55 protein-coding genes, 1 tRNA gene and 1 other RNA gene (2 of these 57 only partly in view) are annotated in these 55,896 nt (G+C 62.5%); 33 read left to right on the top strand and 24 right to left on the bottom strand.

Translation table 11 applies throughout. The annotated features are described in order from the left end of the window. Positions 1-1,325, top strand: partial view of an FAD-binding dehydrogenase gene (locus tag AC2FML_RS09000; protein ID WP_170365631.1) — the 3' portion only. The gene continues 337 nt to the left of window position 1, outside the view; 1,325 of the gene's 1,662 nt are visible here — the last part of the coding sequence; the start codon falls outside the window, past its left edge; its stop codon occupies positions 1,323-1,325. Between the two features lie 13 nt (positions 1,326-1,338). On the opposite strand, the gene AC2FML_RS08995 is transcribed toward AC2FML_RS09000, so the two are convergent. From AC2FML_RS08995 to AC2FML_RS08985, 3 genes are all read right to left on the bottom strand, one after another. Further along, positions 1,339-2,076 carry a YbaY family lipoprotein gene (locus tag AC2FML_RS08995; RefSeq protein WP_496782849.1) on the bottom strand — a complete coding sequence of 246 codons (738 nt, stop codon included), beginning with the start codon at positions 2,074-2,076 and terminating at the stop codon, positions 1,339-1,341. Between the two features lie 99 nt (positions 2,077-2,175). After that, on the bottom strand, positions 2,176-3,954 hold the full coding sequence (locus AC2FML_RS08990; RefSeq protein WP_170365626.1) for an SLC13 family permease: 1,779 nt from the start codon (positions 3,952-3,954) through the stop codon (positions 2,176-2,178). Between the two features lie 90 nt (positions 3,955-4,044). Further along, positions 4,045-4,857 (bottom strand): TIGR00282 family metallophosphoesterase, encoded by an 813-nt coding sequence (locus AC2FML_RS08985; RefSeq protein ID WP_170357221.1) that lies wholly within the window; start codon positions 4,855-4,857, stop codon positions 4,045-4,047. Between the two features lie 129 nt (positions 4,858-4,986). Between AC2FML_RS08985 and AC2FML_RS08980 the strand changes: the two genes are divergently transcribed. Beyond that, a complete protein-coding gene (locus AC2FML_RS08980) occupies positions 4,987-5,217 on the top strand; it encodes a putative hemolysin (RefSeq protein WP_170357220.1) in 231 nt (76 codons plus the stop codon). 3 nt (positions 5,218-5,220) lie between these two features. Here the strand turns inward: AC2FML_RS08980 and AC2FML_RS08975 are convergent, their stop codons facing one another. Then, positions 5,221-5,778 carry a 5-formyltetrahydrofolate cyclo-ligase gene (locus AC2FML_RS08975; RefSeq protein WP_496782848.1) on the bottom strand — a complete coding sequence of 186 codons (558 nt, stop codon included), beginning with the start codon at positions 5,776-5,778 and terminating at the stop codon, positions 5,221-5,223. Next, a complete protein-coding gene (gene mgtE / locus AC2FML_RS08970) occupies positions 5,775-7,169 on the bottom strand; it encodes a magnesium transporter (RefSeq protein WP_496782846.1) in 1,395 nt (464 codons plus the stop codon). The genes AC2FML_RS08975 and mgtE overlap by 4 nt, the downstream gene beginning before the upstream one ends. Before the next feature lie 138 nt (positions 7,170-7,307). Between mgtE and guaD the strand changes: the two genes are divergently transcribed. Beyond that, the gene (gene guaD / locus AC2FML_RS08965) at positions 7,308-8,597 is read left to right on the top strand and encodes a guanine deaminase (protein ID WP_496782844.1); all 1,290 of its coding nucleotides are present in this window, start codon (positions 7,308-7,310) and stop codon (positions 8,595-8,597) included. A gap of 7 nt (positions 8,598-8,604) precedes the next feature. Here the strand turns inward: guaD and AC2FML_RS08960 are convergent, their stop codons facing one another. The 3 genes from AC2FML_RS08960 to AC2FML_RS08950 all read right to left on the bottom strand — a co-directional run bounded on the left by AC2FML_RS08960 (position 8,605) and on the right by AC2FML_RS08950 (position 11,260). Further along, entirely contained in the window at positions 8,605-9,939 is a 1,335-nt protein-coding gene (locus tag AC2FML_RS08960) for an 8-oxoguanine deaminase (RefSeq protein ID WP_496782842.1), read from the bottom strand. A gap of 113 nt (positions 9,940-10,052) precedes the next feature. Continuing rightward, on the bottom strand, positions 10,053-10,844 hold the full coding sequence (gene hisN, locus AC2FML_RS08955; RefSeq protein ID WP_496782841.1) for a histidinol-phosphatase: 792 nt from the start codon (positions 10,842-10,844) through the stop codon (positions 10,053-10,055). 44 nt (positions 10,845-10,888) lie between these two features. Next, positions 10,889-11,260: a helix-turn-helix domain-containing protein gene (locus AC2FML_RS08950; protein ID WP_093964756.1), complete on the bottom strand. Its 372-nt coding sequence runs from the start codon at positions 11,258-11,260 to the stop codon at positions 10,889-10,891. 301 nt (positions 11,261-11,561) lie between these two features. Between AC2FML_RS08950 and AC2FML_RS08945 the strand changes: the two genes are divergently transcribed. Continuing rightward, positions 11,562-12,518: an NADPH:quinone oxidoreductase family protein gene (locus AC2FML_RS08945; RefSeq protein WP_496782839.1), complete on the top strand. Its 957-nt coding sequence runs from the start codon at positions 11,562-11,564 to the stop codon at positions 12,516-12,518. Positions 12,519-12,523: 5 nt separating this feature from the next. On the opposite strand, the gene AC2FML_RS08940 is transcribed toward AC2FML_RS08945, so the two are convergent. Further along, positions 12,524-13,405: a LysR family transcriptional regulator gene (locus AC2FML_RS08940; protein ID WP_093965049.1), complete on the bottom strand. Its 882-nt coding sequence runs from the start codon at positions 13,403-13,405 to the stop codon at positions 12,524-12,526. Between the two features lie 127 nt (positions 13,406-13,532). On the opposite strand from AC2FML_RS08940, the gene AC2FML_RS08935 reads away from it, so the two are divergent. Together AC2FML_RS08935 and AC2FML_RS08930 are read left to right on the top strand one after the other, a co-directional pair. Then, positions 13,533-13,748, top strand: a complete 216-nt coding sequence (locus AC2FML_RS08935; RefSeq protein WP_170340757.1) for a DUF1127 domain-containing protein — start codon at positions 13,533-13,535, stop codon at positions 13,746-13,748. Between the two features lie 173 nt (positions 13,749-13,921). Then, positions 13,922-14,659, top strand: a complete 738-nt coding sequence (locus AC2FML_RS08930) for a Bax inhibitor-1/YccA family protein (protein ID WP_170340154.1) — start codon at positions 13,922-13,924, stop codon at positions 14,657-14,659. A gap of 140 nt (positions 14,660-14,799) precedes the next feature. Here AC2FML_RS08930 and AC2FML_RS08925 read toward each other — a convergent pair whose 3' ends face one another. Next, positions 14,800-15,306, bottom strand: coding sequence for a lipoprotein (locus AC2FML_RS08925; RefSeq protein WP_170340151.1), 507 nt, complete (start codon positions 15,304-15,306; stop codon positions 14,800-14,802). A gap of 219 nt (positions 15,307-15,525) precedes the next feature. Continuing rightward, a complete protein-coding gene (gene rpmG / locus AC2FML_RS08920; protein ID WP_007799108.1) occupies positions 15,526-15,693 on the bottom strand; it encodes a 50S ribosomal protein L33 in 168 nt (55 codons plus the stop codon). A gap of 292 nt (positions 15,694-15,985) precedes the next feature. Between rpmG and AC2FML_RS08915 the strand changes: the two genes are divergently transcribed. From AC2FML_RS08915 to AC2FML_RS08905, 3 genes are all read left to right on the top strand, one after another. After that, positions 15,986-16,621 carry a DUF1326 domain-containing protein gene (locus tag AC2FML_RS08915; RefSeq protein WP_149774645.1) on the top strand — a complete coding sequence of 212 codons (636 nt, stop codon included), beginning with the start codon at positions 15,986-15,988 and terminating at the stop codon, positions 16,619-16,621. After that, positions 16,608-17,462, top strand: coding sequence for a DUF2182 domain-containing protein (locus AC2FML_RS08910; protein WP_496782836.1), 855 nt, complete (start codon positions 16,608-16,610; stop codon positions 17,460-17,462). Before AC2FML_RS08915 ends, AC2FML_RS08910 begins: the two co-directional genes overlap by 14 nt. A 77-nt stretch (positions 17,463-17,539) precedes the next feature. Beyond that, positions 17,540-17,872 (top strand): GYD domain-containing protein, encoded by a 333-nt coding sequence (locus AC2FML_RS08905; protein WP_149774644.1) that lies wholly within the window; start codon positions 17,540-17,542, stop codon positions 17,870-17,872. Between the two features lie 7 nt (positions 17,873-17,879). On the opposite strand, the gene rnpB is transcribed toward AC2FML_RS08905, so the two are convergent. The 5 genes from rnpB to gatC all read right to left on the bottom strand — a co-directional run bounded on the left by rnpB (position 17,880) and on the right by gatC (position 21,531). Beyond that, an RNA gene (gene rnpB / locus AC2FML_RS08900) (RNase P RNA component class A) lies at positions 17,880-18,295 on the bottom strand. 12 nt (positions 18,296-18,307) lie between these two features. Continuing rightward, positions 18,308-19,075, bottom strand: a complete 768-nt coding sequence (locus AC2FML_RS08895) for an N-acetylmuramoyl-L-alanine amidase (protein WP_496782834.1) — start codon at positions 19,073-19,075, stop codon at positions 18,308-18,310. Beyond that, on the bottom strand, positions 19,014-19,712 hold the full coding sequence (locus tag AC2FML_RS08890) for a hypothetical protein (protein WP_496782832.1): 699 nt from the start codon (positions 19,710-19,712) through the stop codon (positions 19,014-19,016). Before AC2FML_RS08890 ends, AC2FML_RS08895 begins: the two co-directional genes overlap by 62 nt. A 40-nt stretch (positions 19,713-19,752) precedes the next feature. Continuing rightward, the gene (gene gatA, locus AC2FML_RS08885; RefSeq protein ID WP_170368065.1) at positions 19,753-21,240 is read right to left on the bottom strand and encodes an Asp-tRNA(Asn)/Glu-tRNA(Gln) amidotransferase subunit GatA; all 1,488 of its coding nucleotides are present in this window, start codon (positions 21,238-21,240) and stop codon (positions 19,753-19,755) included. A gap of 3 nt (positions 21,241-21,243) precedes the next feature. Further along, the gene (gene gatC, locus AC2FML_RS08880) at positions 21,244-21,531 is read right to left on the bottom strand and encodes an Asp-tRNA(Asn)/Glu-tRNA(Gln) amidotransferase subunit GatC (protein WP_005981734.1); all 288 of its coding nucleotides are present in this window, start codon (positions 21,529-21,531) and stop codon (positions 21,244-21,246) included. Positions 21,532-21,756: 225 nt separating this feature from the next. On the opposite strand from gatC, the gene AC2FML_RS08875 reads away from it, so the two are divergent. The 3 genes from AC2FML_RS08875 to AC2FML_RS08865 all read left to right on the top strand — a co-directional run bounded on the left by AC2FML_RS08875 (position 21,757) and on the right by AC2FML_RS08865 (position 23,448). Next, the gene (locus AC2FML_RS08875; protein ID WP_170340142.1) at positions 21,757-21,918 is read left to right on the top strand and encodes a hypothetical protein; all 162 of its coding nucleotides are present in this window, start codon (positions 21,757-21,759) and stop codon (positions 21,916-21,918) included. 201 nt (positions 21,919-22,119) lie between these two features. Further along, on the top strand, positions 22,120-22,683 hold the full coding sequence (locus AC2FML_RS08870) for a DUF4202 domain-containing protein (protein WP_496782830.1): 564 nt from the start codon (positions 22,120-22,122) through the stop codon (positions 22,681-22,683). 6 nt (positions 22,684-22,689) lie between these two features. Further along, positions 22,690-23,448 (top strand): class I SAM-dependent methyltransferase, encoded by a 759-nt coding sequence (locus AC2FML_RS08865; RefSeq protein ID WP_496782828.1) that lies wholly within the window; start codon positions 22,690-22,692, stop codon positions 23,446-23,448. Here the strand turns inward: AC2FML_RS08865 and AC2FML_RS08860 are convergent. Beyond that, positions 23,408-24,094, bottom strand: coding sequence for a ceramidase domain-containing protein (locus AC2FML_RS08860; RefSeq protein WP_496782826.1), 687 nt, complete (start codon positions 24,092-24,094; stop codon positions 23,408-23,410). The genes AC2FML_RS08865 and AC2FML_RS08860 overlap by 41 nt on opposite strands. 57 nt (positions 24,095-24,151) lie before the next feature. On the opposite strand from AC2FML_RS08860, the gene AC2FML_RS08855 reads away from it, so the two are divergent. After that, complete coding sequence (locus AC2FML_RS08855; protein ID WP_496733962.1) at positions 24,152-24,844, top strand: metal-dependent hydrolase; 693 nt, start codon at positions 24,152-24,154, stop codon at positions 24,842-24,844. After that, positions 24,841-26,019, top strand: a complete 1,179-nt coding sequence (locus AC2FML_RS08850; protein WP_496782824.1) for a M24 family metallopeptidase — start codon at positions 24,841-24,843, stop codon at positions 26,017-26,019. The genes AC2FML_RS08855 and AC2FML_RS08850 overlap by 4 nt, the downstream gene beginning before the upstream one ends. Positions 26,020-26,026: 7 nt before the next feature. Here the strand turns inward: AC2FML_RS08850 and AC2FML_RS08845 are convergent, their stop codons facing one another. After that, complete coding sequence (locus AC2FML_RS08845; protein ID WP_480636512.1) at positions 26,027-26,497, bottom strand: nucleoside deaminase; 471 nt, start codon at positions 26,495-26,497, stop codon at positions 26,027-26,029. Between AC2FML_RS08845 and AC2FML_RS08840 the strand changes: the two genes are divergently transcribed. From AC2FML_RS08840 to AC2FML_RS08765, 16 genes are all read left to right on the top strand, one after another. After that, complete coding sequence (locus AC2FML_RS08840; RefSeq protein ID WP_480636514.1) at positions 26,496-27,371, top strand: pseudouridine synthase; 876 nt, start codon at positions 26,496-26,498, stop codon at positions 27,369-27,371. The two genes, AC2FML_RS08845 and AC2FML_RS08840, sit on opposite strands and share 2 nt — an antisense overlap. A gap of 177 nt (positions 27,372-27,548) precedes the next feature. Then, entirely contained in the window at positions 27,549-28,463 is a 915-nt protein-coding gene (locus AC2FML_RS08835; RefSeq protein ID WP_480636516.1) for a 5-bromo-4-chloroindolyl phosphate hydrolysis family protein, read from the top strand. A 30-nt stretch (positions 28,464-28,493) separates the two neighbouring features. Then, positions 28,494-29,684, top strand: a complete 1,191-nt coding sequence (locus AC2FML_RS08830) for a toxic anion resistance protein (RefSeq protein ID WP_170364697.1) — start codon at positions 28,494-28,496, stop codon at positions 29,682-29,684. A 13-nt stretch (positions 29,685-29,697) separates the two neighbouring features. After that, on the top strand, positions 29,698-30,651 hold the full coding sequence (locus tag AC2FML_RS08825; protein WP_170357199.1) for a DUF2927 domain-containing protein: 954 nt from the start codon (positions 29,698-29,700) through the stop codon (positions 30,649-30,651). Positions 30,652-30,673: 22 nt separating this feature from the next. Beyond that, positions 30,674-31,822, top strand: coding sequence for an SPFH domain-containing protein (locus AC2FML_RS08820; RefSeq protein WP_170357198.1), 1,149 nt, complete (start codon positions 30,674-30,676; stop codon positions 31,820-31,822). A gap of 9 nt (positions 31,823-31,831) precedes the next feature. Next, a complete protein-coding gene (locus tag AC2FML_RS08815) occupies positions 31,832-32,149 on the top strand; it encodes a CPCC family cysteine-rich protein (protein ID WP_170357197.1) in 318 nt (105 codons plus the stop codon). Positions 32,150-32,155: 6 nt separating this feature from the next. Beyond that, positions 32,156-33,271, top strand: coding sequence for a TFIIB-type zinc ribbon-containing protein (locus tag AC2FML_RS08810; protein ID WP_496782821.1), 1,116 nt, complete (start codon positions 32,156-32,158; stop codon positions 33,269-33,271). A 99-nt stretch (positions 33,272-33,370) separates the two neighbouring features. Next, positions 33,371-34,051 (top strand): nitroreductase, encoded by a 681-nt coding sequence (locus tag AC2FML_RS08805; RefSeq protein WP_496782820.1) that lies wholly within the window; start codon positions 33,371-33,373, stop codon positions 34,049-34,051. Positions 34,052-34,075: 24 nt separating this feature from the next. Beyond that, positions 34,076-34,513, top strand: coding sequence for a D-aminoacyl-tRNA deacylase (dtd, locus tag AC2FML_RS08800; protein WP_170340719.1), 438 nt, complete (start codon positions 34,076-34,078; stop codon positions 34,511-34,513). After that, complete coding sequence (locus AC2FML_RS08795; protein ID WP_496782819.1) at positions 34,513-35,616, top strand: DUF4147 domain-containing protein; 1,104 nt, start codon at positions 34,513-34,515, stop codon at positions 35,614-35,616. Before dtd ends, AC2FML_RS08795 begins: the two co-directional genes overlap by 1 nt. Before the next feature lie 51 nt (positions 35,617-35,667). Continuing rightward, entirely contained in the window at positions 35,668-37,662 is a 1,995-nt protein-coding gene (locus AC2FML_RS08790) for a CocE/NonD family hydrolase (protein WP_496782818.1), read from the top strand. Between the two features lie 127 nt (positions 37,663-37,789). Continuing rightward, entirely contained in the window at positions 37,790-39,376 is a 1,587-nt protein-coding gene (locus AC2FML_RS08785) for an ABC transporter substrate-binding protein (protein WP_496782816.1), read from the top strand. 15 nt (positions 39,377-39,391) lie between these two features. Further along, a complete protein-coding gene (locus AC2FML_RS08780) occupies positions 39,392-40,348 on the top strand; it encodes an ABC transporter permease (protein WP_170340107.1) in 957 nt (318 codons plus the stop codon). Further along, positions 40,345-41,160, top strand: a complete 816-nt coding sequence (locus AC2FML_RS08775) for an ABC transporter permease (protein WP_170340710.1) — start codon at positions 40,345-40,347, stop codon at positions 41,158-41,160. The genes AC2FML_RS08780 and AC2FML_RS08775 overlap by 4 nt, the downstream gene beginning before the upstream one ends. Then, positions 41,157-42,794: an ABC transporter ATP-binding protein gene (locus AC2FML_RS08770; RefSeq protein ID WP_496782814.1), complete on the top strand. Its 1,638-nt coding sequence runs from the start codon at positions 41,157-41,159 to the stop codon at positions 42,792-42,794. Before AC2FML_RS08775 ends, AC2FML_RS08770 begins: the two co-directional genes overlap by 4 nt. A gap of 158 nt (positions 42,795-42,952) precedes the next feature. Then, positions 42,953-43,789, top strand: coding sequence for an alkaline phosphatase family protein (locus AC2FML_RS08765; protein ID WP_496782813.1), 837 nt, complete (start codon positions 42,953-42,955; stop codon positions 43,787-43,789). 6 nt (positions 43,790-43,795) lie between these two features. On the opposite strand, the gene AC2FML_RS08760 is transcribed toward AC2FML_RS08765, so the two are convergent. The 4 genes from AC2FML_RS08760 to AC2FML_RS08745 all read right to left on the bottom strand — a co-directional run bounded on the left by AC2FML_RS08760 (position 43,796) and on the right by AC2FML_RS08745 (position 48,798). Continuing rightward, positions 43,796-44,719 (bottom strand): alpha/beta hydrolase, encoded by a 924-nt coding sequence (locus AC2FML_RS08760; protein WP_496782811.1) that lies wholly within the window; start codon positions 44,717-44,719, stop codon positions 43,796-43,798. A gap of 12 nt (positions 44,720-44,731) precedes the next feature. Beyond that, on the bottom strand, positions 44,732-46,621 hold the full coding sequence (locus AC2FML_RS08755; RefSeq protein WP_170340702.1) for an acyl-CoA synthetase: 1,890 nt from the start codon (positions 46,619-46,621) through the stop codon (positions 44,732-44,734). A 154-nt stretch (positions 46,622-46,775) separates the two neighbouring features. Beyond that, entirely contained in the window at positions 46,776-48,596 is a 1,821-nt protein-coding gene (locus tag AC2FML_RS08750) for an ABC transporter transmembrane domain-containing protein (protein WP_170369562.1), read from the bottom strand. 128 nt (positions 48,597-48,724) lie between these two features. Further along, positions 48,725-48,798, bottom strand: a tRNA-Gly gene (locus tag AC2FML_RS08745). Positions 48,799-49,105: 307 nt separating this feature from the next. Here AC2FML_RS08745 and AC2FML_RS08740 point away from each other — a divergent pair. Beyond that, entirely contained in the window at positions 49,106-50,995 is a 1,890-nt protein-coding gene (locus AC2FML_RS08740) for a PhoX family protein (RefSeq protein WP_496782809.1), read from the top strand. A 54-nt stretch (positions 50,996-51,049) separates the two neighbouring features. Here the strand turns inward: AC2FML_RS08740 and AC2FML_RS08735 are convergent, their stop codons facing one another. Both AC2FML_RS08735 and AC2FML_RS08730 read right to left on the bottom strand, forming a co-directional pair. After that, positions 51,050-51,616 carry a tetratricopeptide repeat protein gene (locus AC2FML_RS08735; RefSeq protein WP_170357187.1) on the bottom strand — a complete coding sequence of 189 codons (567 nt, stop codon included), beginning with the start codon at positions 51,614-51,616 and terminating at the stop codon, positions 51,050-51,052. A 30-nt stretch (positions 51,617-51,646) separates the two neighbouring features. Further along, positions 51,647-52,135, bottom strand: coding sequence for an Lrp/AsnC family transcriptional regulator (locus AC2FML_RS08730; protein ID WP_496782808.1), 489 nt, complete (start codon positions 52,133-52,135; stop codon positions 51,647-51,649). A 102-nt stretch (positions 52,136-52,237) separates the two neighbouring features. Here AC2FML_RS08730 and putA point away from each other — a divergent pair, with 102 nt between their 5' ends. Beyond that, a complete protein-coding gene (gene putA / locus AC2FML_RS08725) occupies positions 52,238-55,636 on the top strand; it encodes a bifunctional proline dehydrogenase/L-glutamate gamma-semialdehyde dehydrogenase PutA (protein ID WP_496782807.1) in 3,399 nt (1,132 codons plus the stop codon). A gap of 41 nt (positions 55,637-55,677) precedes the next feature. Then, on the top strand, positions 55,678-55,896 hold the beginning of the coding sequence (locus AC2FML_RS08720) for a rhomboid family intramembrane serine protease (RefSeq protein ID WP_496782805.1). The gene runs 525 nt beyond the window's last position; the window shows 219 of its 744 coding nt (coding positions 1-219); its start codon is at positions 55,678-55,680; the stop codon falls past the right edge of the window.

Below are 55,896 nucleotides of genomic sequence, written 5' to 3'. Positions count from 1 at the left end.
TGGGCCTGCGCTGGTTTCCCGTGGTCGGCTGGGCGGAACGCGGCGGGTCCTATGCCGACGGTCACGGCAACTCGGTCCCGCGGTTCCATATCACCTGGGGCACCGGCCCGGGTGTGCTGGAGCATTTCATCCGCCGGGTCCGCGAGCATGTCAGCGCCGGCCTGATCCAGTTGAAGTTCCGCCATCAGGTCAGCCACATCATCATGCAGAACGGCGAGGCCAAGGGCGTCTCGGGTGAGGTTCTGGCCGATGACGCGGCTCAGCGCGGCGGCAAGACCAACCGCGACGAAGTGGGCGAGTTCGAGGTCTATGCCCCTTCGGTCATCGTCACTTCGGGCGGGATCGGTGGCAATTTCGAGATGGTGCGCCAGAGTTGGCCCCGCGACCGCCTGGGCGAACCGCCCAAGGACATGGTGGCGGGCGTGCCCTTCCACGTGGATGGTCGGATGATCGCGATCAGTGAAAAGGCCGGCGGCCACGTGATCAACGGCGACCGCATGTGGCACTACACCGAAGGCGTGCGTAACTGGGACCCGATCTGGCCCGCGCATGGTATCCGCATCCTGCCCGGCCCCAGCTCCATGTGGTTCGATGCGCGCGGCAACCGGCTGCAGCCCCCCTGCCTGCCCGGGTTCGACACGCTGGGCACCCTGCGCGAGATCCTGAAAACCGGCTATGAATACAGTTGGTTCGTCCTGACCCAGAAAGTCATCAAGAAGGAATTCGCCCTGTCCGGGTCTGAACAGAACCCCGATTTCACGTCGGGCAGCTGGAAGGAAGTGATCCGTCAGCGGGTCCTGTCGGGGTCGAAGGCAACCGGGCCGGTCGAAGCGTTCAAGGAAAAGGGCAAGGATTTCGTTGTCGCCAACACGCTGACAGAACTGGTGAACGGGATGAACCATCTGGGCGGCGGCCTGATCGACGAGGCGCATCTGCGCGCCCAGATCGAAGCCCGCGATTCACAGGTGGACAATCCGTTTTCGAAAGATGCGCAGATGATGGCGATCCTGGCGGCGCGGAACTATCGCGGTGACAAGCTGATCCGCACCGCCAAACCGCACAAGTTCCTCGATCCGAAAAACGGCCCGCTGATCGCGGTCAAGCTGCATGTGCTGACCCGCAAGACGCTGGGCGGCTTGCAGACCAATCTGGACAGTCAGATGATCGGCGCCGATGGCCAGGTGGTGCCCGGCCTGTTCGCGGCCGGCGAAGTCGCGGGGTTCGGCGGCGGGGGCTATCACGGCTACAACGCGCTCGAGGGCACGTTCCTGGGCGGATGCATCTTCTCGGGCCGCAATGCCGGGCGGTCGAGGGCCGTCGCCTGACGGCCCTTGGGCATTATTGGTCGCGGCGGAACTGCAGAACCGGTTCACCTGCCGCATCGAGCAGAACCAGAGTGTCCCCGCGCTGAACAAAGCTTGCGACCTTTGGCAGGGCGGCAAGGAATTCCCGCTCAACCTCGTCCAGCGGCGGCGGGCAGGCCATCAGGGTGGCGGCCATGTTGTCGGGGAAGGACATCGACTTGCCCGATATCTCGGCCTGTCCGCTGAACCGGTTGCAACCGCCTGTTCCCCCAAAGGCTCCGCCCTCGGCAAAGGTAATCTGCGGGCGTTTCTCGGTGTCCAGCGCAACGCCGTTCACCTCGGTTGCGGTCCATTGCGTGTTCTCAAGCGTCGCCGCACCCCGTTCTTGAACCTTGACCATGACCAGATCGACCGAGTTTCCGGCGTCGTTGGTCAGAACCGGGTAAGCGGTATCGGTGGTGAACAGCAGTTTGCCGTCCTGATGCACCGAGGCTCGCACCACATAGCGGTGCCGATCCTGAATCAACGCGTCGTCATAGGTCAGCGCGAACTGGGCAGGCACGCCCGTCAAAGCATAGCGCTGCGCAGCCAGCGTGACGGCTGGCGCGTCAGCCAGTGAAACGTCCTGCAGTTCGACGAACAGGGTTGCCCCGGGCGGAACCGCGATACGTTCGCGATATGTGGCTGTTCCCTCGACGGTCCCCGCCTGGGCGGCGCCCCACACGGCTGCCCACAACGCGGTTCCTGCCAGCAGGCTTTTTGCGGTTTGCATTGTCCGATCCCTTTGTCACCAGTTTCCAGCACAAAAGATCGGGACATCAGCGCGATTTACAAGGTTTTTCAGTTCCAAGCGGCAAATTCGTGCCAGAGATCAAAGCGGCCAGAGGAAGGGGATGATCAGCGAAGCCAGCAATCCAACCGTCAGGTTCAGCGGAATCCCGACCTTCATGAAGTCCGTGAACCGGTACCCGCCGGGGCCGTAGACCATCATGTTGGTCTGATACCCGATCGGCGTTGCAAACGAGGCCGAAGCCGCGACCATCACCGCAACCACCAGCGGGCGGGGGTCCACCCCCACAGCCTGCGCCAGACCGATGGCGATCGGCGTGACGACAACCGCCACGGCGTTGTTCGAGACCAGTTCCGTCAGCACAGAGGTCAGCAGATAGATGGCCCAGACGATGAGGAACGGCGGCAGGTTGGCGAAGGACGGAGCAATCGCGTTGGCGATCAGGGTGACCGCACCCGAGCTGTCCAGTGCAGCCCCAATAGCCAGCATGGCAAAGATCAGCGCCAGCAGACGGCCTTCGACAAAGGAAAACGCCTCGTCCGCGTCGATGCATCGCGTCAGCAGCACAACCGCAACCGCCAGAATCGACAGCAGGAAAATCGGCGCCACGCCGAGCGCCGCCAACACCACGATCCCAATCAGCGCAGCAATCGCGATCGGAGCATGACCGCGCCGGAAGGCGCGGGCCGATGGCTGGGTGACGTCGACCATGTCCATGTCGGCAGCCAGTTTGCTGATATCGGCCGGCGAGCCTTCAAGCAGCAGCGTATCACCAACCCGGACGACCAGATCGTCAAGTTGCCCCCCGATATTCTGATTTCGTCGGTGCACGGCCAAGACGTAAACCCCATAGCGACGACGCAGCCGCAACGCACCCAATGTGCGCCCGACCATGCGACAACCGGGGGTGATCAGAACCTCAACCGTACGTGTTTCGACCGCCGAAACTTGATCAACGCGCTTGAGTTCCTTGTTGCTTTGCAGGCTCAGCAGCTCGGTCATTTCCGTGCGCAACACCACGCGGTCACCGACCTTCAGTTCGACCCCTTTCAGGTTCCGCCGCAATGACTCGTCGCCGCGGATCACGTCGATGAGCCGCACACCCGGACGTTTGAACAGCTGCACGCCGGTCACTTCACGGCCAATCAGGTTGCTGTCGGGCGGAATGACCGCCTCGGTGAAGAATTTCATCTTCGACCGATCGCTGAGCATGGTTGCCATGCTGTCACGTTCGGGCAGAAGGCGCGGCGCGATGAAGCGCAGGTAAATCATGCCGTAAATGACAAGAATGATGCCCAACGGCGTGACCTCGAAAATCGTGAAGGCCGGCAGGCCCTGTGCCCTTGCCACACCATCGACCAACAGGTTCGTCGAGGTTCCGATCAGGGTCAGCGTCCCGCCGAGAATCGCAGCGTAGCTGAGCGGGATCAGCAGCTTCGACGCTGAAATATTCAGCGTGCGGGCAATCTGGATGAACACCGGGATCATCACGACGACGACGGGCGTGTTCGACACGACCGCCGAAGCCAGGACGACAAATGCCATCAGCAAACCGATGGCAATGCGCGGGTTGACCTGCGCCTGTTTCTGCGCCGTCGCTGTAAAGGCGTGCAGTGCACCGGTCCGGACGAGGGCGCCCATGATGATGAACATCGCCGCGATGGTCCAGGGCGCCGGGTTCGACAGAACCGCCAGTGCGCTTTGGTAGGGAAGCACGCCGGTGACCAGCATCACCGAAACGCCGCCTATGGCAACGACCTCGGTCGGATAGACCTCGCGCATGAACATGATGAACATGCCCGCAACAACCGCCAGCGCAAGTATCGCGCTGCCCATATCTGACAATTGAAGGAGTTGCATTCGTGGTGTTCTGTCCGAAACCTGTCCCGGCCCAAGCGCCTGTGGATCAGTTTCACGTATTGCAGGCCGCAGAGCAAGCCTGACGTGCGTTCACGGTGCTGCCTGCTGCAGGCGCCCGCCAACCCGGACCATGCTGATCGTCTTGGCTTGCCCGTCACGGTCATCAGTTTCTACGAAAACGCCGCTTAGCGTCGCTTCGCCATTGGCCGGGGTGAACCGAGCCTTGGGCATCCCTGTGATGAAGCGGCGCATCGGCTCCTGCTTGTCCATTCCGATCACCGAGTCATAGTCGCCGCACATGCCCGCATCGGTCAGGTAAGCGGTGCCGCCGGGCAGGATCTGGGCATCGGCGGTCGGAACATGGGTATGGGTTCCCACGACAAGGCTGGCGCGTCCGTCGCAGTAGTGGCCCATGGCCATCTTCTCCGAAGTCGCCTCGCAATGCATGTCCACGATGATGGCCTGCGCCTGACCGCCCCGCGGGTGAGACTTCAGGATCGGTTCCACCGCCGAGAACGGATCGTCGAACGGCCGTTTCATGAACACCTGTCCCAGCACCTGAACCACCAACACCTTGCGTCCGCCCGGCGCGGTGAACAGTCGATGTCCGCGACCGGGAGCACCCTTGGCGAAATTAACAGGGCGCACGATCCGGGGTTCGCGTTCGATGAATTGCAGCATGTCTTTCTGGTCGAAAGCGTGGTCGCCCAACGTCAGACAATCTGCGCCTGACTCCAACAGCAGCTTGGCATGATCGCCGGTCAACCCCATGCCGTTCGAGGCATTCTCGCCGTTGACCACCACGAAATCCAGCCGCCACTCGTCGCGCAGACGGGGCAGATGCTGTTGAACGGCGGCGCGGCCCGCGCGCCCCATCACGTCACCCAGGAACAAGATTCTCATATCGCGGTCCTAGGCCCTGCAAACGGCAATAACAAGGCGGAACGATGCAATTCGCGGGCCGCATGCGGGTTGAATTCCGGTGGAAACCTGCAATTCTGGCGCAACCGGTTTTTTCACTCGGAGATTTCGATGAAACGCATAGTCCTGACCGCAACTGTCTCTCTCGCTATATCGGGCAGCTTTGCTCACGCGACGACCAAGACCACAATGGCAAATCCGGCCGCGACCTTCTGCATCGAAAACGGCGGCGAATATCAGATCCGCAAAAACACCGATGGATCGGAATACGGCGTGTGCATCCTTGAGGATGGAACCGAGGTTGATGCCTGGGACTATCTGCGGAGCCACTTTGAGAACTGACGCCTAAAACGTCAGGACCCTGGTCTCGGTAACGATCATGTCCAGCGGCTGGTCCGTCGGTTCCAGCGGCAGGGATTCGGCCTCTTGCGCGTCGAAGGCGAAACCGATGGCCAATGTGGGACGTTTGGCGCGCAGCCCTTCAAGCGTGCGGTCGTAAAACCCGCCCCCATAGCCCAATCGCCCGCCTTGGGGATCGAATGCCACAAGGGGCACGATCAGGATTTCAGGGTCAAAATAGTCGTCCGTCTCGGGCACCTTGGCGCCAAATGGACCATCTTTCAGCGGCCCTTCGGGTGTCCAGCGCGAAAACCGCAGAGGCCGTCCGGCGCCTTGGATGACCGGAACACCCACGGGACCATAGGCTGCGGCCTCGGCCATGGCGGGCAGAGGGTCGATTTCGGTGCGGATCGGCATGTAGCCAGACAGCGGAACGCCACGAAATCCGGCCAGCACCTCGGACAGGCGGCCCGCGGCGGCCGGCGGCCCCGCGTCAAAGGCCGCTTTGCGTCGGGCAAAGGCAGCCTTGCGCGCTGCGGCCTTGATTTCAGTCAGATCGGTCACAGCAGCACCACGCTTGCAAGCCCTAGAAAGATGAAGAACCCCATCACATCCGTCGTCGTCGTAACGAAGGTTCCCGAGGCCAATGCCGGGTCTACACCCAGGCGATCCAGCACCACCGGTACTACCGTACCCGCGAACCCGGCGATGATCATGTTCACGACCAAGGCGGAACCGATCACGACACCCAGCAGCGGGGATTCAAACCACATCATCCCCACCGTCCCCAGAACGATGGCGAAACACAGCCCATTCAACATGCCCACCAGCAATTCTCGGCGGATGACTCGCGCCACGTTCGAGCCCGTCAGGTCGCGGGTCGCCAACGCCCGCACGGCAACGGTCAGCGACTGTGTTCCGGCGTTGCCACCCATCGAGGCAACGATGGGCATCAGAATTGCCAGCGCCACGATCTGCTCGATTGCCGCCTCGAACTGTGAAATCACCACCGAGGCACAAATGGCGGTACACAGGTTGACCGTCAGCCAGGGCAAACGACGACGACTGGTTGCTGCAACACTGTCTGAAATCGAGCTGTCATCACTGACACCTGCCAGTCGCAGCATGTCTTCCTCGATTTCTTCATCCAGAACGGCCATCGCGTCGTCAATCGTGATGACCCCGACCAGCCGTTTGTCACTGTCCACCACCGGCGCGGAAATCAGGTGGTATTGGTTGAAAGCATAGGCAACGTCTTCTTCATCCTGATCGACCGGGATGATGTGGAACTCGTCCTCGGCGATGTCCTGCAACTTGGTATCGCGCCGCGCGGCCATCAACTTGCCCAACATGACTTGCGCCACCGGCTTCAGCCGCGGATCGACCAGAACAACGTGATAAAACTGCTCGGGCAGATCGTCCTGCGAGCGCATGTAGTCGATTGCCTGCCCCACCGTCCAATGATCGGGAGCCATGACCACTTCGCGCTGCATCAGTCGGCCTGCCGAGTTCTCGGGATAGGCCAGCGCCTGCAGGGCCGCGATCCGTTCCGAGGCCTCAAGGGCCTCCAGCACCGCTTCCTGCTGCGGCTCCTCCAGATCCTCCAGAAGGTCCACGACATCGTCGCTTTCCATCTCTCGTACGGCCTCGGCCAGAACGTCGGGCCGCAGAACTCCAATGACCTCTTCGCGGACGGATTCGTCCAGTTCAGACAGAATGTCCCCGTCGAATTCCCGGTCATACAGGCGGATCAGCCGCGCCCGGTCGTAGGGGTTGATCTGTTCCAGAAGGTCGGCAATATCGGCCGCGTGCAGCGGCTCCATCAGCTCGATCAGCTTCTCGCGATCCTCGACATCCACGGCGTAAAGGATTGCGGCCACCGTTCGCCGGTCCAGCGCATAGACGTCATCATCGCGGGAGGGGTCGGTTCTGTTGTCTTCGGTGCCGGTCGTCATGCGCTGCCCCTTGTTCTGGGAATTGGCCCCTAAATAGAAGAAGCTGCTACCGGAAAACAATGACAATGGTGCGATTTACCCGCATCTTTCACATGCCTATGCTGCAAGCCGGATTCACCAAGGCGGAGATCACGGCGGATGGCGCAAAAGACGCTTCTGACAGGGCGCGTACTGAGTTTCGAACACTCCCCCTTCGAAACGCAACCGGATCAGGCGGTCCGGCTGCACGAAGCCGTTCTGATCGAGGGCGGGAAAATCCGGGAGTTGGGAAGTACCGCTGATTTGCAAACCGCGCACCCCGAGGCGGCCATTCATCACCATGGCGAAAACCTGATCCTGGCTGGTTTCATCGACCCCCATGTCCACTACCCCCAGACGGCGATGATCGCGAGTTGGGGCAAACGGCTGATTGATTGGCTGAACACCTACACTTTTCCAGAAGAGATGAAGTTCGGTGATGCAGATTACGCAGCCGAGATTTCGAACCGGTATCTCGACCTGACCGCCGCACACGGCACCACAACCATGTGCAGTTTCTGCACCATTCATCCTGAAAGCGTCGATGCCTTTTTCACGGCCGCCCAGCAACGCGGTCAGCGTGTCGTGGCAGGCAAGACCTGTATGGACCGCAACGCACCCGAAGGTCTTCGGGACACGGCTCAAGCAGCCTATGACCAGTCGAAGGCTCTGATCGGAAAATGGCAAGGTGTCGACCGGATTTCCTATGCGATCACGCCGCGGTTTTCCCCGACCTCGACCCCCGAACAGCTTGAGGCGATGGGCGCGCTGTGGGCAGAACACCCGGACTGTCTCATGCAGACGCATCTCAGCGAGCAGACGGACGAAATCGAATGGGTTCGGTCGCTGTTCCCCGATGCGCGAGACTACCTGGACACCTATGAAAAGTTTGGACTGCTTGGCGCGAACGGCCTCTATGGCCACGTGATCCATCTGGAACCGCGCGAGCGAGACCGCCTGCGTGAGGTCGATGCGTCGCTGATCCATTGCCCCACCTCGAACACGTTCATCGGTTCGGGTCTGTTCGATATGCACGGGTTGATGCGGGATGGCCATCGTATCGGCCTGGCAACCGACACCGGCGGAGGGTCCAGCTTTTCCATGTTGCGGACCATGGCGGCCGCCTATGAAATCGGCCAATTGCGCGGACATCCGCTGCACCCGGCGCAACTGCTGTGGCTGGGCACCGCAGGCTCGGCCCGGTCGCTGCGGATGGACGACCGCATCGGCAATATCGCCCCCGGAATGGAGGCGGACCTGATCGTGCTCGACCTCACCTCGACCCCCGCGATTGCCCAGCGAGAGGCCAATGCCGAGTCCCTTTGGGAGGCGGTGTTCCCGACAATAATGATGGGAGATGACCGCGCCATCGCCGATGTGTGGATCGGCGGACGGCGCGTTTCGACCTGAAGGCAGATCAGCCCTGCAATGCGAGGGCCAACCTGTTCTGCCGTTCGATCGCGCGCGGCAGGTCGAATGTGGCAATGTTGCCGTCCCGGACGACCTGTCGCCCCTCGACAAACAGGTGTTTGACGTGCACCGGACCTGCCAGCAGCAAGGCGGCCGGGTCCCAACTGCCCGCGCATTCCACACCCCTTGTGTCCCAAACAGCGATATCCGCGCGTTTGCCCGGCATCAGGCGGCCGCAGTCCGGCCGGTTCAGCACGTCCGCCCCACCCCGCGTCGCGATTTCCAGAGCTTCGCGCGCCGACATGGCATCGGCACCGTTCGCCACACGTTGCAGTAGCATCGCCTGCCGCGCCTCGGCCATCAGGTTGCCGCTGTCGTTGCTTGCGGAACCGTCAACGCCCAAGCCAACCCTTACCCCGTTGTCACGCATCGCGCGCACCGGCGCGATCCCCGAGCCCAAACGGCAATTCGAACAGGGACAGTGCGCCACCCCGGTGCGTGACCGTGAGAACAGGTCTATCTCTGCCCCGTCCAGCTTCACGCAATGGGCGTGCCAGACATCGGGGCCGGTCCAGCCAAGTTCCTCGGCATACTGGCCGGGTCGACAGCCGAACTGGGACTCTGAATACAGGATATCCTCGTCGTTTTCCGCCAGATGGGTGTGCAGCATGACCCCCTTGTCCCGTGCCAGCAGTGCGGCGTTGCGCATCAGATCCCGACTGACCGAGAAGGGCGAACAGGGCGCAAGTCCAACCCTGCACATTGAGCCTTCGGACGGGTCATGGAACGCATCGACCACACGGATCATGTCATTCAGGATATCGGCCTCGGCCTCGACCAACGTATCGGGCGGCAGACCGCCGTCGCTTTCGCCGATGCTCATCGCGCCGCGGGTCGGATGGAACCGCAGCCCCACCTCTGCAGCGGCCGCGATCGTGTCATCCAAGCGTGACCCATTCGGATACAGGTACAGATGGTCGGAACTGAGCGTGCAGCCCGACAAGGCCAACTCGGCCAGACCGATCTGAGCCGAAGTGAACATCTCGTCGGGACCGAACCGCGCCCAGATCGGATAGAGCGTCTGCAGCCAGCCAAAGAGCAGCGCATCCTGGCCCGCCGGAACAGCTCGGGTAAGTGTCTGGTAGAGATGGTGGTGGGTATTGACCAATCCCGGCGTCACGACACAGCCGCTGAGGTCATGCACCTCTCCGTCGGTGGTCAAACCTTGGCCGATGCGGGCAATCTGCCCGTCACGGATCAGCAAATCGGCGCCGGCCAGTTCTTGCCGGTTGTCGTCCATGGTCAGGATCGCATCGGCGTTTCTAAGAAGGATTTCGGGCATCTCGCACTCCTGCATCTGCCCGCCTCATGCCAGAAATGCGTGTGCCGGTGGAAAACGGGCGCAAGAACCGGCGCTCTGACCCTAGTCAATCGCGGCCGCAGCGGCAACCGTCGTCAGAAGTCGCGCAGAATCTCGAGGGCCGCGGCGTGGATTTCAGGGTTCGCAGCCGCCAGTGCCCGCCCCCCCTGATGGGCCGGCCCGCCCTGCCAGTCGGTCACTACGCCGCCGGCGGCCTCGATCACCGCTATCGGTGCCTGGATGTCATACGCGTTCAGTCCAGCCTCGATCACCAGGTCGACCTGCCCGGCCGCCAGCAGCGCGTATGCGTAGCAGTCCATGCCGTAGCGCGTCAGTTGCACCTGTCCAGCCACGGCGCGAAAGGCGTCTCCTTCGGCGGTCGTGCCAACTTCGGGGAATGTCGTGAACAGGATTGCGTCCCTCAGGGCATCCGTCCGACGGGTCGACAAGCTGGTTCTGCCCAAAGGACCGGTCATGAACGCACCGTCTGCATGACCCACAAACCGTTCGCCGATATAGGGTTGGTCAATCACCCCCATGATCGGCCCGCTATCGTCGCCTAGCGCGATCAGAACGCCCCATGTCGGTGTGCCGCTGACGAAACCGCGGGTGCCGTCGATCGGGTCCAACACCCAGGTTCGCCCCGATTTGCCTTCGACCGCACCGTACTCCTCGCCCAAGATGCCGTCGTCGGGGCGGAGCTCGGCCAGAACGGATCGCATGGCCTGCTCGGCTTCGCGATCGGCCACGGTCACAGGGTCATACCCGCCTTGCAGCTTGTTTGAGGTTTCAAGATTCGACTGGCGAAAATACGGCAAAATGGCCGCACGCGCCGCGTCGGCCATTTTCTCGGCAACTTCAAGGTCACTTGCAGAGGCTTTGGTCATGCGCCACTGGTGCGCTCAGCCCTGTGCGAAGTCAAGTCCCGGTCTCAGGCCACGTCGCTGAGAACGCGCGCAAGCTCAAACAGGCGCCGGCGCTGGTTTTCCGGGATCGCGTAGTAGGACCGAACCAGATCCAACGCTTCCTTGTCGCCCATCAGATCAGCGGGAACCGATTTCTTGCCCGAGTCTTCCTTTTGGGCGTCCTCCAGACCTTCAAAGAAAAAGCTGACCGGAACGTCCAGAGCTTCGGCAATGTCCCAAAGGCGTGATGCGCTGATGCGGTTGGCCCCGGTTTCGTATTTCTGGATCTGCTGGAACTTGATACCGACCTGCTGTGCCAGCTGCTGCTGCGTCATGCCAATCAACCAGCGGCGATGCCGTACGCGCTTGCCCACATGGACATCGACGTGATGGGTCATTGGTATTCTCCTCTGTTACACACAACCGCCCGGGAAAACGCTAACTGAACCATGACCGCACACTAGCGAGACGCTTGTAAAGAACTCTCTAATACGGAACGTGCCCCCCGAAACAGCACTGACAAGCAATATTGCCGCTTTTTGGAAAATTTTCAAGATGGTTGAATCTGCGCGCCTGAAGGAAGGTTTACGGTTGTGCACGATTTGGCCTGTGCGACAAAGACGCCCCGGCCATTCCCTTCCGGAATGATTGACAAGTCAGGGGCGGCCCCGATCAATGGCACCAACATGGAGATTTGAGATGCTGGCCTACCAGATCCAGTCTGCCGGAGAGCAGGCCAAATTGCACGAGTTACCCGTTCCCGCACCCGCCGAAGGCCAGATCCGCGTGGCCATTCGCGCCTGCGGGCTGAACTTTGCCGATCTTCTGATGCAGAAGGGCACGTACCAGGATACGCCAGCGGCCCCTTTCACATTGGGGCTTGAGGTTGCGGGGGTCGTAGACGCGATCGGCGCAGGGGTCAGCCATCTGAAACCCGGAGACCGGGTCGCGGTTTACTCAGGCCAGGGTGGATTGGCGCAATACGGGGTTTTTGACGCCAACCGCGCCGTGCTCATCCCCCAGTCGTGCAGCTTTGAAGACGCGGCGGCCATCCAGATCGCCTACGGAACCAGCCATATGGCGCTGGACCATCGGGCGCGGCTGCAGACGGGCGAGACCCTCTTGGTGACCGGTGCCGCCGGCGGGGTCGGGCTGACGGCGGTCGAGATTGGCAAGCTTATGGGCGCGACGGTGATCGCACAGGCCCGGGGCGCCGATAAACTGGCGGTCGCCCGCGCGGCCGGGGCCGATCACCTGATCGACGCGGACGAAGATCTGCGCGAGCGCGTGCTGGCATTGGGCGGCGCAGACGTTGTCTATGACGCCATCGGTGGCGATGTATTCAAGGCTGCCTTCCGGGCGACCAATCCCGAAGGCCGCCTGCTGCCGATAGGTTTTGCCGGCGGCGAAGTCCCGCAGATACCGGCCAATCACTTGCTGGTGAAGAACCTGACCGTGATCGGGTTCTACATCGGTGGCTATCTGAGGTTCCGGCCCGAGGTCGTTCGCACCAGCTTTGAGACCCTCTTCGCCTGGCATGCCGAGGGACGCATCCGGCCCCATATCAGCCATACCCTGCCGTTGTCCGAAGTGGCGCAGGGCATGGCTCTGCTCAAGGAACGAAAGTCGACCGGGAAAGTCGTCATCACGATCTGACCGGATCAGCCCACCACGGCGCGCAGCGGTGTTCCGCCAAGCATGTGGAAGTTCTGCCGCACCAGCGCGGCGAGGGCCTCAACCACTTCGCCGCGCCCCTGATCGCCTCCGTAAAGGTTGATCATATGCGCCGGCAATTCGGGCAGAACCCCACCTGAATCGATCTTCTCCAGATGTGCCGCCTCGGTCCCCTCAAGCATGGCGTGGACGGCGAGGTCCGCGCTGACGGTTGCCTCGATCGTGCGGTCGTTCTCGGTTTCGACCGACAGCTCCCATGGAATGCCTGCTGCATCCAAGGCGGCAATGACCTGAGGCCGAAAAAGGCAGCGCCGACCCAGCGCCAAAGGAAGCGGCCGGCGCCGCCAAGCCGAGCCTCCTGACGCGCCGATCCAGCGCAGGGGCAGCTCTGCAATGGTTTCACCGCCATCCGAATTCGCAGCCTCGGTCGTCAGAATAACATCGCATTCGCCACGCCGAAACATCTCTTTCAACTGGATGGAATAAGACGAAACCAACTGCACGCGCACGCGCGGGAAGTCGGCATTGAACCGCTGCAGAACCCGTGGAATAGCCGGGTAGACGATATCGTGCGGCACCCCGAGCACCACCTCGCCTTCAAAGGCCTGATCGGTCAGCTTCGAGATGACCTCATCATTCAACGCCACCATTCGCCGGGCATATGCCAACAGCTGTTCGCCAGAGGCCGTCAACGCGATGGTGCGCCCAGACCGGTCCAGCAATTCCAAGCCCAACAGCTCTTCCAGACGCTTCAGCTGCATGGACACAGCCGACTGTGTCAGATGCAGGAAACCAGCGGCGCGCGTTACGCCCCCGTGGTCCGCGACCGCCACGAATGAGCGCAGGGTGGTGATGTCCAAGTTCCGCATCATCAACAATCCTTATGGATGAATTCAAAAACATTCATTTTTAAAATATGCCACAACCCGCCATATAGTTCAAGGAAGTTGATGCGAAAACATCTTTACATCACCGACCGATGAAAGGACATAAGTTATGACCCAAATTGCAGCACACCGACCCTGTGCCTCGGCATCGATCAGAACGGGCAATTGGTTTCAGCGTATGCTTGCGGCAGCTCATCAACGGCGGGAGCTGGCCCGGCTGGATGACCGCGCCCTGCAAGACATCGGGATCACCCGATCAGAGGCCCTGACAGAAGCATCCCGCCCGTTCTGGGACGCGCCTGAAACCTGGCGCAAGCGGCCCTGAATGCGCAGCCTGCAACGGATTTCAGCGCCACCTTCCAAAGCGGCGCTGAAATTGTTGACCATATTGCTGAGTTTTGGCCCCAAAACCCTTGAAACATGCGCTACACTCTCCGATATTTGCAGGGAAATCGCCCCGCAACCGGGGGCTGAAAGCTGAATCCAAGGGAGACCTCTATGGCACAATTCGATACGATCCGGACGGCGACTGGCGCGCGCGCTGCCGAGATTGACGAGGGCCTGCGCGCCCACATGAACAAGGTCTACGGCACGATGTCCGTGGGCATGCTGATCACCTTTGCGGTTGCATGGGCCGTCGGCACCAGCCCGCAGCTGCTGTCGGTATTCCGCGATCCGGTGACCCTCAGCCCGAACATTCTGGGCTGGATCGTCATGTTCGCCCCGCTGATCATGGTGTTTGCCTTCGGCGCGGCCATCAACCGCCTCAGCGCAGCTGGCGCCCAATTGTTCTTCTACGCCTTTGCGGCGGTGATGGGCCTGTCGCTCAGCTGGATCTTCGTGGCCTTTACCGGCATTTCGATCGCCCAAGTCTTTCTGGTGACCTCGATCGCCTTCGCCGGTCTGTCGCTGTACGGTTACGTCACCAAGAAGGACCTGTCCGGTATGGGCACCTTCCTGATGATGGGTGTGATCGGCCTGATTGTGGCCATGGTCATCAACCTGTTCCTGCAATCGCCAGCCATCATGTTCGCCGTGTCGATCCTGGGCGTTCTGATTTTTGCGGGCCTCACCGCCTATGACACCCAGAAGATCAAGACCACCTACATCCAGATGGCCCATGCGGGCGATCAGGAGTGGCTGGGCAAGGCCGCCATCATGGGTGCGCTTAACCTGTACCTGGACTTCATCAACATGTTCATGTTCCTGCTGCAGCTGCTCGGCAATCGCGAGTAAGACTGCCGGAACACCAAATCAAAGGGCGGGCCCGAATGGCCCGCCCTTTTTTTGTTCAGGTGCAAGTAAAGCCAGCCCAAAGAAAAAGGCCCCAGCCAAATGGCAAGGGCCTTACATCATTGTAATCGCAACGGATCCGATCAGCTGCAGTTCAGCGGAACCGCGAAACCCGAGCTGCGCGACGACCCGCCCTTGCGGTATACGTCGCCGGCAGGCAGACAGCCGGTAAAGCGCTCGGTCTGGCTGCCGAACGCGGCCCCAACCGAGTTGTCCACCTTGGTGCTGTTGTTTTCTGTGCGCAACACGCCGAACAGGGTTCCGTTCACGCTCACCGTGCTCAGGAACATGGTGCTGCTGCTGCCGGTCAACTGTACGGCCGTGGTGTCGGACCGTCCGCCATTGTCGATGGCAACGCCCGCGACCTTGTCGAATTCTGTCTTGTCAGTGCTGGCCTGAATGGTCGGCAATTCAGCCAACTCAGCTGGGACGTTCGTCGCAGGCGGAACAAAGGCAACGGCGCCTTTGACGTCCGAAACGGTTCTTGGTTCGCCATCAATGCCGGTGAACCCGACGCCTTGGCGGTTGAACGGGTCCTCACAGGCCGAAAGTGTCAGAATGGCGATTGCGGGCAACAAGATTTTTTTCATGGCGCTCAACATTTTGTGGCGGTTTGCTGAACCGTACTGGCAGGCGGGGCAAAAAAGCAAGCCAACACCAATCAGAATACCTGTCCGCCTGATGCGCCTCTGCAACGGCCCGAAACGGCCGGATCGGGCGGCGTCAGGGCTACACGACACGGTCAAAACAACGAAAAAGGGTCCTGCCGAAGCAGAACCCCCTAAGCTTTCGCGTCGAAAAAAGGCAGATTACTTGATCTTGCCTTCCTTGTACTCGACATGCTTCCGAACGACCGGGTCGTACTTACGAACGGTCATTTTCTCGGTCATGGTGCGAGCGTTCTTTTTGGTCACGTAGAAGTGGCCCGTGCCCGCGGTCGAGTTCAGACGGATCTTGATTGTCGTCGGCTTCGCCATGGTTATCTCCTGCGTCCGGAAAGGCAGGGGCCTTTCGGTTGAATTCCTATGAGCGTGCGCTTTTACCCGGTCGCGCGCCCGAGTCAACCGGAATCGGCGGTGTTTCAACACAAATCACAGTATCCGACACACAGTGGATCAGCGCCCGGTTTGGACAGATCACGGTTTCGTGATATGATCGCGTCACAGCATCCCAGAACGCCGCGGTCCAAGGTTGTGCGGCGTGAGGCAGCGAAACCGGGCAAGACCCTCTGTCAGCAGAGTTTTCTTGCACGTCTGCTTGGGGGAAATCATGACAGAATGGAAACTTCAGGGCGAGACGCTGGCCAATTGCAACTGTGATTTCGGTTGCCCCTGCCAGTTCAGCAGCCTGCCCAGTCACGGGAATTGCGAGGCCGTGGTCGTCTTTGACATCACAAGCGGCCACTACGGGGACACGGATCTTTCCGGCCTGCGGGCTGCGGGTGTCTACCACTGGCCAGGCCCGATTCACGAGGGCAACGGGCAGATGCAACTGATCATCGACGAACGGGCGGACGCCGATCAGCGGGCCGCCCTGCAGGCCATCATGTCCGGTGAGGACACCGATGAAATGGCCACCATGTGGTATGTCTACAGCGCCATGGCGCCGACCAAGCATGAGACACTGTTTGCTGAAATCGACGTGAACTGGAGCCGCGAAGACCGGACCGGCTACGCGAAGGTCAAGAACGTGTTCGATGTGGACGTCAAGCCGATCGCCCATATCGTCTCGGGCCAACCGCATCGCGCGTCCATCCAGTTGCCACATGGCTTCGAATACCGCCACGCCGAGGTCGCCTCGGGAACGGCCAGGACAAGCGGTTCAGCCATAGACCTGACCTTCGAGTCCTCACATGCCCATCTGGCGCATTTAAATATCTCAGGTCATGGCGTTGTCGGGCCATAGTGCAGACGCGTCGGAACAGGCCCGCCCTGCCCGAACGATCAGCCTCGAGCGAGTACTGCGAAAAGAACGTCTGATCGTCGCTGGAAGTGTCCTTCTGATCGTTTCGGGTGCGGTCTGGTACACGGTCGTCGGTGTCGGGATGCAGATGTCGGCCGTCGAGATGACTCGGATGGCCGGTCCAATTGGCCAGCCCATGTTGATGGGGGCCGGTGCCGTCTGGACGCTTTGGTACGCCGCATTGGTCTTTGCCATGTGGTGGGTGATGATGGTCGCAATGATGACGCCCAGCGCGGCCCCGACTGCCCTATTGTTTGTGGCGTTGAAACGGGTTGGACCCGACAGGCAGCGCAGCGCCAGCTTCGGATTGGCCTTTCTGTCGGGGTATCTTTTTGCCTGGGCCGTGTTCAGCCTTGGGGCAACCGGACTGCAATGGGGCCTGCAACAGATCGGAGCGATGGATGGCCCGATGATGACCATCCGGTCCGGAATCTTGGCGGGCATCGTTCTCTGTGCTGCCGGGATGTATCAGTTCAGCGGGTTGAAATCCGCGTGCCTCCGCCATTGTCAGAGCCCGGCTGCCTTTCTGACCCGCCACAACCGGCCCGGGCATTGGGGTGCGTTTCGATGCGGCGCCCTGCACGGAGCCTACTGCTTGGGCTGCTGCTGGGCCTTGATGGCACTGCTGTTCGTCGGCGGCATCATGAACCTTTGGTGGATCGTCGCAATCGCCGTCTACGTCGCGCTGGAAAAGCTGTTGCCCCGGGCGGGATGGCTGACGCCGGTCGTCGGTGTCGTTTTGATCGGATTGGGAGCCTGGGTGTCGATCACCGCATTGGTTTGATGCGGCAAGCCTGTCTTCCGGGCCAAGGAGCCGGCCAATTGGAGCGCTCTGCACATTTCGTTCACGAGGAGATCGTCATGCCTGTCTTCATCACTTATGCCTCTTATTCCAACGCCGGTGTCAAAGGGATGCTGAAGAAACCGGAAAACCGCACCGGGCCGGTGGCGGCGCTGCTGGAGAAGGTTGGCGGCAAACTGCTGGCGTTCTACGTGACGACCGGAAGCAATGACGTGGTGGTCATCAGCGAAGCTCCGGACGGAACGGATGCCGTGGCCGTTGGTATGGCCGTTGCGGCTTCGGGGGCGGTTTCGCGTGTCGAAACGGTTCGGGCCTGGTCGGCCGACGAATTTGTTGCCATCACCGAGAAAGCCTCGAAACTGGTCGCGGCCTACACACCGCCCGGAGGATGAAGAAAATACGCGCGGAGGGCCTGTAAGCCGGATCCTGTTCCGGGGTTGCCCCCTTCGATGACCATTCCTCTAGGCCGAGCATTGCTGCGCGGCTCGAGCTGCCAACCCGGTCCCTCTCGGCCAAGGCGAGCCTAGCGGCGGTATCGGCTGACGCCGACCGGCCCGCGCGGGGACCCTATTCGGCATTGCTCCCGGTGGGGCTTGCCATGCCGCCGCTGTTGCCAGCGGCGCGGTGGGCTCTTACTCCACCGTTTCACCCTTGCCATGATGTGCCGGAGGCGAACCTCCGATCCGTCATGGCGGTCTGTTTTCTGTGGCGCTTTCCGTCGGGTTTCCCCGCCCGGGCGTTACCCGGCACCGTTGCCTTGTGGAGTCCGGACTTTCCTCTCGGGCCTGAGCCCCAGCGGCCATCCGGCCCTCCGCGCGGTTGTCGGGTTAAACGTCCACCCGAATACCGTCAAGGTGTTCCATCAAACCAGCCAGTCGTTCGATGTCGCCCATATCCTTCTTGGACAGGGGCCCGCGCCGCCACGGGGCAAACCGGCTTCGGAACGCTTTCAGCAGATCCGCAGCAGGGGCTTTGGGGTACCCGGCCCTCTTGGCAACCAAAGCAAAGTATTGGTCGTCTGGCGGCAATTCATCAAGGCATATACCCTTCAGAACGGCCGGCCCCGCTGCCATTTTTTGTTGCGCGAGACGATCCCAATCAAACTTGGGACCGGGATCAAGCTTTCGCTCGGGGGCCATGTCCGAATGGGCGATAACGTTCCAGGGCTTGATCTCCAACCGCTCTTGCAGATGTGAAAGCAGGTTTTCCAATACCGCCATCTGCGGTTCGGAGAAAGGATGATCGCCGCGATTGTCGAGTTCGATCCCGATGGAGCGGGAATTGATGTCGCTGAACCCCCGCCACGCACCTGCACCGGCGTGCCAGGCGCGATCTTCCTCACGGACCATCTGCCAGAGCGTTCCGTCGCAGCCGATCAGATAGTGAGCCGACACCTCGGAGTCCGGGTCGCACAAACGCTCGAGTGCGGCTTGAGCGCTGTTCATCGCGGTGTAGTGAAGCACCACCAGCGACGGCTTCAACCCATCCCGGCGGGGGCCGAAATTGGGAGATGGGTGCCAGATCGGCGAGAGTTCAGTTGCCGACGGCACTGCGGAACGGGCTGGGGTCCCAGCCGCAGGCAAATCCGTCGCCATCCGGGTCCAGGCCCTTGCGGTCGCGCTGGGGGCCTCCATTGGCCAGGAAATCGATCTGAGCCTGGTCGGGCGATGCGTAGCCTGCGCAGTTGCGCTGTGCCTTGGCCTGCAAATTGAACCCAGCTCGGCTGTAGAGCTGTGTTCCAACTGGATTGGTCGTAGTCAGAGCATATTGGACGATATTGGGCTGTCCGTCCGACCCGCGCTGAGGAACCGCCGTCGGCGCGACAACCTCGTATGTCTGACGGTTCTGCTGATTCAGCGCGGCATCATCCTGGATGCTGCGGCTGCTTGAAACCGCTGCGAAATCCTGCTCGTTCGAAATGCCGTTTGAGCTTACGGCCACCGGTGCAGTCGGCTGCGCCGATGTGCTCGCCAATGCCGCCGCGGTCTGGTTGGCAATGTCCGTGGCGCTATCGCCCGTCGTGAAGGGGGCAGGACCGGCTTCGGCATTCAACTGCTCCTGCGAAATGGCCGGGGGCGGCAGCAGCGGGTTGCCTGCTGCGCCCTGCCCGGCCAGCTGCGCCTCGCGTTCGGCCTGATACTGCGGCGTATTGAAGCCGGAGTCCGTGACTGGTGCCACGGTATCGCAAGCCGCGACGAACCCGAAGGCCGGAATGAGAAGCATTTTGCGCATGGAACTGCTCCGTCCTCGCGTTGTTACCGCTGCCTGAGGGTTACCACCATTTGCCCGGCTTGGCCACAAACCCGGCGGCATTCTCAAGCGCGTAGGCGGTATTCAGAAGGTCACCTTCTTCCCACGGACGACCGATCAGCTGCAGCCCCAGCGGCAAGCCCTGCCCGTCAAGACCGGCGGGAACCGAGATACCCGGAAGACCCGCGAGGTTGACGGTCACGGTGAACACGTCGTTCAGATACATCTGCACCGGGTCAGCCTCGGTCATTTCGCCCAGACCGAACGCCGCCGAAGGTGTCGCCGGGGTCAGGATCGCATCGACGCCTGCGGCAAAGACATCCTCGAAGTCTTTCTTGATCAGGGTCCGCACCTTGCGCGCGCGGTTGTAATAGGCGTCATAGAAACCGGCCGACAGAACGTATGTGCCGACCATGACGCGGCGCTGCACCTCGTGGCCAAAACCTTCGGCGCGGGTTTTTTCATACATCTCGGTGATGCCGTCGCCCTGCGCCAGCTGCGCACGGCGGCCATAGCGCACGCCGTCATAGCGCGCCAGGTTCGACGACGCCTCGGCCGGCGCGATCACGTAATAGGCGGGCAGCGCGTATTTGGTGTGCGGCAGCGAGATGTCGACGATCTCGGCCCCCGCATCACGCAGCATTTCGGCCCCATCGGCCCAGAGCTTTTCGATCTCGGCGGGCATGCCATCCATCCGGTATTCCTTTGGAATGCCGATTTTCTTGCCCTTGATGTCTCCGGTCAGCATGGCCTCAAAATTCGGAACAGCCAATTCTGCGCTGGTCGAGTCCTTCGGGTCGTGCCCGCACATCGCCTCAAGCATGATGGCCGCATCGCGCACGTTCTTGGTCATCGGCCCGGCCTGATCCAGCGAGGACGCAAAGGCCACGATGCCCCAGCGCGAGCAACGGCCATAGGTCGGCTTGATGCCGGTGATTCCGGTAAAGGCGGCGGGCTGCCGGATCGAGCCACCGGTGTCGGTTCCGGTCGCTGCCAGGCACAGATCGGCTGCGACGGCAGACGCCGACCCCCCCGAGGAACCGCCCGGGGTCAGCTGCGCGTCATCATTGCCGCGCCGCCAAGGGTTCACCGCATTGCCATAGACCGAGGTTTCGTTGGACGAACCCATGGCAAACTCGTCCATGTTCAGCTTGCCCAGCATCACCGCTCCCGCATCGGCCAGTTGCTGCGAGACGGTGGATTCGTATTCGGGCTTGAACCCGTCCAGAATCTTGGACGCAGCTTGCGAGGGCACGCCCTTGGTGCAGAACAGATCCTTGATGCCGATCGGAAGGCCACACATGGCAGGCGCGTCGCCCGCCTTGATCCGCTCGTCTGCGGCCTTCGCACGCTCCAGCGCGATTTCCGGGGTCTTGTGCACGAAAGCGTTCAAGACATCGGCTGCGTCAATCGCCTTCAGGCAGGCCTCGGTCAGCTCGACCGAGGTCACATCTCTGTTGCGCAGGGCGTCGCGGGCCTCGGCAAGGCTCAGTTTGTTCAGATCGGACATGTCTTACTCCACCACCTTGGGAACCGCGAAAAAGCCCTCGCGCGCGTCGGGAGCGTTGGACAGGATCTTGTCCTGCATGTTCCCGTCGGTCACCACGTCCTCGCGCCGCTTCAGCCGCATCGGCGTCACCGAGACCATCGGCTCGACCCCTTCGACGTCAACTTCGTTCAGCTGTTCGATGAACCCCAGGATCGTATTGAATTCCGAGGCCAGCGCGGGCAACGCGTCATCCTCGACCTTGATCCGGGCCAGTTTGGCCACCTTGGCGGCGGTGCTTTGGTCAATCGACATGGGAAACCTCATATGCGTTACAGGGGCATTTACCCGTCTGATGCAGCAGTCGCAAGACCACTGAGCCACAGCGATTTGCCCAAAGTCCACGCGGTTGCCGCAAACCAAACAATTTTGAATACCCGCTATGCAAAAAGTAAACGAATTAGTTCACTTTGACGATTGAAGCCGGCGCAAAAAGTTACTTTATGTACTGAACGAAACAGTTCAGTCCGGAGAATAATCATGAAACGCATGTTGATTGCTGTGTCCGTTGTTCTGACAACCGCTGCCGCACCGGCGCTCGCGCTGGGGGTTCCCATGGGCGACCTGACACCGACGCTGACCTTCCCCGATCAGCACCCCTCGGACCAGGTGAGCCAGGAGAAATCTTCGCTCCGCAACTAACCCTACCGCTTCCCTGTTGGATCGGGCCGGTTCTCCCCCCTTTTTCCGCCCCGATCCTGCACCTGCCCTCGTGGCGCCGCCGGCCCTGAATGGGTCGGCGCTTTTTTGTTGAAGCACGGTGCTCTATCGTTCATTCACTCAAGAGTTTCAGGTCAGCATGACCGAATGTCCCGAGGTGCCGTTGCCAAAGCAGGAGATGCCATGACAGAGCGCAAGCAGAAGGTTCTGGATGCAATTGATACGGCCAATTCGGCCGATCCCACCCAGGAAGACGGCCGCCCCGCTGCGCTGCTTTATGGCGAACGGATGAGCGCTGAGTTGGATCGACTGTTCCCCGACGCCTCCGAGCCGTTGCAGATCGCCGCCCGCGGCCAGCATGTCGAGCGCTGGAAGCTGGCCCGCTCGGAATACCCTGAAGGGCGCGCGGGTTATCTGGCCTGGCGCAAGGCCCAGGCCGAGCATCACGCGCAGGTCGTGGCCGAGCTGATGTCCGAGGCCGGTTACGATCAGGCCGAGATCGACGCCGCCCGTCGCATGTTGCGCAAACAGGGCATCAAGCGCGACGGCGACGTTCAGGCGCTGGAGGACGTGATCTGCTTTGTCTTTTTGAAATGGTATTTTGCGCCCTTCGCCACGAAACACTCGGACGAAAAGATTCAACGCATCGTCGAAAAGACCGCCCGCAAGATGTCGGCCGAGGCGTGCCGACGCGTGCGGGACGAGTTCGACCTGCCCGAAGACTTGGCCCGCGCCTTCAAGGATTGACGCGCCATGACTGATGACATGCAGCTGTTGATCGACCTGCACCTGCCCAACGATCGGCAAGGCCCCGGCAGCGACGCGACAACGCAACTGGCGCTGAAGCTTTCGGGCGTGCAAGCCGATCCCGGACTGAAGGTTGCCGACATTGGCTGCGGCACCGGAGCCGCGGCCTTCTGCCTTGCGCGCCATCTGGGCGCATCGGTGACGGCAGTGGATTTCCTGCCGGAGTTTCTGGCCGAGTTAAACAGGCGTGCACAGGACTTGGGTCTGGCGGCCCGGGTTCAGACGCTTGAGGCGTCGATGGAGGACCTGCCCTTCGACGATGCCAGCCTTGACGTGATCTGGTCGGAAGGCGCGATCTACAATATGGGGTTCGAGAACGGCCTGAACGCCTGGCGTCGGTTCCTGAAACCCGGCGGGCTCCTGGCTGTGTCCGAGCTGACCTGGCTGACCGATCGACGCCCCGAACCGCTGACAAGGCACTGGGATGCCGCCTATCCCGAAGTTGCAACCGCCGGAGAGAAGATCCGCCAGATCGAGACCGCTGGCTATGAACCAGTCGGCTATTTCCCGCTGGGCACCGACTGCTGGATGGAGAACTACTACCTCCCCCTTCAACGCAGCTTCCCTGCCTTCCTCGACCGGCATGGCCATTCCGAGCAGGCCAAGGCGCTTGTCGATTCCGAACAGGCCGAGATCGCATTGTATGAAACCTATTCCGACTTTGTCAGCTATGGGTTTTATCTGGTGCGGCGTCTGCCGGACTGACCGCATCCGTCATGGCCCGGCGATAAACCTCGATCATCCAGCCCAGCATGGTGGCGTTCAGGATGTGCCACATGAAATGCGTTCCCATCGGGATGCGGGCGCAAAGCGGGGCATCGAGCGCGCGAAAAGTGATCGACGCAATCAGGATCACAGCCCCGAGCGCCAGATCCTGTGCCACTTGCGGCCTGCGCGCGCGTAAAAGATACGCATAGATCAGGATCAATAAAGGCACTGGAGCATACGCGGCCGACCCACCCAGCCCGGGAAGCAGTTGAAACACCGGAATGGTCAGCGCCGCATAGGGGATGAACAAGGCCGTCAGCCCCGCCGCCTTCGGCGTGGATAGCTGCCAAATGTCCCGGTTCACCGCGAAGATATAGACCAGGATGAACAGCAAAATCGGCGTCGTATCCGCCAGCGCGGCCCAGACCTGCGCATGGGTGTGGAACAGATAGCTGCCAATACCGATCACCGCCAGAATGGCGACCAGCAGGTTGGCCAAGGGCAGACCCTGCCCCCGCACCCGCCGCCACATCACCCATGCCGCCAGCAGAAAGGCCGCGTTGGTCACGGCGTTTACGGGTTCGGCCCAATAGGCCGGCGACAGGCGCTCGCAATAGCCGTCGATTTCTCGCATCCAGTCCATGGATTTTTACATAGCCGATGCTAGGCTGACCCTGAACCGGTTTCAGGAGGGTCTTTCATGAAAATCATCTGGTTGGGGCATGGCAGCTTCCGAATTCACGCGGCGGGACAGGTCCTGCTGATCGACCCCTGGCTGAGCGGGAACCCGATGCTGCCCGAGGATCAGCACGAGGCCGCCGTGCAAGGTGCCACGCATATCCTGCTGACCCACGCACATTTCGACCACGTCGCCGACGTTCTGCCGCTGGCCAAACGCCTGAATATTCCCGTGGTTGGCCAATACGACGTCATGGCCCATTGGGCCGAGGCCGAAGGGGTCGAGACCATCGGCTTCAACAAGGGCGGCCGGGTCGACCTGAACGGGATCAAGGTCGACATGGTGCCGGCCTCGCACAGCTCGACCTTCGCCACACCCGATGGCCCGCGCGCCGGCGGGTCCGAGGTGGGGTTCATCCTGTCGGCCGATGGTCACACGGTCTATGTCTCGGGCGACACGACGATCATGGCCGACATGGAGTGGATCGGCGACTATTACAAACCCGATATCGGCATCCTGTCGGCGGGCGGTTATTTCACGATGGACATGAAAGCCGCCGCCTATGCCTCCCGGCGGTATTTCGACTTCAAGACGGTGATCCCCTGCCACTATCGGACTTTCCCGATCCTGGAACAATCCGCCAATGACTTGGCGGACGGGCTGCCGGGCGTAACCGTCATCGAGCCCGAGGTCCTGCAGGAGATCGAGCTTTGACACCCGCGCTGGCCTTCTCGGCGGAAGAATACGCGGCGCGGCTGGCCAAGACCCGGTCCGCGATGGCCCAGCGGGGTATCGAGACCCTGCTGGTTGCGGACCCGTCGAACATGGCCTGGCTGACGGGCTATGACGGCTGGAGCTTCTACGTCCCGCAGATGGTGGTCGTCCCGCGCGACGGCGCGCCTCTGTGGTGGGGCCGGACGCAGGACAAGCCCGGCGCGGCGCAGACCACCTGGCTGGACCCCGCCGACCTGTTCGACTGGCCCGAAGAACATGTGCAGCACCCCGACCATCACCCGGTCGAGTCGTTGGCATCGCTGCTGCGCGACCACGGCTGGACGACCCATCTGGGTGTCGAGATGGACAATTATTACTACTCGGCCGCAAGCCACCGGATCCTTGAGACCGCGTTCGGCCGCGATGCGCTGGTCGACGCGACCGGGTTGGTGAACTGGCAGCGTGCGGTCAAGAGCGAGGCCGAGATTGCCTTGATGCGCAAGGCCGGGCAGTTGACCGCGCATATGCACACGGTGCTGCGCGACGGTTTCCGCGCCGGGGTTCCCAAAAACGTGCTCGTGGCCGAGGTTCAGGCGGCGGGCATCGCCGGGCTTCCAGGGCTTGCGGGCGACTATCCCGCGATCGCGCCCATCGCGCCTTCGGGGGCCGAGGCCTCGGCCTCGCACATCACCTGGAACGACCGTCCGCTGACACCGGGCGAGGCGACCTATTTCGAAATCTCGGGCTGCCACCGCCGCTATCACTGCCCGGCCAGCCGCAGCCTGTTTCTGGGCGACCCGCCTGCCGATATCCGGCGCGCGGAAACCGCGATCCTGACCGCGATCGAGGACACGCTGGCCGCCGCCCGCCCCGGCGCCACCTGCGAAGAGGTTGCCGCCTGCGTCTATGACAGCTTTGCCCGGGCCGGCTATGTCAAAGGCAATCGCACGGGCTATCCGGTGGGCCTGAGCTATCCGCCCGATTGGGGCGAGCGCACCATGAGCCTGCGCCCGGGCGACAGCACCGTTCTGCAGGACAACATGACCTTTCACCTGATGCCGGGTCTGTGGACCCCCGACTGGGGGCTGGCCATCACCGAAACCTTCGTGGTCACGCCGACGGGCGGGCAACCCTTGGCCGACATTCCCCGCGAACTGGTCGTGAAACCGGCCTGAGCGCGCCTCAGCCCTTGGACCCGCCAACACCGCGCTGCGCGGCAAAGAAATCGCGCAGCAACTGGGCGCAGTCCTCGGCCGCAATTCCGTCATAGACCTCCGGGCTGTGATGGGCCTGAGGGTGCGAGAACACCCGCGCCCCATGCGCCACGCCGCCCGATTTCGGATCGGCGGCCCCATAGTAGATCCGCCGGATCCGCGCGGCCGCCAGCGCCGCGGCACACATGGCGCAGGGCTCCAGCGTGACATACAGGTCATGCCCCGTCAGCCGCTCGGACCCGACGGCCCGGCAGGCGGCGCGCAGGGCCAGGATCTCGGCATGCGCGGTCGGGTCGTGCAACTCGCGCGTACGGTTGCCGTCTGCCGCGATGATCCGGCCATCGGGCGCCACAATCACCGCGCCCACCGGAACCTCGCCCCGATCACCCGCCGCGCGCGCCTGTTCCAGCGCCTTGTCCATATGCGTTCTGAAGACCATGCCCCTGACTGCCCCAGAAACCCACCTTTCGCAAGCCGCGCCGATGCGCTATGCGCAGGGCATGAGCAACACCCCTCCTCCTGGCGACCGGATCGCCAAAGTGCTGGCCCGTGCCGGCATCGCCTCGCGCCGCGAGGCCGAACGCATGATCGAAGCGGGCCGCGTAACCGTGAACGGCAAGACCATCGACAGCCCGGCGCTGAACGTCACGCCCGGCGACAGGATCACCGTCGACGGCAAGCCCGTGGCCGAGCCCGAACCCGCGCGCCTGTGGCTGTATCACAAGCCAACCGGCCTTGTGACCACGAACCGCGACGAAAAGGGCCGCCCTACGATCTTCGACAATCTGCCCGAGGACATGCCCCGCGTCATGAGCGTCGGCCGGCTGGACCTGAATTCCGAGGGCCTGCTGCTGTTGACCAATGACGGGGCCATCAAGCGCAAGCTTGAACTGCCCTCGACCGGCTGGCTGCGCAAATACCGGGTGCGGATCAACGGCCGCCCCAAGGATGAGGATTTCGCCCCCCTGCGCCAGGGTCTTGTGATCGAGGGCGACAAGTTCCAGCCCATGACCGTGACGCTGGACCGCCAGCAAGGCGCGAATGCATGGCTGACGATCGGACTGCGCGAGGGCAAGAACCGGGAAATCCGCCGCGCGATCGAAGACATCGGCTTTACCGTGAACCGGCTGTTGCGCGTGTCCTACGGGCCATTCCAGCTGGGCAATCTCAAACCCGGCGAGGTCGAGGAAATCCGCCGCCGCGTTCTGCGCGACCAGTTGGGTCTGGAACCTGAAACCCCACCGGCTGCTGCGAAACGCCCAAGCCGCCCTCAAAGATCCCGCAGGCCGGTCGGCAAGAAATCACGCAATTGACGCGGGTTATCGAACCTTCCCCCTAGCGCCAAGCCCCTTGATCCCCTAGGTTTTCAAGGGGACAACCGCAGTTGGAGGACGTCATGTCCGGGACCGGAGTGCAAAAAATGGCCTACGCGGCCCTACTGGTACTGTTGTTCGGCGTCTGCACCGGTTGGCTTGGGGGGCTCTGACGCCATGGCCAAGCGATACGGCGGAAAGTTCAGCCCCGACGGCCAGTCCGACACCGACGCGCCCGCCCCGCGCGGGCAATACGATGGTGCCCGAGTGAACCCGGTCGGCGCCCGCGCCAATGTGATGTTCGTTCCGGCGATCCCGCTGGTCTTTCTGTCGCTCAACGACGGCGCGATCGGGATGACACTTGGATTGGTCGCCGCCGGCATTCTGACCGCTGCGGCCTTTCTGCTGCGCGAAGGGTTGAAGGCCGAGGATGCCTACAACGCACGCCGCACCGCGCGCCGCCCAGCCTTTCCCCGCAAGATCTTCTCGTCGGTGTTGACCGGGCTGGGGGTGGGTCTGGCCGCTTATCGCAACGACTATCTGGATGCCGAGACCGCCAGCCAGGTCAGCCTGCTGGCGCCGGTCTTGTTCGGCGGCGTGGCAACGGCCCTGCATTCCGTCGCCTTCGGGCTCGACCCGATGAAAAACAAAGGCATGGAAGGTGTGGACACCTATCAACAGGACCGGGTCGCCCGCGTGGTCGAAGATGCCGAAGCCCATCTGAACCAAATGACGGATGCCATCAAACGGGCCGGCGACCGCAGGATCGAAGCTCGGGTCGAGCGGTTTCAGACCACCGCTCGCGATCTGTTCCGCACGGTCGAGGAGGACCCGCGCGATCTGGCCGGTGCCCGCAAATACCTGACCGTCTATCTGCAGGGCGCCCGCGATGCGACGATCAAGTTTGCCGATGTCTTTGCGCGCACCCGCGACCCGCAGGCTCTGTCCGATTACTCGGCGCTGCTGGACGACCTCGAGCAGAATTTCTCGGCCCGCACCCGAAAGATGCTATTGGATGACCGCAGTGATCTGACGGTCGAAATCGACGTGCTGCGTGAACGACTGCAGCGCGAAGGCGTCCGGCTCGACTGACCGGCCAAACCAAGAACAGGGAAGCTTCTCATGTCTGACGAAATCAAGAAAAAGGCGGCCGAGGCCGAAACGCTGGTTCAGGAAGTTGCAGCAGTCTCTTTGCCCGAGCCGAGTTCCGAGATCGTGCCGTTGGAAGAGGCCGACGAACCGGTGGGCGCCGAAATCCGCAAGCGCATGTCCGAAATCGACATGGGCGACACCAACTCGATCGTTGCTTTTGGATCGGCTGCGCAGGCCGAGCTGCAGGAAATCAGCCAGGCCATGCTGGCTGACGTGCGCAACAAGGATGTCGGCCCCGCCGGTGACAGCCTGCGCGACATCGTCACCACGATCCGCGGCTTTTCCGTGTCTGAACTGGACGTGCGCCGCGAGCGCAGCTGGTGGGAGAAACTGCTGGGCCGCGCCGCGCCTTTCGCCAAGTTCACCGCGCGCTACGAAGAGGTGCAGGATCAGATCGACCGGATCACCGACAACCTTCTGTCGCACGAGCACACGCTTCTGAAGGACATCAAGTCTCTGGATCTGCTGTATGAAAAGACGCTGGATTTCTATGATGAACTGGCGCTGTACATCGCGGCCGGCGAAGAGAAGCTGACCGAACTGGACAGCCATGACATCCCCGAGAAAGAGGCCGAGGTGCAGGCCGCCCCGGAAGATCAGCAGGTGATGAAGGCGCAGGAACTGCGCGACCTGCGGGCCGCCCGCGACGATCTGGAACGGCGTGTGCATGACCTGAAGCTGACGCGACAGGTGACGATGCAATCGCTGCCCTCGATCCGGCTGGTTCAGGAAAACGACAAGTCGCTGGTGACCAAGATCAACTCGACGCTGGTGAACACCGTGCCGCTGTGGGAAACCCAGCTGGCGCAGGCGGTCACCATCCAGCGCAGCGCCGAGGCCGCCGCCGCCGTGCGCGACGCCAACGATCTGACGAACGAGCTGCTGACCTCGAACGCCGCGAACCTGCGCCAGTCGAACAAGATGATCCGCGAGGAAATGGAGCGTGGCGTGTTCGACATCGAAGCGGTCAAGAAGGCCAACGAGGATCTGATCGGCACGATCAATGAAAGCCTCGCCATCGCCGACGAGGGCAAGGCCCGCCGCGCCGCCGCAGAAGAAGAGCTGAAGAAGATGGAAGCCGAACTGCGGGACACCTTGGCTTCGGCCAAGGCTCGGAAAGACGGGCTGGGCGACACGGCCGGAACCGCCGTTCCGGGCTGAGGAGAGATCGCAGGTGCGGCTTCGGAGATTTCTAGGGCACGGGTTGGGGGCAGCTGCATTGCTGATCTTGGCCAATTGCGATGACGCGCTCGAGTCCTCGATTGCCCCGCAGGCGCGCCCGTCCCAGCCGCAGTTGGCCAATGCTTATGTCGAACCTTCGGCCGCAAGCCGGGATCTGGCGCGATATTATCAGCGCGTCGAGCGCGACCTGTTGACCCGTGGTCTGATGCGTACAGACGGTGGCGGGCCGGACACCCCGTTTGATGCGGATGATTTGGCGCGGAATTTCGAAGCCATCGCGTTCTACAGCGAGTATCCCGGCGCCGCCGTATCCGGCAGCAGCCAACGTACCATCGGAAGGCTAAGCCGCTGGTCTGGCCCGGTCCGGATACAGGCAGAGTTCGGGCCATCAGTATCGCCAGACCAACGTGCGGCCGACAAGGAACAGATCCGGGCCTATTCCGAACGCATGTCGTCCTTGACTGGCCACCCGATCTCGACCGTAACCAGAAACGCGAACTTCCATGTGTTCGTCTCCGGCGATGATGATACGGAATTCGTGCAAACGCGACTGCGCCAGTTGTTTCCCAATATCGGACAGGCTCAGTTGAACCTGTTTCAAGATTTACCGCGCTCGTTCTATTGCTTTGTCTTCGCCTCGGCGTCCAACGGGGCACCCAACACCTATACTGGTGCGGTTGCGTTGGTGCGGGCCGAGCACCCTGACTTGATGCGGCTGAGCTGCATCCATGAGGAAATCGCCCAGGGGCTGGGCCTGCCCAATGACAGCCCACGGGCGCGGCCGTCGATCTTCAATGATGACGACGAATTCGCCCTGCTGACCAGCCATGACGAAAAGCTGCTGACGATGTTGTATGATCCGCGCCTGAAACCCGGCATGACCGCGCAAGAGGCCGCGCCGGTGGTGCGGATCATCGCCCGTGAATTGATGGGGCAGTCGCTCTGACCCCGATGACAGGAGAACCCAGATGGGAATTTTCGATTTTCTGACCGGAGAATTCATTGATGTCATTCATTGGGTGGACGACACCCGCGACACGATGGTCTGGCGGTTCGAGCGCGAAGGCCACGAGATCAAGTATGGCGCCAAGCTGACCGTGCGCGAGGGCCAGGCGGCCGTATTCGTGCACGAAGGCCAGCTGGCCGACGTGTTTACGCCCGGCCTCTACATGCTTGAGACCAACAACATGCCGATCATGACGACGCTGCAGCACTGGGATCACGGGTTCCAGTCGCCGTTCAAGTCCGAGATCTACTTCGTCAACACGACCCGGTTCAACGACCTGAAATGGGGCACCAAGAACCCGATCATGCTGCGCGACCCGGAATTCGGCCCGACCCGGATCCGCGCCTATGGCACCTACACGATTCGGGTCAAGGACCCGGCCCGTTTCCTGGTCGAGATCGTCGGCACCGATGGCGAATTCACCATGGACGAGATCAGCTTTCAGATCCGCAACATCATCGTGCAGGAATTCAGCCGGGTCATCGCAGGCTCGGGCATTCCGGTTCTGGACATGGCCGCCAACACCGCCGATCTGGGCAAGCTGATCGCGGCGGAGGTCTCGCCTGTGCTGGATGGCTACGGGCTGGAAATGCCGGAATTCTACATCGAGAACATTTCGCTGCCACCGGCGGTCGAGGCGGCGCTGGACAAGCGTACTTCAATGGGGCTGGCGGGGGATCTGGGCAAATTCACCCAGTATTCCGCGGCCGAGGCAATGACGGCGGCCGCCAGCAACCCGAACGGAGGCGGTGGCATGGGTGCTGGCCTTGGTATGGGAATGGGCATGGCGATGGCGAACCAGATGTCGAACATGGCAGCGGGTCAGCCGTCTGGCCCGTGGGGCGCGCCCGCGCCCGCTGCCCCGCAACCATCAGCGCATGCGGCCCCGCCGCCCCCGCCGCCAGTCGAGCATGTCTGGCATATCGCGGTGGATGGCCAGACGAGCGGTCCGTTCTCGAAGGCCAAGATGGGCCGCATGGCCAGCGAGGGAGAAATTACGCGGGACACTTTCGTGTGGACGCCCGGTCAGGACGGCTGGAAGAAAGCGGGCGAGGTGCAGGAACTCGCGCAGCTGTTCACGATCCTGCCGCCTCCGCCGCCCGGGGCGTGAGGCATCGGCATGCCCGCATCGCGGAAACGCTCGAAGACAGGCGGGCGCAAAGCGCCGCAGCCGCCGCAATTCATCTGCCCGTGCTGCGGTTATGTCACCCTGGCCAAGCGCGGGGCCTACCTGATCTGCGCGATCTGCTTTTGGGAGGACGAGGACATTCTGTACGACAAGAACCCCCGCGAGCCCTCTGCCGCCAATCACGGCCTGACGCTGGCCGAGGCGCGCGAGAATTTCAGGGCGATCGGGGCCTGCGAAGCGGCGATGCTGCCGCATGTCCTGCCTGAGGAGCAGCGCGCAGCCTATCTTCACTTTCCCCTCGACACGTGACCACCCATGACACAGCCCCCTGCTCCGCCACCCGGTTCTGCGGAACATCGTTTTCCATGTGACAATTGCGGCGCGGACTATCGGTTCGACCCGCAATCCGGCACGCTGACCTGTGACCATTGCGGCCATTCCGAACCGATCGGGGCTGGCCCCTGGGGCGGCGCCAGCCTGCGCGAACTGGACTTCGACGCCGCCATCGCCGACCGCTTGCCCGACAGCGAGATCGAAGAGACGCGGGTTCTGACCTGCCCCAACTGCGCGGCCCAGGTCGAGTTCGACCCCAACACCCACGCCGCGGAATGCCCGTTCTGCGCCACCCCGGTCGTGACCGATACCGGCGTGAACCGGCACATCAAGCCGCGCGGCGTTCTGCCCTTTGCGCTGGACGAACGCGCCGCGCACAAGGCCATGAGCGACTGGCTGGGGCGGCTGTGGTTCGCGCCGAACGGGCTCAAGGACTATGCCCGCAAAGGCCGCAGGATGCAGGGCATCTATGTGCCCTACTGGACGTTCGACGCCGACACGAAATCGGCCTATCGCGGCGAACGGGGCGTAGTCTATTACGAAACCCGGACGGTGATGCGTGACGGCAAGCGGGTGCAGCAGCAAGTGCCCAAGGTGCGCTGGACGCCGAAATCCGGCAGGGTGGCCCGGTTCTTTGACGACGTGCTCGTGCTGGCCTCGCAATCGCTGCCCAAGTCATACACCGACGCGCTGCAACCTTGGGACCTGCCCGCGCTCGAGCCCTATCAGCCCGAGTACCTGGCCGGGTTCCGGGCCGAGGCCTACACGGTCGATCTGCAGCAAGGTTATCAGGAAGCCCGCGGCCACATGGCCCGCGTGATCGAGCGCGACGTCCGCTTTGACATCGGCGGCGACCGGCAGCGCATCCACGCGATCGAAACCGAGATCTGCGACGTGACCTTCAAGCACATCCTGCTGCCGGTCTGGATGGCCGCGTACAAGTATCGCGGCCAGACCTATCGCTTTGTTGTCAACGGTCGCACCGGTCAGGTGCAGGGTGAACGGCCCTGGTCGGCGATCAAGATCACGATTGCGGTGGTCCTGGGCCTGCTGGCGGCAGCCGGCATCGGGTATCTGGTGGCGACCGGACAGCAATGACCGCTGGGTTCCGCCGCCGAAAACTCTGCCTCGGAACCCCTTGAACATCCCGGGCTTCTCACCCATCCTGCCGCCGGCTGCCCCGGAGGAGAGGACGACGTGACCCTGGCCGATCTGAACACGCTTCTGACCGCGCGCCAGTCCTGCCGCGCCTTCCGGTCCGATCCGGTGCCGCGGGGTGACATCGAACAGATTCTGACCAGCGCCGCCCAAGTGCCCAGCTGGTGCAACGCGCAGCCCTGGCAGGTGGTCGTGACCAGCGGCGCGGAAACGGATGCGTTCCGCAGCGCCTTGCGGGCCGAAGCCGAGACCGGCCAGGCGCAGCCCGACCTGCCCTTTCCGACCGGCTATTCCGGCGTCTATCAGGACCGGCGCCGCGCCTGCGGATGGGCCCTGTACGAGGCCGTGGGCGTGAAAAAGGGCGACCGCGCTGGATCGGCCCGGCAGATGATGGAAAACTTCAACCTGTTCGGCGCCCCGCATTGCGCCATCCTGTCCAGCCCGGCGGAACTCGGCCCCTATGGCGCGATGGATTGCGGCGGGTTTGTCACGGCCTTCACACTGGCGGCACAGGCCTTGGGCATCGCCACGATCCCACAGGCGGCGGTGGCCGCCTATGGGCCGTTCCTGCACCGCTATTTCAACATCCCCGATGACCGGCTGATCCTGTGCGCGATTTCCTTCGGCTATCCGAATGTCGATCATCCGGCCAACCAATTCCGGACCGAGCGCGCCACGCTGGACGAGTTCGTCACCTGGCGTGGGGCTTGGACCGAGTAAGCGAACTTTGAGAAAAACATCGACATGCGCGCATTGATACAAAGGGTGTCCGAGGCATCGGTCTCGGTCGAGGGGGAAGTCATCGGCCAGTGCGGGCCGGGGCTACTGGTGCTGGTCTGCGCCATGCAGGGCGACGACGACTCGCACGCCGAGCAACTGGCGGCCAAGATTGCCAAGCTGCGGATCTTCAAGGATGACGCGGGCAAGATGAACCGGTCGGTGTTGGATATCGGCGGCTCGGCCCTTGTGGTCAGCCAGTTCACCTTGGCCGCCGACACGTCGCGCGGGAACCGGCCCGGATTTGCGGCGGCGGCCGATCCGGCAACCGGTGAACGCCTGTACGAACACTTTGCCCGCGCGCTGGCCGCGCTTGGGGTTCCGACCGAAACCGGGTCTTTCGGAGCGGATATGGCGGTGTCCCTGGTCAATGACGGCCCGGTTACGATCTGGATGGACATGTGATGACGATGCAGGATCAGGCGATCGCGATCTGGAAGGCGGGCGTTGCCGCCGTTGACGGCTATGGCGCGGTCAAGGCGGCACTGCCTAATGTTCCGCGCCCCGATTTGATTCTGGCGGTGGGCAAGGCCGCGGCGGCGATGATGAATGCGGCGCAGGATCATTTCGGCAGAACACCGGGCCTTGTGGTCACGAAAGACGGCCATGCCGAAGGGCTGCCGTCACATCTGCAGGTCATCGAAGCCTCTCACCCCGTGCCCGATGCCCGCAGCCTGAAGGGCGGCCAAGCCCTGCGCGCGGCGGTTCAGGCCATGGAGCCTGGCACGCATCTGTTGCTGCTGGTCTCGGGCGGAGCGTCTTCGCTGGCCGAGGATCTGGTCCCGGGGGCCACCCTCGAAGATCTGGCGCGGCTGAACGCGCAGCTGCTGTCCGAGGGGCTGGACATCACCGCCATGAACGCCCGCCGGCGCGAGATGTCGCGGATCAAGGGCGGCGGTCTGCTGGCCGGTTTCGGCGGAGCGCGCGCGACGGTCCTGGCCATCTCGGACGTGCCGGGGGACGACATCGGCGTCATCGGATCGGGCATCGGCGCCTTGCCCGACGCCCCGCAATTCGAAGCGAATGCACAGATCATTGCCTCGAACGCCCATGCGCGCTGCGCCGCAGCAGACGCGGCACGTGCCGCCGGTCTGGACGTTTTGGCCGAGGAAGAGGCCCTGCACGACGACTATCTGTCCGTCGCGGCAGATATCGGCGCGCGGCTGCGCCAGATGCCGCCGGGCGCGATGATCTTTGGCGGAGAGCCGACGGTTGTCCTGCCCGAAAACCCGGGCCGAGGCGGGCGCAACCAGGCGCTGGCACTGGCGTTGGCGCGCGAGATTCAGGGATGCGAGGGGCTGTGCGTCGTGGTCGGCGGAACCGACGGCACCGACGGGCCGACCAATGCGGCCGGCGGTGTCGTGACCGGCGCGACATGGGCCGATGGGGCGGACCAAGCCTTGCGCGCGGCTGATGCAGGGTCGTTCCTTGACCGGGTCGGTGCTCTGCTAGTGACCGGCCCCACGGGAACCAATGTCATGGATCTGCTTGTCGCAACGAAGGAATGAATTGACGCTTTTCCTCGCACACCATCCGCCGAACCGCCTGAGACTGGGCACATGACTCAGGCGAAGAACTCACTGGCCGAGATCGAAGAGGTTCCGGATCAGGGCATCATTCTGTCGGACGGCTGCCGCCTGTCGGCGCGGATCTGGCGGCCTGTCGATGCGCCGCAGCACCCGGTGCCCGCCATTTTGGAATACCTGCCTTATCGCAAGCGCGACGGCACGACGGCGCGCGATGCCCTGACCCATCCCTGGTTTGCCAAACGTGGATACGCCTGCATCCGCGTCGACATGCGCGGCAACGGCGACAGCCAGGGACTGATGGAGGATGAATACACCCAGCAGGAACTGGACGACGCCGTCGAAGTGATCGAATGGCTGGCCCAACAGCCCTGGTGCAGCGGCGCGGTCGGGATGATGGGGATCAGCTGGGGCGGCTTCAACGCGCTGCAAGTGGCGGCGCTGCAACCCGCGCCGTTGAATGCCATCATCACCCTGTGTTCGACCGCCGACCGTTATGCCGATGACATCCATTACAAGGGCGGCTGCCTTCTGAACGAGAATCTGGGCTGGGGGGCCACCATGTGGTCGTATTCGTCCCGCCCGCCCGACCCGGCGCTGCGTGACGACTGGCGCGAGATGTGGCTGCAGCGGTTGACGGCCGAACCGTTTCTGCCCTCGGTCTGGCTGCGGCATCAGACCCGCGATGCCTATTGGCGACATGGGTCTGTCTGCGAAGACCCCGGCGCGATCCGAGCCGCGACACTGGCGGTGGGCGGCTGGGGTGATGCCTACAAGAACACGGTGCCCTGGCTGGTCGAGAACCTGACTGCGCCGGTCAAGGGCATCGTCGGCCCCTGGGTGCACAAGTACCCGCATTTTGCCGTGCCCGAACCACGCATCGGCTTCCTGCAAGAGGCGCTGCGCTGGTGGGACCGCTGGCTGAAGGGCAAAAAGACCGGAGTTGAACAGGACCCGGCCTATCGCGCCTATCTGATGGATGGCGTGCGCCCGGCGCGCTGGTATGCCGAACGCCCGGGCCATTGGATCACCGAGGATGCCAGCGCCACGTCCCACCTGCCGACGGTCACCCTTCCGCTTTCCGAAGCCGGGCTGGGTAAGGACGGCCCCTTGGATACCAAAATCCGCTCGCCGCATCATTGCGGCATGGATGGCGGCGAATATTGCGCCATCTGGCTGGGTCCGGACATGCCGGGCGACCAGCGGGCAGATGACGCTCTGTCTGCCTGTTTCGACACGACCCCTCTGACCGCAGATCTGGACATTGTCGGTGCCCCGCGCCTGCGCTTGAAGCTGAGTGTCGACAAACCACAAGCCCAGATTGCCGTTCGGCTGAACCAAATCCACCCCGACGGAGCTGCGACTCGGATCACCTATGGTGTATTGAATCTGACCCATACGGAGGGGCATTCGTCCCCCAAAACGTTGATACCCGGACAGGTCTACGACATCGAAGTTGTGCTGGACCACGTCGCCTACCGGGTTCCCAAGGACCACAGCCTGCGCGTTGCCGTCTCAAGCGCCTATTGGCCGCTGATCTGGCCTTCGCCGGAAACAGCGGAGCTCCACCTGACAGGCGGCACGTTCACGATCCCCCAGCGCGACAGGTCGGATCGGGATGAATGGCAATTTGCCCCACCCGATGCGGACTCTCCGTGGCAAGTGACCCAATTGCGAGAGGCGACCCATGCGCGGCGCGTCGAAACTGACATGACGACCGGCGTCATCGATCTGGTCATCGAAGATGATTTCGGCTTGGTCGAAGACGCGGATCATGGTCTGGTCAGCGGCGGAACCGCTTTTGAACGGTGGTCGATCCATCCGGACGATCCGCTGAGCGCGCGCGGTTGCTGCGAATGGGTACAAGAGACCCGTCGCGACGGCATCCAACTGCGAACCGAGGCCAATTGCGAGATGTGGTCGGACCGATCCAGCTTTCATCTGCGCGCGACGCTTGATGCCTTTGAAAACGATGTGAAGATTTTTTCCAAAACCGTGGAGGACACCATACCTCGTGATCAGATGTGATTTTGCTGGTGGCAAGTCCCCGAGATTTGACCTTGCCCGCCGAGACGAAATGCGCCAACGTTGACTCATGCGTCAATAAAAAGCCCGTAAAACGGGCACACAAAACACTCAACTGGGAGATATCCGAATGAACGAACAACTCACTCACATGGCCAGCCAGGTGACCGCCGGGAAACTGACCCGACGTGAATTCATGGGGAAGGCAGCCGCATTGGGTGTATCGGCTGCCATGGCCAGCACCGTCTTCGCCGACGCGGCCCGCGCCGCTGGCGCCAAGAAAGGTGGCGATCTGAAACTGGGCCTGCAGGGCGGTGAATCCACGAACTCGCTGGACCCGGCCACCTATGCCAGCTCGGTTCCGTTCCAGAACGGCAAGCAGTTCGGCGACCAACTGGTCGAAGTCGCCCCCGACGGCACGATCGAGCCGCGCCTGGCCGAAAGCGTTGAAGGCAGCGCCGATGCCAAGGTGTGGACGTTCAAACTGCGTCAGGGGGTCGAGTTCCACAACGGCAAGACCATGACCAGCGAGGACGTGCTGAAAACGATGCAGCGCCACTCGAACGAAGATTCGAAGTCGGGCGCGTTGGGCATCATGAAGGGCATCGAGTCGATGAAGGCCGATGGCGAATATTTTCAGGTCACCCTGAACGAGCCGAACGCCGATCTGCCTTACCTGATGGCCGATTATCACCTGATCATCCAGCCGGACGGCGGAATGGACAACCCGGGCGCCGGTATCGGCACCGGTCCGTACAAGCTGGAAGCGGACGAACCCGGTGTGCGCCACCTGTTCTCCAAATTCGAGAACCACTGGAACCCGGATTTCGGCAACTTTGACAGCGTCGAAGTGGTGGTCATCAACGATGCCACGGCCCGGACGGCCGCGCTGCAGTCGGGTCAGGTTCACGCGATCAACCGGGTTGAGCCCAAGGTTGCCGACCTCTTGGGTCGTGCGCCCAACCTGACCGTACATTCGACGGCAGGACGCGGCCACTACGTGTTCATCATGCATTGTGACACGGCGCCGTTCGACAGCAACGAGCTGCGGACCGCTCTGAAATACGCGATCAACCGCGAAGAACTGGTCGAGAAGGTACTGCGCGGCTATGGCTCGGTCGGGAACGACATGCCGATCAACGCAGCATACCCGCTGTTCGATGAGACGATCCCGCAGCGTGAGTTCAGCGTCGAAAAAGCCGCCGAACATTACAAGAAGTCCGGTCATGACGGGTCGCCCATCATTCTGCGTGTGGCCGACGGAGCCTTCCCTGGCGCCGTAGATGCCGCAGCCCTGTTCCAGCAGACCGCCCAGCAGGCCGGCATCCCGCTTGAGATCAAGCGCGAGCCGAATGATGGCTACTGGTCCGAAGTCTGGAACGTACAGCCGTTCTGCGCGTCCTACTGGGGCGGCCGCCCGGTGCAGGACCAGATGTACGCAACTGCCTATCTGTCCACCGCCGACTGGAACGACACCCGGTTCAAGGTCAAACAGTTCGACGACCTGCTGTTTGCCGCGCGTGCCGAGCTGGATCCGGCAAAGCGCAAGGCCATCTACAGCCAGATGGGCATGATGGTCCGTGACCAGGGCGGCCTGATCTGCCCGATGTTCAACGACTTTGTCGAAGGCATCAGCAACCAGCTGGATGGCTGGGAAACTGATCCGACCCAAGAGATGATGAACGGCAACATGTCCCGCAAGATGTGGTTCGTCTAACTCGGATCGACAGGTATGCATCCTATCATCAAACTGGTTTCCCAGCGCCTGGCGCTGGGATTCCTCTTGCTGTTTGGCGCTTCGGCCCTGATTTTCGGGTTGACCGAGGCCCTACCCGGAGACGCCGCGCAAGCCGTCCTGGGGCAGTCCGCCACCCCTGAATCCCTTGCCAACCTCCGTGAGGAGATGGGGCTGAACCGTCCCGCCTTGACCCGGTATTTCGAATGGCTTGGCGGAATTGTCCAAGGTGACATGGGCACGTCCCTGACCAACAAGCTGGACATCGCCGAGTCGGTCAGCAACCGATTGGGCAATACGTTGTTTCTTGCCTTCTGGGCGGCCATCGTCTCGGTGCCCCTTGCAATTTTTCTTGGCCTCGTCGCGGTACGCTACCGCAACCGCTGGCCCGACAAGCTGATCTCAGCCGTTACTCTGACGACAATCTCGATCCCGGAATTCCTGATCGGCTACGTCCTTGTCTATTTCATCGCGGTCAAGCTGGGCATGTTCTCGCCGCTGGCGATGATCAATGACAGCATGTCCTTTTGGCAAAAGCTGAACTCGATCGCGCTGCCCGTCATCGTGCTGACCATGGTGGTTCTGGCGCATATGATGCGCATGACTCGCGCCGCAATTTTGAACGTAATGCAGTCGGCTTATGTCGAAACGGCCGAACTCAAGGGCCTGAGCAACTTCAAGGTCATCTGGCGCCATGCCTTCCCGAACGCCATCGCCCCCATCGTGAACGTGGTGATGCTGAACCTGGCCTATCTGGTCGTCGGCGTCGTCGTGGTCGAGGTGGTGTTCGTCTATCCCGGCATGGGACAGTATCTGGTGGACCATGTGACCAAGCGCGATGTGCCGGTGGTGCTGGCCTGCGGCGTCATCTTTGCCGCCATCTATATCGGGCTGAACATGGTTGCCGACATCGTCGCGATCCTGGCCAACCCAAGGCTGAGGCACCCGAAATGAAGAACATCCCAATCTCTGCAATGATCGGGCTGGCCTTCACCGCCCTGTATTTCATCATCGCCGTCTTTGCGCCCTTCCTGGCGCCCTACGGTATGGCCGAGGTGGTCGGCGACGTGTGGGAGCCCTCGAGTTCGGAATTCTGGCTGGGCACCGACAATATCGGCCGCGATCTTCTCAGCCGAATGATCTATGGCGGGCGCACCACGATCTTCATCGCCACCGCCGCCACCATCCTCAGCTTCGTCACCGGTTCGATCCTGGGCTTTCTGGCGGCCGTGCTGGGAGGCTGGGCCGATCAGGTGATGTCGCGGACCGTGGACCTGATCATGTCGATCCCGTCGCTGATCACCGCGCTGGTGGTTCTGGCGATGGTGCCGGTCACCATCCCGGTTCTGATCGTGGTCATGGGCCTGCTGGACGCCACCCGCGTCTATCGTCTGGCCCGGGCCGTGGCCGTTGACATCGAAGTCATGGACTATGTCGAGGCCGCCAAGCTGCGCGGTGAGGGCCGCGGCTGGATCATCTTCCGCGAGATCCTGCCCAACGCGCTGTCCCCGCTGGTGGCCGAACTGGGCCTGCGCTTCATCTTCATGGTGCTGTTCGTCTCGACCCTGTCGTTCCTGGGCCTGGGCGTTCAACCTCCGCTGGCCGATTGGGGCGGTATCGTGAAAGAAAACAAGGACGGCATCGTCTATGGCATCGGCGCGGCGCTGTACCCGGCGGTGGCCATCGCCACGCTGGCCATCTCGGTCAACCTGGTGGCCGACTGGATCCTGAACCGCACCACATCGCTGAAAGGAGGCCGGGGATGAGCGATACCCTTCTCAAGGTCCGTGACCTCAAGATCGGCGCAACCGTCTACCCGCCGGGCGAAAAGCCCCGCGACATCGAAATCGTGCACGGGGTCAGCTTTGACCTCGAGCGCGGCAAGGTGCTGGGGCTGATCGGGGAATCCGGTGCGGGCAAATCGACCATCGGGCTGGCATCGATGGCTTATGGCCGGGGCGGCGTTAAGATCACCGGCGGTGAGGTCTGGGTGAACGGGCGCGACATCCTCAAGACGTCGCTGTCGGATATCCGCAAACTGCGCGGCGGCGAGGTGACCTATGTGTCGCAATCGGCGGCGGCGTCCTTCAATCCCGCCAAGAAGATCATGGATCAGGTGGTCGAAGCCGCGGTCGAGCAGAAGAAGTTCAGCCGCAAAGAGGCCGAGGCCCGTGCGCGTGAGCTGTTCGCCAAGCTGGGCCTTCCCGACCCGGACAACATCGGCAACCGCTATCCGCACCAGGTCTCGGGCGGGCAGCTGCAGCGTTGCATGACGGCGCTGGCGCTGTGCCCCGAGCCGGATCTGGTGGTGTTCGACGAACCCACGACCGCGCTCGACGTGACCACCCAGATCGACGTCCTGATGGCGATCAAGGAAGCAATCCGCGACACCGGCGTGGCCGCGCTGTACATCACCCACGATCTGGCGGTCGTGGCGCAGGTCAGCGATGACATCATGGTGCTGCGCATGGGTGACACGGTCGAATACGGCACCACCGACCAGATCATCAACAACCCACAAGAAGAGTACACGCGGGCGCTGGTCTCGGTCCGTTCGATCGAACACGAGGAAAAACAGCCCACGCCCGAACCCGTGCTGCAGGTTGATGGCATCACGGCCCGTTACAAGGGGCTGAATTTCGACGTGCTGCACAACGTCAATGTCGAGGTACATCCGGGCCAGACGCTGGCGGTCGTGGGGGAATCGGGGTCGGGCAAGTCCACGCTGGCCCGGGTGATCACCGGCCTGCTGCCCCCGCGCGACGGCGAGATCAACTTTGCCGGGCGCAAGCTCAGCCCCGATCTGGCCGGACGCTCGCGCGAGGACCTGCGCGAGTTGCAGATGATCTACCAGATGGCCGATGTTGCGATGAACCCGCGCCAGACGGTGGGTACAATTATCGGCCGGCCGCTCGAGTTCTACTTCAACATGCGCGGCACCGAGAAGCGCAAGCGCATCGTTGAACTGCTGGACGAGATCGAACTGGGCGAAGGTTTCATCGACCGGTACCCGGCCGAGCTGTCCGGCGGTCAGAAACAGCGTGTGTGCATCGCCCGCGCGCTGGCGGCCAAGCCCAGGATGATCATCTGTGACGAGGTCACCTCGGCGCTGGATCCTCTGGTAGCGGACGGTATTCTCAAGCTGTTGCTGGACCTGCAGAAGATCGAGGACGTGGCCTATCTGTTCATCACCCATGACCTGGCGACGGTGCGCGCGATCAGTGACAGCATCGCCGTGATGTATCAGGGGCGCGTGGTGCGCTATGGGCCCAAATCGCAGGTGCTGAGCCCGCCGTTCGACGACTATACCGATCTGCTGCTCAGTTCGGTGCCGGAAATGCATCTGGGCTGGCTGGAAGAGGTCGTGGCCCACCGCAAGATGGAGAGCGCCGGCAACTGAGCCGCTGGCTGTGCAGGCCGACAAAACACTCTGAAATCCCGACACTTTGTTTCTATCGAAGTGTCGGGATTTTCTCAGTTCTGGCGGGAACAGGCAGCCTTGGCTGACCGAATCTCCTAGGGTGGGCCAAATAAGCCATCCAATACGAGGGCCATGCGATGGACCGCAAGCTTCTGCTCATCATTCTCGACGGGGTTCCCTGGCGCAATTTCCGCCGGCTATTCGGCAACCTCGAGGGCTGGGTCGACAGCGGCGAGGCGCGGGTTTGGAAGCTGCGTTCGGTGCTGCCTTCGATCTCGGCCAGCTGCTATGCCTCGATCCACACGGGCGTGACACCACAGGAGCATGGCTGCACCGGAAACGGCAACGTGTTCCGGCTGGACCACAAGGACATATTCAGCCAGGTGCGCGAGGCCGGCGGCGTGACCGGGGCCGTTACCCACAGCTTCTGGTCGCAGTTCTTCAACCGCCACCCTTTCGACTATGTGCGCGACATCGAATACGACGAGCCGGACAGCGCCACCATCAACCACGGCCGCTTCCACTCGATGACGGGCTATGGCAAGGCCAACCAGATGACGCCGTCCGATGTCGACCTGTTCGCGACCCTGACCAACCTGTGCCTGCGGTTCGGGCTGGATTACGGCATTCTCCATACCTGTACGCTCGACAGCATGGGCCACCGCTTCTACCACGACTGTGAAGAGATGGATCACGCCTGCTTCGTCTTGGACGAGATGCTGGCCCCTTTCATTCCCCGCTGGCGGCAGTTGGGATACGAGGTGATCGTGACCGCCGATCACGGCCAGGACGAGCGCGGCCACCACGGCGGGCGCAGCGTGCTGCAGCAGGAAACGGCGCTGTACTACTTCGGCGATGCCGAGGGTCCCGATGCGGAAACGGTCATTGACCAATTACAGTTGGCGCCCACGATCCTGACCCGCATGGGCGCACCGGTGGCCGAGACGATGAAGGCCAGGCCGTTCCTGCGCTGAGCGCGGTCAGTCGTAGTTCCACAACCCCTGCCCCAGCGCCTCGACCGCGATCGAGATCCGTTCGAAGCTGTCGGCGGCGCGGGTCACCGAATGGCGGGCGCGCAGGTAGCCATGCACGAGTCCGGCCTCGTTGATCCAATGCGCCTGCCCGCCGGCGGCGGTGATTTTGGCGCAGTACGCGGCTCCGTCATCACGCAGGGGATCGCAGTCGGCGGTCACGACTACCGTCGGCGGCAGCCCGGAAAAGTCGGTATCGAGCAGGGGTGCGAATGTTGGGTCATGTTCCGGGACGGCGCCGCCGCAGCGGACCTTTTCATAGAACAGGACCTCGTCGCGCGTCAGCATCGGGGCGTGGGCGTGTTCGATGTACGATCCCTGGTTCGGGTCGCCGCCCAAACCGGGATAGATCAGAACCTGCCCCAGGATGCTCCCGATGCGCCCGCGCGCGTGATGGGCGACGGCTGCGGCCAGGTTTCCGCCCGCGCTGTCCCCGGCCAGAACCAGCGGATCGCCGAATTCGGATTCCACCCAGTTCACCGCGGTCCAGCAATCCTGGAACTGCGCCGGATGAACATGTTCAGGACACAGGCGGTAGTCGACCGCCACCACCCGATAGCCAGTTTGGGCGCACAGTTCGGCGCAGACGTCATCGTGGCTGTCCAGCCCGCCCACGACGAACCCGCCGCCATGCATGTAGACGACGGTTCGGGTTGGATCTCCGCAGGAATAGATGCGCACCCCGACCCCATCGGCCGAGCTGTCCCGCGTTTCGACGCCCGGTGGACGCGGCTGCCGAAACGCGCGGCACATGTCGTCATAGACGCGGCGCTGGTCCTCGATGGACCGATCCACCGCGTCTTCGGGATAGCTTTCGGCGGTGCGCCGGATGAACGCCCAGGTCTCCTCGTCGATCAGACGTTCATAGTCCATTGCCCCTCCGGATCAGTCGGCCCACTCCCACGGCCGGGTGAAGTTGCCCAGCACTTGGTTCACATCGTCCTCGGATGCGCCGTTCGCGTCAAGCTGCGCGACAAGGCCGCGCTTTTTGTCGTCGATGACCGACACGACTCGCGCCGCAACGCCGGCGGTTTCCAACGCCTGGTTGTAGACCCGCGTGATCGCCTGTTTTCGCAGTTCTGGCTTGAAGACCTTGCCCACCGCCGTCTTCGGCAGTTCGGGTAGGATGGTCATGTGCTTGGGATGCGCCGCGCGTTCGTGCACGTGCACCTTGCAGTATTCCAGCAGTTCTTCCTCGGTCACGCTGGCGCCTTCGACCAGTTCGACAAAGGCACAGGGAACCTCGCCCGCATGGGCGTCGGGCTGGCCGATGGCGCCGGCAAAGGCCACCGCGTCATGGCCCAGCAAGGCCTCTTCGATCTCGGCCGGGTCGATATTGTGGCCGCCGCGAATGATCAGATCCTTGGCCCGGCCCGTGATCCACAGATACCCGTCCGCATCGAACCGTCCCAGGTCGCCGGTGCGCAGGTACTTGTCGAAATAGTAGAGATCGACGTTTTTGTCCTCCTCGGTATAGGTGTTCCCGGCATAGACACCCGGGTTCGACACGCAGATTTCGCCCACTTCGTCCACCGCGCATTCCTTGGGCCCGTCGGGGCTGTCGCGCAGGATCTTGACGTCGGTGTACGGGAACGGAATCCCGATCGAGCCAATTTTCTTCTCGCCATCCACCGGGTTGCAGGACACCAGGCAGGTGGCCTCGGTCAGGCCATAACCTTCGACGATGGTCACACCGGTCGCTTTCTCGAACCGGCGGAACAGTTCGACCGGCAGCGGAGCCGAACCCGAGAAGGCCGTCTTGACGGTCGAGATGTCGGCATCCACCGGACGCTGCATCTTGGCCGAGATCGCCGTGGGCACGGTGATGATGAACGAAACTTTCCAACGTTCGATCAGCTTCCAGAAGTTGTCGAACACGCCGTCGCCGCGATAACCGGCGGGGGTCGGGAACACCACATGGGCGCCCGACGACACCGCCGCCATCACGATCACATGGCAGGCAAAGACGTGGAACATCGGCAGCGGGCACATGATCACGTCCTCTTCCGAGAACAGCAGCGTGTGGCCCAGCCACCCATTGTAGATCATGCCGGAATATTTGTGCTGCGCGACCTTGGGCATACCTGTGGTGCCGCCGGTATGGAAATAGCAGGCAACCCGGTCCTCTTTGCTGTCCTCGAAGGTCAGCGTGGTGGGTTGCTTCGCCAGTTCCTTGTTGAAATCCAGATAATCGGCGTGGGCCAGATGCTCTTTGTCGGCCATCTTGGGCCGGACCAAAGGCACGATCCACGATTTCGGCGGCGTCAGGTACCGGTTCAGGTCAATCTCCAACACGGTGTTGACACCCGGCGCGTGGCGCACGGCCTCGGCGACCTTCTGCGCGACGTCCGTTTTCGGGAATGGCTTCAGCGTGACCACGACCTTGGCCTTGGTCTCACGCAGGATCGACGCGATCTGCTCTGGCTCGAGCAGCGGGTTGATCGGGTTCACGATCCCGGCCACCGCGCCGCCCATCATGGTGACCAGCGTCTCGTTGCAGTTGGGCAGCACATAGGCCACCACGTCGTTTTCCTTGACCCCCAAAGAGCGGAACAGGTTGGCCGCCTGGTTCGTCTTGGTCAGCAGTTGCGACCATGTCAGGGTTTCGGCCTTGTCCTTGGGGCCGGACAGGATCTGGAAACTGATCGCGTTGCGATCCGGGAACTTGGCGGCCGTCCGCGAGAGCAGTTGATGGAACGTGACGGGGACGTCGCGGTCCTCCCACGGCATTTCCTGCTCCATTCTCAGTTTGTCTTCCTTGCCCACAAAGGCCATGTGGTTCCTCCCCTTTTTTACCCTGCATTTTTGCAGGCTGTCTTGCGTCCAAGATGTAAGCAAATGCAGCCCTGCGCAAGCGAGGGCTTACCCTCGGGCAAGGGGAAAAAGTAGAATGACGCTACGGCGGTTCGCGAAATGCCCGCGCGTCACTTCACTCGGCGGCCACACCATCGGTGAACTGGAGACGCGCCAGACGCGCATAAAGCCCATCTTGCGCCACCAGATCGTCATGGGTGCCCTGCGCCACGATCCGGCCGTTCTCCATCACCACGATGCGATCGGCCTTTTTCACGGTGGCCAGGCGGTGCGCCACGATCAGGGTGGTGCGCCCGGCGCGCATCTGGTCGACAGCGGCCTGAACGGCGCGCTCGCTCTCGGCGTCCAGCGCCGAGGTCGCCTCGTCCAGCAGCAGAACCGGAGCGTCGCGCAAAATCGCCCGCGCGATGGCGATGCGCTGTTTCTGACCGCCCGACAGCATCACGCCGCGTTCGCCGACGAAACTGTCATAGCCTTCGGGCAGGGCCGAGATGAAGTCATGCGCCGCGGCGGCACGGGCCGCGGCCTCGACCTCGGCATCCGAGGCGTCCAGCCGTCCGAACCGGATGTTTTCGCGCGCCGAGGCCGCAAAGATCACCGGATCCTGCGGAACCAGCGCCATGTGCTGCCGGAAATCCGCCCGGCGCATGTCGCCCAGATCGATCCCGTCTAGGCTGACCTGACCGGCCTCGGGGTCGTAGAACCGCTGGATCAACTGGATCACGGTCGTCTTGCCCGCGCCCGAGGGTCCGACGAAGGCCACGGTCTCGCCCGGGTTCACTGTCAGCGACAGGTCGTCCAGTGCCAGAACGTCTGGCCGGGCCGGGTAGCGGAAGGTGACGTTGTCAAAGGTGATCTGTCCCTTGATCGGCTGCGGCAGCGCCTTGGGTTGTGTCGGGTCGTTGACCGTATCTTCGGCGTTCAGCAACTCGACCAGCCGCTCGGTGGCGCCTGCGGCACGCTGCAGCTCGCTCCAGATTTCGGAAAGGGCGGCTACGGACCCGGCCATGATGATCGAATAGATCACGAACTGGATCAGCACGCCTTCGGTCATCACGCCGTTGCGCACATCGTTCGCCCCCATCCACAAAACTCCGACGATCCCCGAGAAAACCAGAAAGATCACGATCACCGTCAGAACCGCCCGCGTCTGGATACGGCGCAGGGAAACATGGTACGAGGTCTCGGTCATGTCGCCGAACTGGCGGCGGCTGGCGTCCTCATGGGTGAACGCCTGTACGGTCTGAACGGCGCCCAGCGCCTCGCCTGCATTGCCCGACGAGGCGGCGATCCAATCCTGGTTTTCGCGGCTTATGACCCTCAGCCGACGCCCGAGAACCAGGATCGGCACCACCACCACCGGGATCAGCAGCAAAACCAGCCCGGTCAGCTTGGCCGAGGTCAGCAACATCAGCACAAGCCCGCCGATGAACATCAGGAAATTCCGCAATGCGATCGACACTGACGAGCCCAGAACGGATTGGATCAGCGTGGTGTCGGTGGTGATACGGCTCAGGACCTCACCGGTCATGATGCGTTCGTAGAAGGCGGGGCTCATGCCGATGACGCGGTCAAAGACTGCCTTGCGGATGTCAGCCACGACCCGCTCGCCCAACCGGGTCACCAGCATGTACCGGATACCCGTTCCCACCGCCAGAACCGCCGCGATGCCCAGAGCCGCCAGGAAATACCAATCGAGCAGTTCACCGTCTTCGATGCGGAAGTTGTCGACCACGCGCCGCACCGCCAAAGGCAAGGTCAGGGTCATGCTGGCCGTCAGAACCAGCGCTAGCGTCGCCCCAAGCATCAGCAGCCGATAAGGTTTCATGAACGGCCACAAAGAGGCCAGCACGCCCAGCTTCCGGGATCCGGGTCGATCTTCATGAGCACCGGGCGCCTGCACGTTTGCTTGGTTGGCGGAGCGTGTTCTTGCCATGCCTGACCCTTTTTACCTTCTGGGACTCGCGATACGGCTTCTTGGCGGCGCAGGCGCGTCGGGTCAAGGAGACTGCGCGCAATAGCACCCCGACAAGGGCTTTTTGACGCAACTTATTCCGGAGAGTTTGGAGCGGGTAGACGGAATCGAACCGACATAGCCTGCTTGGAAGGCAGGGGCTTTACCATTAAGCTATACCCGCTTGGTGAAGGGCTGAGTAGTCCATGCCCGGGCCGTCGTCAAGAACCGAAATCCACCTACGCATCGCTTTTGCGACTGCCTGCGTGCGGTCAACCATTGCAGACTGCGCGGCCAACCGCCCATCGCTCTGAATTGCACTTGTTTTGGGGTCGCGCACTGGCGCAGCATACGATTGCAGTGCTTGCCGTTCGCGAAAACCTGCCTAGCGTGTGTACCGCCCCAAACGGTTAATGGGGTTGTTAAGTACCTGTAACAATCAGTTCCTAAATCCGTTTCACAAATTCATTCCGACAGCGAGGAATCATCCAATGAAAGACGTTGATCCAGCCACCCTTTCCGCCGACGATTGGGACGAACTGCATTTTCCCCGCCCCGACGAAAACGACTTTGACCGCGTCGTCGAAAGCGCCCTGTCGCGACGCGGCTTTCTGGGCGGAGTGTTGGCCTTCGGGTCGGGCGCTGCGGCCATGGGCAGCGGTCTGCTGGGGTCGACCTCAGCCTACGCACAGACCGCTTCTCGTTTTGCCTTCACTCCGATCGCGGCCCAGACCGATGGCACCGTGCATGTACCCGAGGGGTATGAATGGAAAGTCCTCATGCGCTGGGGCGATCCGCTGTTCTCCGAGGCTGACGGGTATGACATCACCGATGGTGGACCGGTCGAAAACTCGGACAAGGTTTTTGGCGAAAACACTGATGGTATGGAAACCTTCTCGTTCCAAGGGCACCAGTTGATCGCCATCAATCACGAGTATCCCAATCGCAAAATCAACCTGCCCGCAGCGCAGGAAGGTGTGCCCGCAAACGCGGATGACGTTCGAAAGTTGCAGAACCTGCAGGGTGTGACGGTGATGGAAATTGTCGAAACCCCGGATGGCTGGACCGTGGTCAAGGACAGCCCTTTCAATCGCCGAATTCACCACAACACCCCCATGAAGATCGTGGGGCCAGCAGCTGGCCACGACCTGCTGAAGACCGAGGCCGATCCGACCGGCACAACGTCGCTGGGCACGATGAACAATTGCGGCTCGGGCAAGACACCTTGGGGCACCTACCTGACCTGCGAAGAGAACTTCAACGGCTACTTCGGCTCCAGCAACGAAAGCGCGACATATGTTCCAAAGGTCGCGGATGGCTTCAAGCGATACGGCATCAAGGCCGAAAGCTGGAACGGGTACGAATTGTTCGATCCGCGGTTTGACACCTCGAAGAACCCCAACGAACCACATCGCGTCGGCTGGGTGGTCGAAATCGACCCGACCGATCCCAACAGCACCCCGGTCAAGCATACCGGACTTGGGCGGTTCAAACATGAAAACGCCGCGGTCGAGTTGGCCAAGGATGGTCGCATTGTCGTCTATATGGGCGATGATGAGCGGGGCGAATACCTGTACAAATTCGTCTCGAACGGCGTCTACACCCCCGGCGGGGATACCGAAGGTCTGCTGGATGACGGCACGCTGTATGTTGCCAGATTCAACGACGACATGTCCGGTGAATGGGTGCCGCTGACACCGGAAACCACCGGCATGGACGAAGCCGAGATTCTGATCTTTGCCCGCATCGCGGCGTCTGAGGCCGGTGGAACCACGATGGACCGACCGGAATGGGTTGCAACCAGCCCGGTTCTTGCCGAGGCCTATTGCTGCCTGACCAACAACAAGAACCGTGGCGTCAAACCCAACGCGGGTGGCGATGACACTTCGGTCAATGGCCCCAACCCTCGGGAAACCAACAAATACGGGCAGATTGTTCGCTGGCGGCCAGCCAACCAGGATTATGCAGAAACGGCGTTTCAGTGGGATCTGTACGTCATGGCCGGCAATCCGACAGTGCATTCCGATGCGTATGCCGGGTCCGAGAACGTAAACGAAGGTAACCTGTTCAACTCGCCCGACGGGATGATGATCGACAGCACCGGCGTGGTCTGGATCCAGACCGACGGGAACGACGACAACGAAGGAGATTTTGCAGGCCATGGCAACAACCAGATGCTGGCTGGCGACCCGATCACGGGTGAAATCGTTCGATTCATGACCGGCCCGAACGGCTGCGAGGTGACCGGTCTGACATGGTCGGCCGACCGCCGGACCATGTTTGTAGGCATCCAGCACCCCGGTGGATCCTGGCCAGATGGGGGCACGCCGCGTTCCTCGATCATCGCGATCAAACGCAAGGACAACGGACAGGTCGGCTGAACCGTCTTACCTCAGCGATCACCCCCGGCGAAGCGTCGGGGGTGACAGTGCTGTTCAGAGATCTTGGCCCGGCATCGCCAAAGGCCCACCATCGGCTGCAAGGTGACGCTCGGGCAGCCACGGGTTCAGTTCCAGCGCCTCTGCCAGTGCAACGCGGGCTTCTTCCATTCTCTGCAGACCCATGAGGGTCAGCGCACGACCGCTCATCGCTGCGATATGGTTCGGCGACAATTCTAGTGCGCGGTCCAGATCGGTCAGGGCCGATTCAAAATCCTGACGCAGGAAATTCACGAATGCGCGCTGGTTGTAGCCCTCGGCATACTCGGGGCAATATGCAATCAAACGGTCGAAATCCTGCAGCGCCCCCAACAGATCCCAGGCATTACGTCTGGACATGCCCTGATCCAATACGGTCTGCGCGGCCTCGTCAGGTGCGTCGGCCCACAGCTCCCACATCTGGTTCGAGATCTCGCGCGCGGCCATCTCGGTCTCGGCCTGCTGGATTTGACCGATAAGTTCACCCAGCCGGGCGGCGTGATCGGGCGCAGGCGGGCAGGTCTCAGCAATTGCCGGGATCCCAACGCCCGCGCTCAGAACTGCGGAAAGAATAAGGTGTCTCATAGTTCAATGGTGACGCGGATCGCCCTTTCGTCAACCCGCGCCATCGATGGCATCGGCCAGCCCGGTCTCTTTCACCGCCTCCATCGCCACGAAGGTTGAGGTGCTGGCCACATGCGGCAGCGACGAAATCTTTTCGGCCAGAACCGCGCGATATTCCGTCATCGACCCGGTCCGCACCTTCAGCAGATAGTCGAAATTCGACGCGATCATATGCGCTTGTTCGATCTCGGGCACTTTGCGGACAGCCGCGTTGAACTCAGCCAGCGCCTTTTCCCGCGTGTCGGTCAAGCGCACCTCGACAAAGGCCACATGGTCCAGCCCTAGGCGGATCGGATCCAGCATGGCGCGATAGCCGGTGATGACCCCCTCGGACTCGAGCCGTTTCAGCCGCGCCTGTGTCGGCGATTTCGACAGCCCGATCTGCCGAGCCAGATCAGCGACCGAGATCCGCCCGTCCTCGGCCACGATGGACAGAATCGCGCGGTCGAACCGGTCCAAACCCGGAAAGTCTTTTCGCATGGCGTTTGATCCAAAATTCAGGACATTGGACGACCATTATTTCATTTTCGGTCCGTTGTCCCGCAAAATCGCAGGTATACTACGTGAAAGACCGGAGGACACATGACTCACAGCCTGCGCCACACCATCGATTCCATGACCTACGCGGACCAGACCGCGTTGCTGAACTCCCTGACCGATCAGGCCGCCCTGACCCAGGCAGACAGGGCTGCCATCTGCTCGGCCGCGGCGCAGTTGGTGCGCGACATCCGGTCCAGCACGTCGCCGGGGCTGATGGAAGTGTTTCTGGCGGAATACGGCCTGTCCACCGATGAAGGCATCGCGCTTATGTGCTTGGCCGAGGCACTGTTGCGGGTGCCCGACGCCGAAACCATCGACGCGCTGATCGAAGACAAGATCGCACCGTCGGATTGGGGCAAGCACCTGGGCCACTCGTCGTCGTCGCTGGTCAATGCCTCGACCTGGGCGCTTATGCTGACGGGCAAGGTGCTGGACGAGGGCAAGGCCTCGCCGGTCAGCGCTCTGCGCGGCGCCATCAAGCGGCTAGGCGAGCCGGTCATCCGCACCGCCGTCGGGCGCGCGATGAAGGAAATGGGCCGTCAGTTCGTTCTGGGTGAAACGATCCAGTCCGCCATGAAACGCGCCGCCGGGATGGAGGCCAAGGGCTACACCTATTCCTACGACATGCTGGGCGAGGCCGCGCGCACCGAGGCAGACGCCGCGCGCTATCACCTTTCATATTCCCGTGCCATCGCGGCGATTGCCGATGCCTGCACGCAGGACGACATCCGCGCCAACCCCGGCATCTCGGTTAAACTTTCGGCGCTGCATCCGCGCTACGAAGTAGCCCAGGAACAGCGCGTGATGCACGAACTGGTGCCGCGCCTGCGGGCGCTGGCGCTGCTGGCCAAGGCCGCCGGAATGGGCCTGAACGTCGACGCCGAAGAGGCTGACCGCCTGTCGCTGTCGCTGCAGGTGATCGAGGCGGTTCTGTCCGAGTCAGCGCTGGCCGGATGGGATGGGTTCGGCGTGGTGGTACAGGCCTATGGACCGCGTGCCGGGTTGGTGCTCGACACGCTTTATGAGATGGCCGAGCGGTATGACCGCAAGCTGATGGTGCGTCTGGTCAAAGGCGCCTACTGGGACACCGAGATCAAGCGCGCGCAGGTCGAGGGCGTCGACGGCTTCCCGGTCTTCACCAACAAAGCGGCAACCGACATCTCTTACATCGCCAATGCCCGCAAGCTCTTGGGCATGACCGACCGGATCTATCCTCAGTTCGCGACCCACAACGCCCACACGGTCAGTGCGATCCTGCACATGGCCGAGGGTCAACCCTTCGAGTTCCAGCGCCTGCACGGCATGGGCGAGACCCTGCACCAGATCGTCAAGGACCAACGCGATACCCGCTGCCGCATCTACGCGCCAGTTGGCGCGCATCGCGACCTGCTGGCCTATCTGGTGCGGCGGCTGCTGGAAAACGGCGCCAACAGTTCGTTCGTCAACCAGATCGTGGACGAAAACGTGGCCCCCGAAGTGGTGGCAGCCGATCCGTTCGAGGTCGTGCGGAAACCTGCACGCCACATCCCAACCGGCCCCGAACTGTTTCAACCTGAAAGACCAAACTCGCAGGGTTTCGACCTGCATCACACGCTGACTTTGGACCGGATTGATGCCGGCCGCGACGCCTTTCGCGCACATCACTGGTTCGCGCAGCCCCTGCTGGCCGGTGACGCAGCGCCCGAGGCCGAGAAACCTGTCATCAACCCCGCCCTGCCCGAGGACCGGCCCGGCGCGGTCGCCCCGGCCAGCGCCGCGGATGTGGAGCTGGCGCTGGCCGCAGCTGCTCCGTGGCAGGTCCCGGAGGCCGAGCGCAGCCGCATCCTGAATGCCGCCGCCGACCTCTACGAGGAGCAGTATGGCGAGCTCTTCGCCCTTCTGGCGCGTGAGGCCGGCAAATCGCTGCCCGATGCGGTAGCCGAACTGCGCGAGGCGGTGGACTTCCTGCGCTACTACGCCGCCAACATCCCCGAGGGCGAGCCTGTGGGCACCTTCACCTGCATCAGCCCGTGGAACTTCCCTCTGGCGATTTTCACCGGGCAGATCTCGGCTGCGCTCGCCGTAGGCAATGCGGTTCTGGCCAAGCCCGCGCCGCAGACTCCGTTGATCGCCCACCGCGCCGTGCAGCTGCTGCACCAGGCCGGAGTACCGCGCGACGCGCTGCAATTGCTGCCGGGCGGGCCATCGGTGGGCGCCGCGCTGACCTCGGACCCGCGGGTTTCCGGCGTGGCCTTCACCGGCTCGACCGCGACGGCGTTGAAAATCCGCGCCGCGATGGCCCAGAACCTCAAACCCGGAACGCCGCTGATCGCCGAAACCGGCGGGCTGAACGCGATGATCGTGGACAGCACCGCCCTGCCCGAACAGGCCGTGCAGTCGATCATCGAAAGCGCCTTCCAGTCGGCGGGGCAGCGGTGCTCGGCCCTGCGTTGTCTGTATCTGCAGGACGACATCGCCGATGACGTGCTGACCATGCTCAAGGGCGCGATGGACGCCCTGTCGGTGGGCGACCCGTGGCTGCTCTCGACCGATTGCGGCCCGGTGATCGACGAACAGGCCCGACAGGGCATCGCCGACCACGTCGCCAAGGCCCGCACTGAGGGTCGTGTTCTGAAGGAACTGGCGCTGCCGCCCGAGGGGATCTTCGTGGCGCCCACGCTGATCGAGGTCCCCGGCATCAATGCGCTGGAACGCGAGATCTTCGGCCCCGTCCTGCATGTCGCCCGGTTCAAGTCACACGAGATCGACCAGGTGATTGCCGACATCAACGCCACCGGCTACGGCCTGACCTTCGGCCTGCACACCCGCATCGACGACCGGGTGCAGCACGTCACCGAGGCGATCCACGCCGGAAATATTTACGTGAACCGTAACCAGATCGGCGCGATCGTCGGCTCGCAGCCATTCGGCGGTGAAGGCCTGTCCGGCACCGGCCCCAAGGCGGGTGGCCCGAACTATCTGGCTCGTTTTTGCGCCCCGGACCGACAGGTCGTGGCCGCGGAATGGTCCGCCCCAGCCGACCTGCCGGCGCCGATCGGGCAGCCTGCCGCGCCGACGACCCGTTCGATGCCCGGACCGACCGGCGAATCGAACCGGCTGACCGAGTTTCCCCGCGCGCCGTTCCTGTGCCTGGGCCCCGGCCCCGAGGCGTCCAAGGCACAGGCAGACGCCATTCTCGCGCTTGGCGGCACCGCGATTCAGACCGAGGGCGCGCTTGACCTGCACCGGCTTGAGAACCTGCCGGGAATATCGGGGGTTCTGTGGTGGGGCGATGCGGACACCGCGCGTCAGATCGAGCGTCATCTGGCTCGGCGAGGCGGCCCCATCCTGCCGCTGATCCCCGGCTTGCCCGACCGGTCGCGGGTGATGGCCGAGCGCCATGTCTGCGTCGACACCACGGCCGCCGGAGGGAACGCCGCACTTCTCGGCGGTGCGGCATAAGCTGACTTGACGCTGGGCCGGGAAAAGCCCAGCGTCCCCCCATGTTTCCAATTCGAGACCACAACCCATCTGGGCGCACGCCCTATGTCGTCTATGCGCTGATCGCGGCGAATGTCCTGATTTTCCTCAGCTATGTCGGAATCATGGACGATGCCCGGCTGATCAACCGGTTCTATTTCGACTATGCGATCATCCCCGCCCGCATCAGCGACGGCGTGGCGCTCGAGACGTTGGTGACGTCGATGTTCCTGCATGGCGGC

Source organism: Ruegeria sp. BHSC029 (assembly GCF_059613085.1).
Note: the sequence above shows the minus strand (reverse complement) of the source record. Positions and strands in the feature narration are given on the sequence as shown.

Coding starts and splice junctions, on each gene's coding strand:
- AC2FML_RS08995 (WP_496782849.1), bottom strand. CDS start 2,076: ATGCAAACCGCAAAAAGCCTGCTGGCAGGAACCGCGTTGTGGGCAGCC.
- AC2FML_RS08990 (WP_170365626.1), bottom strand. CDS start 3,954: ATGCAACTCCTTCAATTGTCAGATATGGGCAGCGCGATACTTGCGCTG.
- AC2FML_RS08985 (WP_170357221.1), bottom strand. CDS start 4,857: ATGAGAATCTTGTTCCTGGGTGACGTGATGGGGCGCGCGGGCCGCGCC.
- AC2FML_RS08980 (WP_170357220.1), top strand. CDS start 4,987: ATGAAACGCATAGTCCTGACCGCAACTGTCTCTCTCGCTATATCGGGC.
- mgtE (WP_496782846.1), bottom strand. CDS start 7,169: ATGACGACCGGCACCGAAGACAACAGAACCGACCCCTCCCGCGATGAT.
- guaD (WP_496782844.1), top strand. CDS start 7,308: ATGGCGCAAAAGACGCTTCTGACAGGGCGCGTACTGAGTTTCGAACAC.
- AC2FML_RS08960 (WP_496782842.1), bottom strand. CDS start 9,939: ATGCCCGAAATCCTTCTTAGAAACGCCGATGCGATCCTGACCATGGAC.
- hisN (WP_496782841.1), bottom strand. CDS start 10,844: ATGACCAAAGCCTCTGCAAGTGACCTTGAAGTTGCCGAGAAAATGGCC.
- AC2FML_RS08950 (WP_093964756.1), bottom strand. CDS start 11,260: ATGACCCATCACGTCGATGTCCATGTGGGCAAGCGCGTACGGCATCGC.
- AC2FML_RS08945 (WP_496782839.1), top strand. CDS start 11,562: ATGCTGGCCTACCAGATCCAGTCTGCCGGAGAGCAGGCCAAATTGCAC.
- AC2FML_RS08940 (WP_093965049.1), bottom strand. CDS start 13,405: ATGCGGAACTTGGACATCACCACCCTGCGCTCATTCGTGGCGGTCGCG.
- AC2FML_RS08935 (WP_170340757.1), top strand. CDS start 13,533: ATGACCCAAATTGCAGCACACCGACCCTGTGCCTCGGCATCGATCAGA.
- AC2FML_RS08930 (WP_170340154.1), top strand. CDS start 13,922: ATGGCACAATTCGATACGATCCGGACGGCGACTGGCGCGCGCGCTGCC.
- AC2FML_RS08925 (WP_170340151.1), bottom strand. CDS start 15,306: ATGAAAAAAATCTTGTTGCCCGCAATCGCCATTCTGACACTTTCGGCC.
- rpmG (WP_007799108.1), bottom strand. CDS start 15,693: ATGGCGAAGCCGACGACAATCAAGATCCGTCTGAACTCGACCGCGGGC.
- AC2FML_RS08915 (WP_149774645.1), top strand. CDS start 15,986: ATGACAGAATGGAAACTTCAGGGCGAGACGCTGGCCAATTGCAACTGT.
- AC2FML_RS08905 (WP_149774644.1), top strand. CDS start 17,540: ATGCCTGTCTTCATCACTTATGCCTCTTATTCCAACGCCGGTGTCAAA.
- AC2FML_RS08895 (WP_496782834.1), bottom strand. CDS start 19,075: ATGGCGACGGATTTGCCTGCGGCTGGGACCCCAGCCCGTTCCGCAGTG.
- AC2FML_RS08890 (WP_496782832.1), bottom strand. CDS start 19,712: ATGCGCAAAATGCTTCTCATTCCGGCCTTCGGGTTCGTCGCGGCTTGC.
- gatA (WP_170368065.1), bottom strand. CDS start 21,240: ATGTCCGATCTGAACAAACTGAGCCTTGCCGAGGCCCGCGACGCCCTG.
- gatC (WP_005981734.1), bottom strand. CDS start 21,531: ATGTCGATTGACCAAAGCACCGCCGCCAAGGTGGCCAAACTGGCCCGG.
- AC2FML_RS08875 (WP_170340142.1), top strand. CDS start 21,757: ATGAAACGCATGTTGATTGCTGTGTCCGTTGTTCTGACAACCGCTGCC.
- AC2FML_RS08870 (WP_496782830.1), top strand. CDS start 22,120: ATGACAGAGCGCAAGCAGAAGGTTCTGGATGCAATTGATACGGCCAAT.
- AC2FML_RS08865 (WP_496782828.1), top strand. CDS start 22,690: ATGACTGATGACATGCAGCTGTTGATCGACCTGCACCTGCCCAACGAT.
- AC2FML_RS08860 (WP_496782826.1), bottom strand. CDS start 24,094: ATGGACTGGATGCGAGAAATCGACGGCTATTGCGAGCGCCTGTCGCCG.
- AC2FML_RS08855 (WP_496733962.1), top strand. CDS start 24,152: ATGAAAATCATCTGGTTGGGGCATGGCAGCTTCCGAATTCACGCGGCG.
- AC2FML_RS08840 (WP_480636514.1), top strand. CDS start 26,496: ATGCCCCTGACTGCCCCAGAAACCCACCTTTCGCAAGCCGCGCCGATG.
- AC2FML_RS08845 (WP_480636512.1), bottom strand. CDS start 26,497: ATGGTCTTCAGAACGCATATGGACAAGGCGCTGGAACAGGCGCGCGCG.
- AC2FML_RS08835 (WP_480636516.1), top strand. CDS start 27,549: ATGGCCAAGCGATACGGCGGAAAGTTCAGCCCCGACGGCCAGTCCGAC.
- AC2FML_RS08830 (WP_170364697.1), top strand. CDS start 28,494: ATGTCTGACGAAATCAAGAAAAAGGCGGCCGAGGCCGAAACGCTGGTT.
- AC2FML_RS08820 (WP_170357198.1), top strand. CDS start 30,674: ATGGGAATTTTCGATTTTCTGACCGGAGAATTCATTGATGTCATTCAT.
- AC2FML_RS08815 (WP_170357197.1), top strand. CDS start 31,832: ATGCCCGCATCGCGGAAACGCTCGAAGACAGGCGGGCGCAAAGCGCCG.
- AC2FML_RS08810 (WP_496782821.1), top strand. CDS start 32,156: ATGACACAGCCCCCTGCTCCGCCACCCGGTTCTGCGGAACATCGTTTT.
- dtd (WP_170340719.1), top strand. CDS start 34,076: ATGCGCGCATTGATACAAAGGGTGTCCGAGGCATCGGTCTCGGTCGAG.
- AC2FML_RS08795 (WP_496782819.1), top strand. CDS start 34,513: ATGACGATGCAGGATCAGGCGATCGCGATCTGGAAGGCGGGCGTTGCC.
- AC2FML_RS08790 (WP_496782818.1), top strand. CDS start 35,668: ATGACTCAGGCGAAGAACTCACTGGCCGAGATCGAAGAGGTTCCGGAT.
- AC2FML_RS08785 (WP_496782816.1), top strand. CDS start 37,790: ATGAACGAACAACTCACTCACATGGCCAGCCAGGTGACCGCCGGGAAA.
- AC2FML_RS08780 (WP_170340107.1), top strand. CDS start 39,392: ATGCATCCTATCATCAAACTGGTTTCCCAGCGCCTGGCGCTGGGATTC.
- AC2FML_RS08775 (WP_170340710.1), top strand. CDS start 40,345: ATGAAGAACATCCCAATCTCTGCAATGATCGGGCTGGCCTTCACCGCC.
- AC2FML_RS08770 (WP_496782814.1), top strand. CDS start 41,157: ATGAGCGATACCCTTCTCAAGGTCCGTGACCTCAAGATCGGCGCAACC.
- AC2FML_RS08765 (WP_496782813.1), top strand. CDS start 42,953: ATGGACCGCAAGCTTCTGCTCATCATTCTCGACGGGGTTCCCTGGCGC.
- AC2FML_RS08760 (WP_496782811.1), bottom strand. CDS start 44,719: ATGGACTATGAACGTCTGATCGACGAGGAGACCTGGGCGTTCATCCGG.
- AC2FML_RS08755 (WP_170340702.1), bottom strand. CDS start 46,621: ATGGCCTTTGTGGGCAAGGAAGACAAACTGAGAATGGAGCAGGAAATG.
- AC2FML_RS08750 (WP_170369562.1), bottom strand. CDS start 48,596: ATGGCAAGAACACGCTCCGCCAACCAAGCAAACGTGCAGGCGCCCGGT.
- AC2FML_RS08740 (WP_496782809.1), top strand. CDS start 49,106: ATGAAAGACGTTGATCCAGCCACCCTTTCCGCCGACGATTGGGACGAA.
- AC2FML_RS08735 (WP_170357187.1), bottom strand. CDS start 51,616: ATGAGACACCTTATTCTTTCCGCAGTTCTGAGCGCGGGCGTTGGGATC.
- AC2FML_RS08730 (WP_496782808.1), bottom strand. CDS start 52,135: ATGCGAAAAGACTTTCCGGGTTTGGACCGGTTCGACCGCGCGATTCTG.
- putA (WP_496782807.1), top strand. CDS start 52,238: ATGACTCACAGCCTGCGCCACACCATCGATTCCATGACCTACGCGGAC.